Origin of the sequence: Clostridium sp. Cult2 (assembly GCF_021655075.1) — a bacterium.
Lineage (GTDB): Bacteria > Bacillota > Clostridia > Tissierellales > Tepidimicrobiaceae > Schnuerera.
Genome location: NZ_PPXX01000061.1, coordinates 1 through 57,671 on the forward strand (window position 1 = coordinate 1; position 57,671 = coordinate 57,671).

General features: G+C 29.3%; 70 protein-coding genes and 1 riboswitch (1 of these 71 running past the window's edge). Of the genes, 6 read left to right on the forward strand and 64 right to left on the reverse strand.

Going from position 1 to position 57,671, the window contains the following annotated elements; all coding sequences use genetic code 11:
• Positions 1-450: 450 nt before the first annotated feature.
• The 38 genes from C3E90_RS06885 to aroE form a co-directional block, all read right to left on the reverse strand.
• Positions 451-1,320 carry a polyprenyl synthetase family protein gene (locus C3E90_RS06885; RefSeq protein WP_236914927.1) on the reverse strand — a complete coding sequence of 290 codons (870 nt, stop codon included), beginning with the start codon at positions 1,318-1,320 and terminating at the stop codon, positions 451-453.
• 4 nt (positions 1,321-1,324) lie between these two features.
• Entirely contained in the window at positions 1,325-1,558 is a 234-nt protein-coding gene (gene xseB / locus C3E90_RS06890) for an exodeoxyribonuclease VII small subunit (protein WP_236914928.1), read from the reverse strand.
• Positions 1,548-2,771 (reverse strand): exodeoxyribonuclease VII large subunit, encoded by a 1,224-nt coding sequence (gene xseA / locus C3E90_RS06895; RefSeq protein ID WP_236914929.1) that lies wholly within the window; start codon positions 2,769-2,771, stop codon positions 1,548-1,550. The genes xseB and xseA overlap by 11 nt, the downstream gene beginning before the upstream one ends.
• 1 nt (position 2,772) lies before the next feature.
• Positions 2,773-3,738 (reverse strand): Kae1-like domain-containing protein, encoded by a 966-nt coding sequence (locus tag C3E90_RS06900; protein ID WP_236914930.1) that lies wholly within the window; start codon positions 3,736-3,738, stop codon positions 2,773-2,775.
• Positions 3,731-4,141, reverse strand: coding sequence for a transcription antitermination factor NusB (gene nusB, locus C3E90_RS06905; RefSeq protein ID WP_236914931.1), 411 nt, complete (start codon positions 4,139-4,141; stop codon positions 3,731-3,733). Before nusB ends, C3E90_RS06900 begins: the two co-directional genes overlap by 8 nt.
• 47 nt (positions 4,142-4,188) lie before the next feature.
• A complete protein-coding gene (locus C3E90_RS06910; protein WP_236914932.1) occupies positions 4,189-4,425 on the reverse strand; it encodes a DUF2273 domain-containing protein in 237 nt (78 codons plus the stop codon).
• Positions 4,426-4,444: 19 nt separating this feature from the next.
• Positions 4,445-4,993, reverse strand: coding sequence for an alkaline shock response membrane anchor protein AmaP (gene amaP / locus C3E90_RS06915; protein WP_236914933.1), 549 nt, complete (start codon positions 4,991-4,993; stop codon positions 4,445-4,447).
• A gap of 62 nt (positions 4,994-5,055) precedes the next feature.
• The gene (locus tag C3E90_RS06920; RefSeq protein WP_236914934.1) at positions 5,056-5,454 is read right to left on the reverse strand and encodes an Asp23/Gls24 family envelope stress response protein; all 399 of its coding nucleotides are present in this window, start codon (positions 5,452-5,454) and stop codon (positions 5,056-5,058) included.
• Positions 5,455-5,526: 72 nt separating this feature from the next.
• A complete protein-coding gene (locus C3E90_RS06925; protein ID WP_236914935.1) occupies positions 5,527-6,189 on the reverse strand; it encodes a SpoIIIAH-like family protein in 663 nt (220 codons plus the stop codon).
• A gap of 12 nt (positions 6,190-6,201) precedes the next feature.
• Positions 6,202-6,783 (reverse strand): hypothetical protein, encoded by a 582-nt coding sequence (locus C3E90_RS06930; RefSeq protein WP_236914936.1) that lies wholly within the window; start codon positions 6,781-6,783, stop codon positions 6,202-6,204.
• A gap of 1 nt (position 6,784) precedes the next feature.
• The gene (spoIIIAF, locus tag C3E90_RS06935; RefSeq protein WP_236914937.1) at positions 6,785-7,399 is read right to left on the reverse strand and encodes a stage III sporulation protein AF; all 615 of its coding nucleotides are present in this window, start codon (positions 7,397-7,399) and stop codon (positions 6,785-6,787) included.
• A gap of 25 nt (positions 7,400-7,424) precedes the next feature.
• Positions 7,425-8,618, reverse strand: a complete 1,194-nt coding sequence (spoIIIAE, locus tag C3E90_RS06940; protein ID WP_236914938.1) for a stage III sporulation protein AE — start codon at positions 8,616-8,618, stop codon at positions 7,425-7,427.
• An 11-nt stretch (positions 8,619-8,629) separates the two neighbouring features.
• A complete protein-coding gene (spoIIIAD, locus tag C3E90_RS06945) occupies positions 8,630-9,019 on the reverse strand; it encodes a stage III sporulation protein AD (protein WP_236914939.1) in 390 nt (129 codons plus the stop codon).
• 15 nt (positions 9,020-9,034) lie between these two features.
• Positions 9,035-9,232, reverse strand: coding sequence for a stage III sporulation protein AC (gene spoIIIAC / locus C3E90_RS06950; RefSeq protein WP_236914940.1), 198 nt, complete (start codon positions 9,230-9,232; stop codon positions 9,035-9,037).
• 14 nt (positions 9,233-9,246) lie between these two features.
• Positions 9,247-9,771: a stage III sporulation protein SpoIIIAB gene (gene spoIIIAB, locus C3E90_RS06955; protein WP_236914941.1), complete on the reverse strand. Its 525-nt coding sequence runs from the start codon at positions 9,769-9,771 to the stop codon at positions 9,247-9,249.
• Between the two features lie 18 nt (positions 9,772-9,789).
• A complete protein-coding gene (spoIIIAA, locus tag C3E90_RS06960; protein WP_236914942.1) occupies positions 9,790-10,764 on the reverse strand; it encodes a stage III sporulation protein AA in 975 nt (324 codons plus the stop codon).
• 99 nt (positions 10,765-10,863) lie between these two features.
• Positions 10,864-11,202 (reverse strand): CD1247 N-terminal domain-containing protein, encoded by a 339-nt coding sequence (locus tag C3E90_RS06965; protein ID WP_236914943.1) that lies wholly within the window; start codon positions 11,200-11,202, stop codon positions 10,864-10,866.
• 39 nt (positions 11,203-11,241) lie between these two features.
• Positions 11,242-11,799, reverse strand: coding sequence for an elongation factor P (gene efp / locus C3E90_RS06970; RefSeq protein ID WP_236914944.1), 558 nt, complete (start codon positions 11,797-11,799; stop codon positions 11,242-11,244).
• 12 nt (positions 11,800-11,811) lie between these two features.
• Entirely contained in the window at positions 11,812-12,252 is a 441-nt protein-coding gene (gene aroQ, locus C3E90_RS06975; protein WP_236914945.1) for a type II 3-dehydroquinate dehydratase, read from the reverse strand.
• 51 nt (positions 12,253-12,303) lie between these two features.
• Entirely contained in the window at positions 12,304-12,858 is a 555-nt protein-coding gene (locus C3E90_RS06980) for a shikimate kinase (protein ID WP_236914946.1), read from the reverse strand.
• Positions 12,848-13,117 carry a late competence development ComFB family protein gene (locus tag C3E90_RS06985; RefSeq protein WP_236914947.1) on the reverse strand — a complete coding sequence of 90 codons (270 nt, stop codon included), beginning with the start codon at positions 13,115-13,117 and terminating at the stop codon, positions 12,848-12,850. The genes C3E90_RS06980 and C3E90_RS06985 overlap by 11 nt, the downstream gene beginning before the upstream one ends.
• A 32-nt stretch (positions 13,118-13,149) precedes the next feature.
• On the reverse strand, positions 13,150-14,178 hold the full coding sequence (locus tag C3E90_RS06990; RefSeq protein ID WP_236914948.1) for a hypothetical protein: 1,029 nt from the start codon (positions 14,176-14,178) through the stop codon (positions 13,150-13,152).
• Positions 14,179-14,194: 16 nt separating this feature from the next.
• Positions 14,195-14,743, reverse strand: a complete 549-nt coding sequence (locus C3E90_RS06995) for a PilW family protein (protein ID WP_236914949.1) — start codon at positions 14,741-14,743, stop codon at positions 14,195-14,197.
• A gap of 2 nt (positions 14,744-14,745) precedes the next feature.
• A complete protein-coding gene (locus C3E90_RS07000; RefSeq protein ID WP_236914950.1) occupies positions 14,746-15,192 on the reverse strand; it encodes a hypothetical protein in 447 nt (148 codons plus the stop codon).
• Positions 15,185-15,652, reverse strand: coding sequence for a GspH/FimT family pseudopilin (locus C3E90_RS07005; protein ID WP_236914951.1), 468 nt, complete (start codon positions 15,650-15,652; stop codon positions 15,185-15,187). The genes C3E90_RS07000 and C3E90_RS07005 overlap by 8 nt, the downstream gene beginning before the upstream one ends.
• 6 nt (positions 15,653-15,658) lie before the next feature.
• Positions 15,659-17,653, reverse strand: a complete 1,995-nt coding sequence (locus tag C3E90_RS07010; protein WP_236914952.1) for an S-layer homology domain-containing protein — start codon at positions 17,651-17,653, stop codon at positions 15,659-15,661.
• A gap of 16 nt (positions 17,654-17,669) precedes the next feature.
• The gene (locus C3E90_RS07015) at positions 17,670-19,073 is read right to left on the reverse strand and encodes a LysM peptidoglycan-binding domain-containing protein (protein ID WP_236914953.1); all 1,404 of its coding nucleotides are present in this window, start codon (positions 19,071-19,073) and stop codon (positions 17,670-17,672) included.
• Positions 19,021-19,623, reverse strand: a complete 603-nt coding sequence (locus tag C3E90_RS07020) for a PilN domain-containing protein (RefSeq protein ID WP_236914954.1) — start codon at positions 19,621-19,623, stop codon at positions 19,021-19,023. The genes C3E90_RS07015 and C3E90_RS07020 overlap by 53 nt, the downstream gene beginning before the upstream one ends.
• A 3-nt stretch (positions 19,624-19,626) precedes the next feature.
• On the reverse strand, positions 19,627-20,697 hold the full coding sequence (pilM, locus tag C3E90_RS07025) for a pilus assembly protein PilM (RefSeq protein WP_236914955.1): 1,071 nt from the start codon (positions 20,695-20,697) through the stop codon (positions 19,627-19,629).
• Positions 20,694-21,218: a PilW family protein gene (locus tag C3E90_RS07030; protein ID WP_236914956.1), complete on the reverse strand. Its 525-nt coding sequence runs from the start codon at positions 21,216-21,218 to the stop codon at positions 20,694-20,696. The genes pilM and C3E90_RS07030 overlap by 4 nt, the downstream gene beginning before the upstream one ends.
• A gap of 342 nt (positions 21,219-21,560) precedes the next feature.
• Positions 21,561-21,698 carry a type IV pilus modification PilV family protein gene (locus C3E90_RS13600; protein WP_442870569.1) on the reverse strand — a complete coding sequence of 46 codons (138 nt, stop codon included), beginning with the start codon at positions 21,696-21,698 and terminating at the stop codon, positions 21,561-21,563.
• 8 nt (positions 21,699-21,706) lie between these two features.
• The gene (locus C3E90_RS07035) at positions 21,707-23,128 is read right to left on the reverse strand and encodes a hypothetical protein (RefSeq protein ID WP_236914957.1); all 1,422 of its coding nucleotides are present in this window, start codon (positions 23,126-23,128) and stop codon (positions 21,707-21,709) included.
• 4 nt (positions 23,129-23,132) lie between these two features.
• Positions 23,133-23,897 (reverse strand): prepilin peptidase, encoded by a 765-nt coding sequence (locus C3E90_RS07040; RefSeq protein WP_236914958.1) that lies wholly within the window; start codon positions 23,895-23,897, stop codon positions 23,133-23,135.
• 85 nt (positions 23,898-23,982) lie between these two features.
• Positions 23,983-24,420 carry a type II secretion system protein gene (locus C3E90_RS13270; RefSeq protein ID WP_272879085.1) on the reverse strand — a complete coding sequence of 146 codons (438 nt, stop codon included), beginning with the start codon at positions 24,418-24,420 and terminating at the stop codon, positions 23,983-23,985.
• Positions 24,421-24,486: 66 nt separating this feature from the next.
• A riboswitch (cyclic di-GMP riboswitch) is annotated at positions 24,487-24,576 on the reverse strand.
• A 105-nt stretch (positions 24,577-24,681) separates the two neighbouring features.
• A complete protein-coding gene (locus C3E90_RS07050) occupies positions 24,682-25,890 on the reverse strand; it encodes a type II secretion system F family protein (protein WP_236914959.1) in 1,209 nt (402 codons plus the stop codon).
• 12 nt (positions 25,891-25,902) lie between these two features.
• Positions 25,903-26,958, reverse strand: a complete 1,056-nt coding sequence (locus C3E90_RS07055; RefSeq protein WP_336513018.1) for a type IV pilus twitching motility protein PilT — start codon at positions 26,956-26,958, stop codon at positions 25,903-25,905.
• Positions 26,959-26,965: 7 nt separating this feature from the next.
• The gene (locus C3E90_RS07060) at positions 26,966-28,648 is read right to left on the reverse strand and encodes a GspE/PulE family protein (protein ID WP_236914961.1); all 1,683 of its coding nucleotides are present in this window, start codon (positions 28,646-28,648) and stop codon (positions 26,966-26,968) included.
• Between the two features lie 35 nt (positions 28,649-28,683).
• Positions 28,684-29,550, reverse strand: a complete 867-nt coding sequence (gene aroE / locus C3E90_RS07065; protein ID WP_236914962.1) for a shikimate dehydrogenase — start codon at positions 29,548-29,550, stop codon at positions 28,684-28,686.
• Between the two features lie 178 nt (positions 29,551-29,728).
• Here aroE and C3E90_RS07070 point away from each other — a divergent pair, with 178 nt between their 5' ends.
• Together C3E90_RS07070 and C3E90_RS07075 are read left to right on the forward strand one after the other, a co-directional pair.
• A complete protein-coding gene (locus C3E90_RS07070) occupies positions 29,729-30,316 on the forward strand; it encodes a YhcN/YlaJ family sporulation lipoprotein (RefSeq protein ID WP_236914963.1) in 588 nt (195 codons plus the stop codon).
• Between the two features lie 59 nt (positions 30,317-30,375).
• Entirely contained in the window at positions 30,376-31,113 is a 738-nt protein-coding gene (locus C3E90_RS07075) for a polysaccharide deacetylase family protein (protein WP_236914964.1), read from the forward strand.
• A 28-nt stretch (positions 31,114-31,141) separates the two neighbouring features.
• Here C3E90_RS07075 and sigK read toward each other — a convergent pair whose 3' ends face one another.
• From sigK to C3E90_RS07200, 25 genes are all read right to left on the reverse strand, one after another.
• Positions 31,142-31,840, reverse strand: coding sequence for an RNA polymerase sporulation sigma factor SigK (gene sigK, locus C3E90_RS07080; RefSeq protein ID WP_236914965.1), 699 nt, complete (start codon positions 31,838-31,840; stop codon positions 31,142-31,144).
• A gap of 63 nt (positions 31,841-31,903) precedes the next feature.
• Positions 31,904-33,562, reverse strand: a complete 1,659-nt coding sequence (locus tag C3E90_RS07085) for a peptidoglycan D,D-transpeptidase FtsI family protein (protein WP_236914966.1) — start codon at positions 33,560-33,562, stop codon at positions 31,904-31,906.
• Positions 33,563-33,622: 60 nt separating this feature from the next.
• Positions 33,623-34,243 (reverse strand): uridine kinase, encoded by a 621-nt coding sequence (gene udk, locus C3E90_RS07090; protein ID WP_236914967.1) that lies wholly within the window; start codon positions 34,241-34,243, stop codon positions 33,623-33,625.
• A gap of 4 nt (positions 34,244-34,247) precedes the next feature.
• The gene (locus tag C3E90_RS07095; protein ID WP_236914968.1) at positions 34,248-35,477 is read right to left on the reverse strand and encodes a peptidase U32 family protein; all 1,230 of its coding nucleotides are present in this window, start codon (positions 35,475-35,477) and stop codon (positions 34,248-34,250) included.
• A gap of 5 nt (positions 35,478-35,482) precedes the next feature.
• On the reverse strand, positions 35,483-36,130 hold the full coding sequence (locus tag C3E90_RS07100) for an O-methyltransferase (RefSeq protein ID WP_236914969.1): 648 nt from the start codon (positions 36,128-36,130) through the stop codon (positions 35,483-35,485).
• A gap of 68 nt (positions 36,131-36,198) precedes the next feature.
• Entirely contained in the window at positions 36,199-37,257 is a 1,059-nt protein-coding gene (mltG, locus tag C3E90_RS07105) for an endolytic transglycosylase MltG (protein ID WP_236914970.1), read from the reverse strand.
• Between the two features lie 91 nt (positions 37,258-37,348).
• Positions 37,349-37,834: a QueT transporter family protein gene (locus C3E90_RS07110; RefSeq protein WP_236914971.1), complete on the reverse strand. Its 486-nt coding sequence runs from the start codon at positions 37,832-37,834 to the stop codon at positions 37,349-37,351.
• 25 nt (positions 37,835-37,859) lie between these two features.
• Complete coding sequence (locus C3E90_RS07115; protein ID WP_236914972.1) at positions 37,860-38,192, reverse strand: YlbF family regulator; 333 nt, start codon at positions 38,190-38,192, stop codon at positions 37,860-37,862.
• 11 nt (positions 38,193-38,203) lie between these two features.
• Complete coding sequence (locus C3E90_RS07120; RefSeq protein ID WP_236914973.1) at positions 38,204-38,797, reverse strand: lysine exporter LysO family protein; 594 nt, start codon at positions 38,795-38,797, stop codon at positions 38,204-38,206.
• On the reverse strand, positions 38,787-39,092 hold the full coding sequence (locus tag C3E90_RS07125; protein WP_236914974.1) for a LysO family transporter: 306 nt from the start codon (positions 39,090-39,092) through the stop codon (positions 38,787-38,789). The genes C3E90_RS07120 and C3E90_RS07125 overlap by 11 nt, the downstream gene beginning before the upstream one ends.
• A 115-nt stretch (positions 39,093-39,207) precedes the next feature.
• On the reverse strand, positions 39,208-40,872 hold the full coding sequence (locus C3E90_RS07130; protein ID WP_236914975.1) for a ribonuclease J: 1,665 nt from the start codon (positions 40,870-40,872) through the stop codon (positions 39,208-39,210).
• Positions 40,873-40,974: 102 nt separating this feature from the next.
• A complete protein-coding gene (locus tag C3E90_RS07135; protein WP_236914976.1) occupies positions 40,975-41,409 on the reverse strand; it encodes a Fur family transcriptional regulator in 435 nt (144 codons plus the stop codon).
• Between the two features lie 67 nt (positions 41,410-41,476).
• A complete protein-coding gene (locus tag C3E90_RS07140; RefSeq protein ID WP_236914977.1) occupies positions 41,477-41,728 on the reverse strand; it encodes a DUF1292 domain-containing protein in 252 nt (83 codons plus the stop codon).
• A gap of 12 nt (positions 41,729-41,740) precedes the next feature.
• Positions 41,741-42,151, reverse strand: coding sequence for a Holliday junction resolvase RuvX (gene ruvX / locus C3E90_RS07145; RefSeq protein ID WP_236914978.1), 411 nt, complete (start codon positions 42,149-42,151; stop codon positions 41,741-41,743).
• Positions 42,152-42,162: 11 nt separating this feature from the next.
• A complete protein-coding gene (locus C3E90_RS07150; protein WP_236914979.1) occupies positions 42,163-43,110 on the reverse strand; it encodes an aldo/keto reductase in 948 nt (315 codons plus the stop codon).
• 14 nt (positions 43,111-43,124) lie between these two features.
• Positions 43,125-45,275: a hypothetical protein gene (locus C3E90_RS07155; protein WP_236914980.1), complete on the reverse strand. Its 2,151-nt coding sequence runs from the start codon at positions 45,273-45,275 to the stop codon at positions 43,125-43,127.
• Between the two features lie 13 nt (positions 45,276-45,288).
• Positions 45,289-45,555 (reverse strand): IreB family regulatory phosphoprotein, encoded by a 267-nt coding sequence (locus tag C3E90_RS07160; protein WP_236914981.1) that lies wholly within the window; start codon positions 45,553-45,555, stop codon positions 45,289-45,291.
• Positions 45,556-45,639: 84 nt separating this feature from the next.
• The gene (gene alaS, locus C3E90_RS07165; RefSeq protein WP_236914982.1) at positions 45,640-48,279 is read right to left on the reverse strand and encodes an alanine--tRNA ligase; all 2,640 of its coding nucleotides are present in this window, start codon (positions 48,277-48,279) and stop codon (positions 45,640-45,642) included.
• 137 nt (positions 48,280-48,416) lie between these two features.
• Entirely contained in the window at positions 48,417-49,601 is a 1,185-nt protein-coding gene (locus C3E90_RS07170; protein WP_236914983.1) for an AI-2E family transporter, read from the reverse strand.
• Between the two features lie 47 nt (positions 49,602-49,648).
• Positions 49,649-49,819, reverse strand: coding sequence for a hypothetical protein (locus C3E90_RS07175; RefSeq protein ID WP_236914984.1), 171 nt, complete (start codon positions 49,817-49,819; stop codon positions 49,649-49,651).
• Between the two features lie 96 nt (positions 49,820-49,915).
• Entirely contained in the window at positions 49,916-50,392 is a 477-nt protein-coding gene (locus C3E90_RS07180) for a PRC-barrel domain-containing protein (protein WP_236914985.1), read from the reverse strand.
• Positions 50,393-50,512: 120 nt separating this feature from the next.
• Complete coding sequence (gene nifU / locus C3E90_RS07185; protein ID WP_236914986.1) at positions 50,513-50,935, reverse strand: Fe-S cluster assembly scaffold protein NifU; 423 nt, start codon at positions 50,933-50,935, stop codon at positions 50,513-50,515.
• Positions 50,936-52,114: a cysteine desulfurase NifS gene (nifS, locus tag C3E90_RS07190; protein WP_236914987.1), complete on the reverse strand. Its 1,179-nt coding sequence runs from the start codon at positions 52,112-52,114 to the stop codon at positions 50,936-50,938. It abuts the gene before it with no gap.
• Positions 52,115-52,125: 11 nt separating this feature from the next.
• Entirely contained in the window at positions 52,126-52,563 is a 438-nt protein-coding gene (locus C3E90_RS07195; protein ID WP_236914988.1) for an RrF2 family transcriptional regulator, read from the reverse strand.
• 140 nt (positions 52,564-52,703) lie between these two features.
• Positions 52,704-53,318, reverse strand: coding sequence for a hypothetical protein (locus C3E90_RS07200; RefSeq protein ID WP_236914989.1), 615 nt, complete (start codon positions 53,316-53,318; stop codon positions 52,704-52,706).
• Between the two features lie 100 nt (positions 53,319-53,418).
• On the opposite strand from C3E90_RS07200, the gene C3E90_RS07205 reads away from it, so the two are divergent.
• Positions 53,419-54,702, forward strand: a complete 1,284-nt coding sequence (locus C3E90_RS07205) for a hypothetical protein (protein WP_236914990.1) — start codon at positions 53,419-53,421, stop codon at positions 54,700-54,702.
• On the opposite strand, the gene C3E90_RS07210 is transcribed toward C3E90_RS07205, so the two are convergent.
• On the reverse strand, positions 54,695-54,973 hold the full coding sequence (locus C3E90_RS07210; protein WP_236914991.1) for a DUF3343 domain-containing protein: 279 nt from the start codon (positions 54,971-54,973) through the stop codon (positions 54,695-54,697). The two genes, C3E90_RS07205 and C3E90_RS07210, sit on opposite strands and share 8 nt — an antisense overlap.
• A 336-nt stretch (positions 54,974-55,309) precedes the next feature.
• On the opposite strand from C3E90_RS07210, the gene C3E90_RS07215 reads away from it, so the two are divergent.
• From C3E90_RS07215 to C3E90_RS07225, 3 genes are all read left to right on the forward strand, one after another.
• A complete protein-coding gene (locus C3E90_RS07215; RefSeq protein ID WP_236914992.1) occupies positions 55,310-56,023 on the forward strand; it encodes a WbqC family protein in 714 nt (237 codons plus the stop codon).
• A gap of 62 nt (positions 56,024-56,085) precedes the next feature.
• Entirely contained in the window at positions 56,086-56,847 is a 762-nt protein-coding gene (locus C3E90_RS07220) for a glycosyltransferase (protein ID WP_236914993.1), read from the forward strand.
• Positions 56,848-56,936: 89 nt separating this feature from the next.
• Positions 56,937-57,671, forward strand: partial view of a glycosyltransferase gene (locus C3E90_RS07225; RefSeq protein ID WP_236914994.1) — the 5' portion only. It continues 429 nt past the right edge of the window; 735 of the gene's 1,164 nt are visible here — the first part of the coding sequence; it begins with the start codon at positions 56,937-56,939; its stop codon lies beyond the right edge, outside the window.

A 57,671-nucleotide genomic window follows, 5' to 3' on the forward strand; every position in this document is an offset into this window, starting at 1 on the left:
CCAATATACCTCTTCCATGAACAGTCTAGGAGTTTTCCTCTACAACCAGTCTAATCCTTAGCCTCTTTTGCAATATTGGTTTCGATAACAAAACCTTCCCCTCTTGGGCCCTAATCAAGAAAAGTTGAACTTATCATCCGCCAACATCACTCAAGGCAGGCTACTCTGTATGTTTAATCTCATATTTATACATACAGGTTTATCTTACCAAATGGTAAGTCTCCACGAAAGCAGGGTCAACGCCTGCATGCCATTGCAGATCGCCCCATCTTTCTTACTCCCAGCATCAACCCTCGACTGGGCGTCGCGAGCCGAAACAAGGAACTTCATCGATATGCCCTTCGACGGATTTTTAGCCCCGCCCTCGGGATTAGCTGTGTTGACTAGAATACTGTACCACTTCATTTAGTCTATTAATTATAGCATAATATCTATAATTATTCAATAGATTTAATAATCTCTACTCACTAAATCATTTGTTAATTTTTTGAAAAATTCAGCATCCTTATTTTTATAATTATCCAATACATGGATAGCTTTAGAGCTCAATTCTTCTACTATTCTCTTTGCTTCATCTATATTATGAAAAGTTAAATAAGTTACCTTGTTAATTAGCTTATCCTCTTTTTCATCTAATATATCATCTCTTATCTGATATGCTAGCCCAAGATATAATCCAAATCGCCTCATCTTCTCTATATCTTCCTCTTTTCCTCCTCCTAATATAGAACCAGCAACAACAGAAGCTTGAATAAGAGCTGCCGTTTTAGATTTATACATAAATAATAACTTATCCTCATCCATGACAATTTCGTTTGATAATAAGTCCACTACCTGTCCACCAACCATACCAAATATTCCAGAATATTTGCCTATTTCATTAATTGACCAAATATTTCTTTTGTAATCATCAATAGTTTTTGAATTCTTCAGGGTATATTCTGTCATGGTTTCAAAAGCTAGATTTAACAATCCATCTCCTGATAATATTGCAATTGCCTCCCCATAAACTTTATGGTTTGTTAATTTTCCTCTTCTAAAATCGTCATCATCCATTGAGGGTAAATCATCATGAATTAAAGAATAAGTATGTATCATTTCTATTGCCAATGCGAAAGGAATAGATTTTTCATAATCTCCACTAAACATTTGGCATGATTTTAATAATAGTATTGGCCTTAATCTTTTGCCTCCTGTAAACAAACTATAATTAATTGATTCAAATATTTTCTCCTGATAGCCTGTTTTACTATTCAATATATCAGATAAATGTCTATCAATTATTTCTCTAGCACTTTGAATTTCTTCATTTAGCTCCATTTTGTCATACCTCCATATAGAAATCTTCTTCTTCTAAATTATCATTTTCATCTTTTAATAGTATTTTGATCTCTCCCTCAATGTCTTTCAACATATCATTACAATAATTATACAAGGCTATTCCTCTTTTAAATTTTTCTAAAGAATCCTTTATAGATAAATTTTCTTCTTCCAACTCTTCAATTATTTCCTCTAATTCTTTAATAGCTTCTTCATAAGTCAATTTGCTATTTTTCATAATTGAACTCTCCTTTGCTAATTCTAACCACTTTTACCCTTATAATACCATCCTTGATTAAAAGTTTTAGCTCATCATCCATAGATATATTATCTACAGTGGTAATCATATTATTATTCTCATCCAATATTATGCCATATCCTCTATCTAAAGAAGAAATTGGGTTTAAATAATTAAGACTATTTAACATATTAGCCACTCTATTCCTATTACTTTCCAATGTGTTTTCCATAATAAAAACAAGTTTTTTAAATAAATTGTCTTGCTCTTGTACTTTCTCTTTTAACTGATAAATTGGATTATAAAAATCCAAACTCCGTTTTATATAATTTAATTTTACATCCCTATCATTTAAAATATAGTGAAAAGAATTCCGTAATCGACCTAAATTTTGGTCTAAATTCTCCTTTAATTTCTCTAGTTCTGGAGTAACTAATTCTGCAGCAGCAGATGGAGTTGCTGCTCTTAAATCCGAAACAAAATCAGCAATAGTAAAGTCAGTTTCATGTCCAACTGCTGAAACTATAGGGGTTTTCATGTTAAATATAGTCCTAGCCACTGATTCGTGATTAAAAGCAAAAAGTTCTTCTATGGAGCCACCCCCTCTACCAGTAATAATTACATCGATATCGTCTCTATTATCAAGATACTCTAAGCCTTCACATATTTCCTTTGGAGCTTGTACACCTTGTACTAATACTGGATAGATTAATATATCAGCAACAGGAAACCTTCTTTTAATTACAGTAATTATATCCTTTATTGCTGCCCCAGTAGAAGAGGTAACTACGCCAATTTTATTAGGTAAATATGGTAACTTCTTTTTATTTTCTGGATTAAACAATCCTTCTTTTTCTAATCGTTTTTTTAGTTCTTCAAAGGCTGCAAATAAATGCCCTATACCACTTTCTTCAATGCTCTTTACATAGAGCTGATAATCTCCTTCTTTTTCATACACAGAGATATACCCTGTAGCAATGACCTTAATCCCATCTTTTAAGTCAATATTCACTAGTCTATTATCATTTCTAAACATTACACATTTTAGTTTCCCTTTGTCATCTTTTAATGAAAAGTACATATGTCCGCTATAATGATGTTTGAAATTAGATATTTCTCCTTCAACTTTTATATTAGAGAGTATCCAGTCACCGGCAAATATCCTTTTTATATATTGATTTACTTCACTCACTTTTAAAGGTTTAGAGTCCATATTAATCACCTACTAAATATCCTTCTTTACCTATATATGCTATACCAACTCCATTATCTGTACATAGTTCAATTTTAGTAAAGAAAGGTTTTATTTTTTTATTATTCAACTCTTCAAATAAGAATCCTCTTAAAATTCTATTAGCTGAAACACCCCCTGTGATCAAAATATTATCTAAATTATATTTAATATGGCTATTGAATATTATTTTATAAATTATAGTTGATATAGTTTCGAATAATGTGGCTAATATATCTTCTTTACTATACGAATAGTTTTTAATTAAATTCTTAAAATAATTTTCCATACCCGATAAATTAAACCATGTATCATCCTTTAAACTCATGGGTACATTTAAATTTAGCACGCTACCTCTTTGAGATATTCTGTCCATTTCTACACCGCAGGGAAAAGCTAATCCTAATTCAACTCCAATTCTATCTATTAATTGTCCTATACTTAAATCCAATGTACCACCAATTATTTGGATAGACATTTTATTATCTTTATTGTTAACTAATAATAATTCCGTTGTCCCACCAGAAATATGAAAACTTAAAAATTTATCATAATGTCTAATCTGATTATCCATAATCCCAGCGCCAATATGCCCTTCCTGATGGCTATACTCTCTATATTTAGTGTTTAGTATTTTTGATAAAATAAAAGCCTGTCCTTTACCTACTATAAAAACAGGCATATATGATTCTTCTATGCTTCTAGGTTTATTACTACAAGAAATAGTATCTACATTATTAATATCGATTTCCATTGCCATTTCTTCAATCAATAAGGGTAAATTATTGATATGCTGAAAAACAGCCTCCTGTTGCCTCAAACCCTTTTTTCCTTCTTTAACCTCTAGTATTTTTCGCAAATCCAAAATAATATTATTACTATTATCTATTACTGCTAAAGAAGTAGTATATGCAGATGTATCTATTCCAATAAAGTATCTTTTACTCATTTTTATCCCTTCTTCTGACAAAACCTCCTAATACTCCATTTATAAATTTGGAAGATTCATCGGTGCTATATATTTTTGCAACCTCAATAGCTTCATTAATAGAAACTTCAACTGGTATATCTTCTCTATAGACTATTTCATATATAGCTATTCTCAAAATGCATAAATCTATTCTTGCCAATCTATGTAGTTCCCATCCTTCTATATTTTCTTTAATATGAAAATCTATTTCTTCCAAATTACTGATAATCGTTTTTACAGCGTCTTCGATATATTCTATCTCTCCTAGATTAAATTTATTATTTTCAATAAACATATTAATTATATTATTAGAAAAATCCGAATTTATTTCCATTTGATATAATAGTTTCATTGTAGATTCCCTTGCATATCTTCTACCCATTTCTAGCCTCCCTAATATATTTCAATCAATATAATTGACTTTTCATATTATATTCTCTTTGTTGGAGATAGTAATCTCTCTAATAATTTTTTTATATCTTCTATGCCATAGGCTTTACTACCAATTAATAACCCTAACCAAGTACATAGAATTATAAACATAGTTTTAAAAAAACCTATTACAAGTATCAGTATACCTATTAAGAAACCAAAAATACCCCCTAATACCTTGCCTTTATTGCCCTTTAAATATTCCGTTAGCTCACTGAATAATTCTTTTCTCAATTTGTAAACACCTCGTTTGCTATTTTACATTTCTAATAGGTGTAGTAACATTGCTTATAATTACTTTTATTTCGTTAACACTTACTCCTGTACAGTTTTCAACGTGTTCCTTTACTTTATTCTGAAGTTCTTTTGTAGTTTCTGGTATATTTATCTCAGGATAAACTTCTCCTTTTAAATTTATGAATATTTGTCCTTCCACAATATCAACTTTTGTTACAATGTTTCTTATACCGGTAAATTTGTTTGATACACTTTCTACTAGCCCTACTACTGTTTCTGATGAAATGTTTATTTCTCCATAATCTGTCCTCTGAACCAAATATGTTATCTTTGATTTTCTATCATTGGTCTTCAACCCCAAAATAAACATTCTAATACTTAATAATAACAAAGCAAGTCCTATCCCAGTATAAACATAGTTGCCTTTAATTCCTTCAAAAATATATTTAACATTATCTATAGATAAAAATTGAATTCGCTCAAAGGGAAAAAATATCATAATAATTGAAAAAACTATTAGACAAATAGATAATACAGTTAAGATAATCCTATCAATTACAATCATAATTGATTCATCCTCCTAAAATATATTTAAAATTACCCTCTGGTTTCCAGAGGGTAAATATACTATTTTACTCTTGGTTCATTCTCAACTTTGGGCTCTTCTTTAGGTATGTTAACACCCTGAACATTGACATTAACCTCTACTACATTAAGACCAGTCATTGTTTCAACTGTCTCCCTAACATTTTGTTGAACTTTTGATGCCACTTCTGATATTTTAGAACCATAATCAACGATTAGGAATATATCTATTGCCGCTTCTTTTTCACCAACCTCAACTTTCACACCTTTAGATAGGTTTTTCATGCCCAACATTTCAGTAATATCGCCAGTAATGCCTCCACTCATACCTGTTACGCCATCTACCTCTGTAGCAGCTAAGCCTGCTATTATGGCAACAACTTCATTAGCAATTTTCACTGTACCATATTTAATCTTTTCATCACTAGAATATTCAGTCACTATAGACACCTCCCATTATCTGAAAGTCCTTAGGGTTATTATATCAGAGGGTTAAGTTTTTTACAATCAATTCTAATTCTTTTTCATTATTTTTATATTAGACGCCTCTAAGTTAGTTTCAGTGATAACAACGTCTAGAATCTTTACCACATCCTGTTCAGATAGTTCATCTATAGATACAACAACTTTTGCACTTTCCTTCGTAAGAAAAATCAATACATCCTCAAATCCTTTTGCCTTTATTAATCCTTCAACAACCAATTCCTTTTCTGATATTTCACCTATTTCCATAATCTTTTTTTGAGCCTCAGTTCTCATTTCATCAATAGTATTGTCATTATTTACAATTTCATTCAATCTATCAATTAATCCTGCCCTAAGTTTGTCCCTAGATAATCTTTGCTCTATAAAATAATTCTTTGACCTTAGACTATCTTCTCTAACAATGGTTTCCTCAATAAATTCTTCAGCATTTTTAGAAATCTCATCAATATCTTTTAATTCTCTAGTATCTAATATTTCAATATCATCTTTATCATCTCCTTCAGATATTGTTGGAACCAAATTATTATCTTCTAAAAAAATCCCTTCAGCTAATTCCATTTCCTCATGTTTTTGATAATCATTTGAAACCTTCGATAAAGCTTGCTTAGTTAAATTATGATTTAGATAACCAGTAAATACTAATAGGACTATTAATACTAATATTATTGCTGGTTTTTTCATAGAAAACATCAATTATCCCCCCTATTTACTAGCATAAACTTCAACCTTATTGCCAGGTATCCCCAATACCGTTTTAACCGCCTCATAAAGTCTCTCTTTAACTTCTAAATCCTCAGCCCCTTCTGCTATTATTATTACTCCCTTAACTGTTGGTTTTATTTCTTTAAGAACAATTAATGAACCTTCACTACCTGTAACTACTTGAATGGTCATGTCCTCTCTAATAATTTCCCTAGTTCCTCCTTGTGAATCTAACTCATTAGTTGTTTCATTGTTTTTAGTAGTGTTAAATGCTGGAATTTTTTCAACAGTATCCTCTAAAGTTATCATTACCTTTACCTCACCTACCCCTTTTAGTTGGCTTAATGTATTTTCAAGCTTCTTCTCTAAAATAGTGCCATAATCCATCCCAACGCTAGAAGTATTATTTATTTCATTTTCTAGCATTATTCCGTCATCAGAACCTTTTCTATATTGGATAAAAATATCAGCTATTATAATAAGTATGATTCCAATAATAAGTATTATGAATAAATTCCTAATTAACTCCTTATTATTTATCTGATCTAAGTATTCTTTAATCCTATTGATTAATTTATCCAACCTATTCACCTTCCCTCGTAGTATTTATATATACTTTTATGTTTTCCTTAGAAATATTGTAATTTTTATTAATAATATTTACTATATCTTCACTGTTTTGAAGGACTTGCAAATTTTTTGTCCTTTCTTTGCTTTCTCCAATCTCAACATTTTCAATCTGAGCCACAGTTATTAAAGCCTCAGTTGATTCTTCTGCATCAATATATTCTTTCAAAATTATATCTATATCTTTAATTTCTCCATAATTTATTTCATCTTCATATATTGAAATTATTATTTCTTCAACTTGGTATTCGGTAGAACCTAGGATATGTCCTTGGATTTCATCTTTAATTTTATTAATATACATTTTTTTTATCTGTTCTTCTTGTAGTGATGATAATTCAATATTATCTCTATATTCAAATTTTATTTGATTTACAGTATTGCTAAATACCTCTCTATCCATATTAAAATCCTTATGGATTAACTTGATAAATGGTGTAATTATTACTATTATCACTAATAGTCCTATTACCATATCTATATACCTTTTCATATTACTATTTGGCAAAGCTATTTCTACTATAGAAATTAGGACAAATATTATAGCAATATCTTTTACCCAAACCTTCAAAAACTCCACTATCCCATGTAATCACCTACCTAAACATAATAGTCGTGTTCCCCGCCTCAACTATTACTGTAATGGTTATAAAGAACATAGTTGCAACAGAAAGTATTCCTACCAATAACAATAGTAATGACTTAGATACTTCGCTAAAGCTACTAGAAATATTAATAGATGCAATAGGCTCTATTAGTGCAGCAATTGCCTTATAAACAAATATTAAAACTATTATTTTAATAGCAGGAGCTATACATATAAAAAACAAAACCACAAGACCAATCATTCCTATACCATTTTTCAATATTGCTGAACAACCTACAACTGCTTCTACGGCATCAGATAAAAATTTTCCTATTATCGGTATAAAATTATCTACAGCAAACTTGGCGGTTCTAATAGTAACCCCATCGATATTAGAACCTATCCCATACATAGTAATTATGCCAATAAACACGGTGAAAGAAGCACTAATAATAACAATTATTATTTGTCGCATTAGTTCAGATAATTTAGAAAACTGAACTTTTTGTGAAATATTGCTTATTACACCAATAATAAAAGTAAAAAATATTAATGGAAACACCAAGTTTTTAATCAAGAATCCAATTATGTTGACTACTCCAATTACCAAAGGATGAAAAATAAGTCTAGTATTGGGTCCGCCTATTGCAGTTAGTAAAGTCAATAAGATAGGTAAAATGATTTGCATAAAATTAACCATTTGAACTACAGTTTTTTTACCTAAATCCAAAGCTAACATAAAGCTATTTATCATCAACATAGCCAAAATTATATAACAAGCGTAGTGAGCTAGTTGTGCCACTGTATCTTTTTCAAATGTACTTTGCAAATTTGTTAAAATTGAACAAGCTACAGTTATTATTAGTATTTGAAAAATCAGGTTAAAATTGTTCAGTATCTCTTTAAAAAAAATCTTCACTACTCCATCTTTTATTTGGGTAATATCTAATTTGTTTTCGCCTTTAACCATAGATATAATGTTTTCTTTTATATTTATTCTGGGATAAAAACCTTCGTTTCCTGCTAATATATCTTCTAATATAAGTTCTAGTTCATTTATTTTTAAACTATTTAATTGCTCCTCTAAAAATTTATCCGTAATACTAACATTATTTTCATCTAGATTTTCAGCATATGAGAAATGTGAAAACACTATTAATATTAATATAATTAGTTTAACTAAAACCCTTTTATTTTTATTCATCTTCTCCACCTTTAGGGAAGTATTTTTATAATCAATTCCATCAATGCTATTAAAATCGGAATAGCAAGTACCATCATTACTATCTTTCCACCTAATTCAATCTTTGATGCAATTGCTTCTTCGCCTGCGTCTCTAGATATCTGAGCACCAAATTCAACTATATATGCAATGCCTATAATTTTAAGTATAGTTGTAAAATATGTAAATTCGACACTGGTACTCTTAGCTAATTGACTTAATGTTTCAACTACATATACCAATTTATCAAGAATCATAAAAAATATTAGTATGCCTGTTACTAGGCTAATAAATATAGCAAATTCAGATCCAATTGTTCTCCGGACTAATACTGCCAGTACTGTAGATATAATTCCTATCCCAACAATTTGTATAATTTCCATAATATCACTTCCCGTTTAATATAGCTGAAATAAAGTCTTTATGCTATTAAATAATTTAGAAATTAAACCTATAACCATACTAAAAACAATTACAACTCCTAATAAAGTTGTAATATAGGCAAACTCCTCTTTACCTGCCTTATCTAAAACAGTATGAAGGATACCCAACAATATGCCTATACCTGCTATTTTGAATATCAAATCTATATCCATATCTTCTCTCTCCTCTACAACAGAATTATCACAATAGTAATCCCAGTAAGTATTCCTAGATTTTTATACATCTTTTCATTCTTATCTCTTTCTAGTTTTGCTTCCTTTTGAAGTATTTCCAACTGATTAAAAATAAATTTGAAATTTTTCTCTTGATCTTGTCTATCAGATGAACCTAAGACCCTTCCTAAGGATAAAAAAATTTCTATATCCTCTTTTTTAAAACTTAATCTATCTTTTAACAATACAATTACGCTATAAAAGCTATGATATATATCTCCAGTTTTGTTATGTAGTAAATGTAATTTTATTTCTTCAAATATATAAGATATTTTTTTATTCCCTTTGTTATAAACATTGGTTAAAGCTTCTGGTAATGGAATGGCACCATATACAATTTCTGTTTCCAAAATTTTAAAACATTGCTCTAGGTATAAAAGATTATTTAATCTATTAGAAAATCTACTTCCATAATGATAACCCATTAGAGTAGTAGAAAGGATAATTAATAATCCCCCTATGATTTTTATTAAAGCCATAAAACCCCTTCTTTCTTGTTAAATTATGGAGGTAAAAGTATCACCTTCTATAATATCCTTTATTGTACCTACTCCCTTTGAATTATCTAAAAATATATATCTTTTAAAAATTTTGTCTTCAATTAACATTCTTAGACTTCTCTTTGAAAGTAAATCCTCTAAATTACTTCCATGGATAGTTGCAATTATCTTTACTCCTGCTTTAAGAGCCTCATGAATAGCATCTACATCAGTAATACTACCAATCTCATCCATAGCTATTATTTCTGGTGACATTGCTCTTATTAGCATAATTGTACCATCCTTTTTATTGCAACCGTCTAAAACGTCTGTCCTTAACCCAATCTGGAATTGAGGCATTCCATTGTACATACCTGCTAACTCAGACCTTTCATCTATAACCCCTACCTTTAGCCCTTTTCCCCCCAATAATTTACTTCCATTGCTTAAATTCCTTATCAAATCCCTTAAAATAGTAGTTTTCCCGCATTGAGGTGGAGAAACAATTAATGTATTATGAATAGTTTGAGGAAAATCAATAATGTATTTTATTAGTTTTTCCGAAACTCCTATTTTTTCCCTTGCAATCCGAATATTCAATGAAGATATATTTCTAATAGTCTCAATTCCCTTTGTACCATATAATACCTTTCCTCCTATACCTACTCTATGACCTCCTCTTAATGTAATAAATCCATTTTTAATTTCTTCTTCAAAGGCATAAACTGAATAGTTACTAACAAGTTGGAAAGTCTCAATCAATTCTTGCTTGTTAACCAATCTACCTTCCTCTTTATTTTTAGTTAAGGAGCCCTTTGATGTAACGAAATAGTCAGAATTGTTTAAATATATATTGATAGGTACTCCATATCTAAGCCTTATTTCTTCTATAATCCCTTTATATTTATTTGGAATATTTTTAAGAATGTGGCTTAATTCTAAACTAATATATTCCAATACATTTTCATATATTACAATTTCCTTTTCATCCATGACATGTCCCTCCTTTATATATAAATATGAACAAGCTTAAAAAATATGCAAAAAAAAGAGACTTAAAACCATAATGGTTTTAAGTCTCTTTTTAATTTATTATTCGTCTAATTTTTCTTCTAAATCATCTTCATCAAATTCTTCATAATCAAAGTCATCGTCAAAATAATCATCATCAAATTCTTCATAAGGATAATAATCATCTTCATCATCAAATTCATATAGTTCTTCTTCAACATCCGTTAAATCCTCATCTATATATTCTACATATTGTTCTAAGTCGTTATAATCTTCGATTACCTCATCTATTACATCTGCAAAATCCTCTAAGGCATCTATTATATGTAATAATAGTTTGCCTTCTTTTGATTCTTTGTCAATTTCAAGACCTTCAGCCAATCCTTTTAAGTATGATACTTTCTGGTAAAGATATTCCATGTAAATCCCTCCTATAAATTTTTATATTTTTATTATTCCCTAGGCCCTTGATAAATACTCACCTGTTCTAGTGTCTATTTTGATTTTATCCCCTATATTGACAAATAAAGGCACATTTACAACAGCACCTGTTTCAAGGGTTGCAGGTTTTGTAGCTCCTGTTGCTGTATCCCCTTTGACTCCTGGCTCAGTATGAGATACAACTAATTCTACAAAGTTAGGTGCTACCACTTCAAAAGGCTTACCTTCATAGAATCTAATAATAGCATTATCATTTTCTTTAATATATACTATTGCTTCTTCTACCTGGCCCTTTTCCAATGGCAATTGTTCATAAGTTTCATTATCCATAAAATAATAAAGAGTTCCATCATTGTATAGATACTGCATTTCCTTTGTCTCAATTCTAGCTTTTGGGTATCTATCATTAGGATTAAAAGTTAAATCTTTTATTGTACCAGTCATTACGCTTTTTATTTTAGCTCGAACAAAAGCAGCGCCTTTTCCTGGCTTAACGTGTTGAAAATCCACAATTTGATATACATCTCCATCCATTTCAAAAGTAACTCCTTTTCTAAAATCTCCTGCTGAAATCATATTAAAACCTCCTTAAACATTTTCATTCATAATACTAAACGCTTCCAATGCCAATAAATAACTATTTACACCAAAACCAGATATTTGACCCTCGCATACGGGAGCAGTTACGGATTTCTTTCTGAAATCTTCTCTTTTAAAAATATTGGACAAATGAACCTCAATTACAGGTATATTCAATACCTCAATAGCATCTCTAATGGAGATACTATAATGGGTATAACCACCTGGATTGATTATGACCCCATTATAATAATCATCTAAGGTACTATGAAGCTTATCTATAATCTCTCCTTCACAATTAGATTGGAATACTTCAACTTCCATGTTAAGTTTCTCTGATTCTAATTGAATCATATTGTCTATCTCTTTTAATGTTAAATTCCCGTATATTGATTTATCCCTTCTGCCCAATAGATTCATATTAGGACCATGAATTACTAAAATTTTCATCAACATCTTCCTTCATTATATAATATTATTTTATTATATCAATCATTAAAATCAACTACAAGGGTTAAGCTGTTTAAAGATATAAATAATTTCATCACCAATTTTTTCAATAGTTTTGCCATCCACATTGATAATTTGGTTTGCACTTGCAAGATATATTTTTTCTCTTTCTTTATATATCTTTTTAATCCTCTGTCTAAGACATGAGCTATCTTTAAGGAGTGGCCTTCTTTCTTTAGAAGATGGAGTAGATTCTATATTTGAAACCATAGTATTTATACTAGCTTTTAACAGAAAAATTATTCCATTACTTTGCAATAATTGGATATTTTTATTATTTAATACTACTCCACCCCCTGTAGATATTACAGTTCTTTTTTCTGAAGCTACCCTTTTTATAGCTTTTTTTTCTAAAAACCTAAAGTACTCTTCTCCATACTTACTAAATATATCATCAATGGTTTCCCCAGTAAAAGATATTATCATATCATCAGTATCAATAAATTTCCTTTTCGTTTTATTAGCTATGTATTTCCCAACACCAGTTTTCCCAACTCCACTCATTCCAATTAAAACAATATTTTTAGAATTAATATTAATATTCATGCCTTGGCTCATTCCTTACTATTTCAATAGCTTTCACAATCTCTGTTATTAAATCTGCATCAAATTGATAATTTAATGTATTAACTTTCCCGTACAATTCTCCTTTTTCAGTTACAACATATTTAGGTTTTAAATTATTTAGGGTAAGGGCTGCAATATCTAATTTACATTTATTGCAGGTACATATGTCCTCTTTATCTTTCAATATTCTATTTATTGCATATAAAACTTCATCTTCCATTAAATTTCGCAACTCCACATTTATCCCTCCTTAAAAAATCAGTAATTTAATCAGTAATTTTTAATGTGTTGAATCTTAGGTTCTATAAATTTAGGTAAATAAATACCATATTCCTTAATAAAGTTATAGTTGTAATTTATTTGAACTTTTTCATAGTCTAATAGATTTTCATAACAATTATTCAACAGAATAATTCCATGGATTTTCACTTCCTTGGAAGGATTAATAATAATTTGGCCATTATGGAGAATTACAATACCATCTAATTCAAAATCGCTATTTATTATCAAATCCCCTTCTACATGAATAATCCCTTTTAATTTAACCTTCTCCCAATCCTTTTCTGAAGCAATAGATAAAATTGGAACAGTATGACTATTCCTTAGCAATAAAAATATCTCTTCATTTACTAAAATTTCTCTCTTTACTGGTTCATCAATATTATTTCTAAAAAATTCAATATTGATTCTATTATCTAACCCATTAATAATTTTTACCTCTTCATAGTCTATTGCATCTATAGCTTTTATTCCATTAGGTAGTTTTGGGATTTCAATTTTTTCTTGTAAATGCAGCATATAATTTGTAAATTCCTCCACCTTATCCTGTTGAATATGTTCTATGGATACTATTGGAATCCACATTTCAAATAAATCATTGATTATTGTCATCTTTGCTAAAATATTCTTAGAAATACCAAAATAGGTACTAGAGGTTTTAAATTCTAAAATTCTTCTTTTGTTCTCTTCAGCAAAACTCAAATTAACAATATTATTGTTATCATCTTCAAATAAATCTTTATTGTCTAAAGAAATTTTTCCATCATAAGTTGGACCTAGTCTTCCATACTTTAAATAGGTTTCTATTCTTGGTAACAACTGTCCATAATAGTATTCTTCCTTATTTAATACCATATGTATTTTGCTTTCTGCAAGATAGTAAGCTTGAATATTATTTTTACTAGAGTTTATAATTAAATATTCTTGGTTAGATGTATATATTAAAAACAAGGCAGAAATCAACGTTATAACCATAATAAATAAAGCGTTAATAGAAATAAATCCTTTATCCTTATTCACAATTCCACCTCATAATTTAATAAATAACTGGGCATCTAATATTGAGTTTTGACTGAAATCTTATTTCTTTATTGTTTTTTCCTTCTAATGTAATAGATAGATTAATTAATTTTGTGTTAAAATTTGCATTTGATCCATCTATAGATATTATATATTCAGCAATTTCATTATTCCCACTAAAAGCGCTCCCTTTTGGCAATTTGTCGATGTTAGTGTTAAAAGCATCTCTATATATCCTGTTATTTTTATAAAAATATGTAGAATAATTATATTTATAAGTGCCCCCTGAATCATATTTCATAATTACAAAACCAAGATTATTTTCATATCTTTCTTCTAAACCATCAAATTTATTGAGTGCTATTACCTTATCTGCTCCTTTTATCTCTCTTTTTATATACTCTATCACATATCTACCGTTTAATAACACTTCGTCTTCAAATTCCCCTAGTTTACAACTTTTAATGGTAAAATTAAGGATAGAAAATAGAGTTAAAACAATTATGGAACTAATGGCAAAAGATAATATAAGCTCTACCAATGTAAACCCTTTATTTTTATTCATAATTATTCTCCATCCACTATTGGTACAGGAATAAATGTCAATATCTCAATGCTTTTTATTTTCTTATTATCCTTATACGGAGCAACTTCTATCTCTAATTCCCACAGACTTATACTATTATTCTTCTTATATATAGTACAAAAATATTTATATTCTTCACTTTTATTATCTAATGGCAATCTAACAGCTATTGCATCTGAATCATGCAAAGTATCAATTAACACTTTTAAACTCATATCAAATATATGTTCTTCATCTGTCCAACTATAATCAAAAGCTTTGATTTGTTCTATAGTAGATTCTGCAATGAATAGCATTTCCATTTTATGTTTGGCAATCCTCATATTGTCTATAGCAGTGTTTAAAATTGGCAAGCAGCTCACTGCTATAACCCCTAGTAGAAATAATCCCATTATTGTTTCTGCAAGAAGGAAACCTTTTTTATTCATTCTTTTTTCCCTTTCGATTGTAATATATATTTACTTTACCTGTTGCAGGGGTAATAGTAATTTCTATTGTTTCTCCCTTACTATTCTCTAAATATATAGTTCCTGCATTTTTAGGGGCTCCTGAATAGTTGAATACCAATTCATCATTTTCTATATTAGTACTTTTTACTTTAATGCCATTGGTAAATTCCTTTTTCTTAATGGTTTCAGGAAATTTACTATATTTAATTATTAAATAAGAATTATTATTGGTCCTTATATCAATTCTATATAATCTAGATTCTACTACTGCTCTATTCCTAGCATAGTTTATATCATTCTTAAATTCCCTTAGTTCTTTTCTTTCCTTATAATTTTGAATATTATTGCCCTTGTAAGCAGGTATAATTAGCAATATGGATAATATACTTATTATCACAAGAAGCTCAATTAAGGTAATCCCCCTAGTATCCCTTAACATTTTATTCTAATACCTCCATTCATTAAGAACATATAGCATATAAACAGCTTCTGCTCTCGAGAGGTAATTATTCATACTATTATAAGATTTGCTTTTATAAAGCTTTTCATATAATATCTTAGATGAAAAATTATACCAATGGTAATTCTCCGAACCTGTAACTTTTCTCATAATAGCTTCTGCTTCCTTATACGTAATCCCTTCCTTAAATCTAAAAGGATTGTCCAAAGCATTATTTATATATCCTTTGTTAGCTGCATAATTAATAATTTTTTCATAATTTACATTCCCTTTATCATAAGATAATTCCCAATTATATACTTTACTTAATATAGATAAAAATTCACCCTTTAATATCTTATTATCAGGCATAAATTTATTATTAGAATAACCTGAAATTATTTCCCTTCGTTGATAAGCAGTTATTTCATCTCTTGCCCAATGATTTCTTATATCTAATAATACTTTTGTATTCTTATCTACTAACACACAATAGACATTATCTTGTTCTTTAAAAGAATTAGGTTTGATTAATGCTTTTATATATCCATCTTCTATATAAGAAGAAATATATAGCCATTTATCATTCACTAGTTTATAAATGCCACCATTGTCTTTTCCATAGTATTCAAACTTTAGTTCAATATCCTTTTTATTGTCGGTTTCATTGGATTTGTTTAATATATTGATGCTATAATTACCTGAAGCCTTGATAAATCCTTCATCAATAGAATAGTAATTATCTGGCAACATATCTATGGTAACAATAACAGGATTGTAATAGGTTCCTTTATCTATATTTAAAGTAGAAATATTATCCAAACTATTAACTTCTCCACCAGAAATAGGTACCTCTTTAACTATGGATTTTTTCACAATAATATCTTCACTTAATTGTTGAATTGTTAATCCATATCCTTGTGCAAATCCTTCTATATATCCACTAAAAAACCCATCTCTATACCTTTCAGATTCTGTAGTAAGACTATATTCTCTAATCAATCCACTTTGTGTTGGATAATATCTCTTCCAGTTATTATCTAGTTTTAAGTAGAAATCACCCTTAGCCTTTATTTCACCTTTAATTTTTCCTGCAACTTTTCCTTTTTCATATCCTTTTTCATAAGACCTTCTATGCTCGTCTACATTCATTGTTCTAAAATTTTCATTATAACTTTCTTCATAAGCTCTCCTAAAACCTATTAAAAACCCTTCTCTATATTCGTCCCCATCTTTATTTAATGAATATTCCCTTATAATATTAGTATTTGATGGTATATGTCTTTTATAATCCCTTGTCTTATTATCAAAATAATCCTTAGAACCACTTGTCCTTCCTAATATATTGCCAAAATACTCTCCATGGGTTATTCCTTCTTCATAGGAAATCTTCATTGGCTCAAAATTAGCTATTCCATAACCTTCCTGGTATCCCTCTTTAAATTTACCTTTAAAAATATTTAAAAAAGAATATCTATCCTGATAGTTTAATCTATCTAAATTGAACATTTTAGTCAATACTTTGTCAGAAGGTAAAGCTTTGCTTATATTTGCATTTTTATTGGCATAAAAATCTCTATATCCATATATTTCCCCTGTTAATAACCCTAATATTATTGCATAGTCCGTATATTTAGTCCTTGCATCAGTTTTTACAATGAAACCATCACCAATAGATGTTTCATTATATCCTTTCTCAAATCCAGTATAATAACCAGATAAAAAATAGTTATCAAATATATTGTTTTGTTCTTTTAAATAATCCTTATATTTTATTGTAATTTCTTCTATTGATGGCTTAGCTTCATAATAAGTAATTTTTGAGGATTTAGAAGAATTTTCAAAACCTTTAATTAGTCCATCATAATATCCCAATTTTTCTCCTAATTCCTCTGCTTCCTTATATTCTTCTTCACCTATATAGGCAGAGACTTTAGAATTAATGTTAAATATAAGTATTAATACGATAACAAATGATAATAGCTTCCCTGTTTTATTCATACTTAGCCACCTTTCTTTATCTAGGAATTACTAAAACTTTACCTTCTCTAATATCTTTATCGGAATTAATTTCGTTATACTTCAGAATAATATTTTTCTTTTTTATTGTTCCATAGAATTTCAAGCTTATTTCATCTAAAGTATCACCTTTTTCAACCACATAGAAGGTGAAAGAATTATTTGTATTATTGCTCTCTTTAGGATAATTAGCTTCAATTTTATCAAATATTAGAACCCCATAATCATCCCTGTTATATGCTAAATCTATATATATTTTATCCAACTGTAAAGGGTATAAGGATAAATCTGACGGTAGAGAAACTTGAACATATTTCCATCCTATCCATGATATACCCTTAGATAATTCAACCTCTACCTTTTCATCAGCTTGTCCTTTAAACCTTATACCTAAAGTAACTGGAGAATATCCGTAGGAATAAATCCATAACCCTATAGAAGAAGGTGGATATTTAATAACAATATCTTTACTAAATAAATCCAAATAAGCTCTGTTTTCATCTCCAAAAGCAAAGATATTATACTCAAACCTAATAGAATATTTATCAGAGATTGAATTAACTGATCTATATACATTACCCTTTACATACTGGTTAGAAGGTATAAAATTAAAGCTTCCACTTTCAAAATCTTCTAATAGTTCCTTGTTATAATTTTCTTCAATATTAATATTCTCTTCCAAATTTATTAAATTGTTTTCATCTTCTAGAAGTAAACCTTCTTCTGTTGATTTATCAAAATAATCAAAAGGAATAAAAGGATTATCTTTTTCACTATTTGATATAATAGTGATATATGCCATATTGTTATCCAATTCTTCTATTCCATCTAATCCATATATTTTAACAGATATATTACCTGCTAAAACCTCTCCTTCATCTTTATCCATAGTTAAATTGGTTATCAACATCTTTTTGGGACTAAAGGTTATTCCTTTTATTGTTTCAAGTAACCCTTCATATTTAGCTTTATAAGGTATATATATATCCATAGTATTAACAGCCAAATCTCCAATATACTCTTCCTTTGGCCTACTAAAGTTAATATCTAATACATTCATATCTTCATTATTTAGAATTTCATTTAATAGATAAATTATCTGTGGTTGATCAATAATGGGAAAGTATTTATTAGATAAGGCAATTTTTTCTGTATGTAAATCCTCCCATTGTTTTTGAATTTTGCCTTCCTTTTTTAATATCAGATTGACTCTAGAAATTTTTTCTTCATATTCATTCTTTTCATCAGTCAAAGCCTGCAATTTCGTATGTTGAGGTAGGATTACAAACCTAAAAGTAGCCCACAAAACAATAACTATCCCTAAAAGGATTAAAAGCTTTTTTTCATTATTAGTCATTGTTCTCTGGAGCTTCATCTTCTTCAATAGATTCATCTTCTCCATCTAAGTTCACATCCTTTAGGTTAATGTTTAAAATAAAATTATAATATTTATCTTCTTTAGAAATAGATGATATAAATATTTCTTTGAATTCTTCAACTGATTCTAAACTTTTCCCCAGATTTGCTACAGACCATTTATCCCCTGATATTCCGACTAATTCCATATGGTCTGTATATATGCTAATGGATGTAAAAAATACATCCTCTGGCATTCTTGAAGTAATAGTATCCAATAAATAATCATCTATTATACTATTATCTTCAACGCTTTCATCTACCAATTTTATTCTATCTAATGATTCTTTATATTGGTTTAATTCTTTTTCTTTCAATTCAATTTCTTCTACTCTTTTATTTATTCTACTATCTTCAAGAATGGATTTTAGTTTAGAAATATCTTTGGACATTTTTCTTATTTTTATCTGATTAAAAAGGGAGTAAAATATAATGAAAAAGATTAACAATATAGCAACAGAATAATAAATCCATTGTTTATCTATTCTAAATTCGCTTTTTTCTATGTAGGATTCAAAAAAATTTAAGTCTTTCATAATCTATACTCCCACCCTTCTTATTAGTGCTCCAATAGAATTCATGTACTCACAAACTTTTCCATCGAAAACAAGATTATTAATAGCTCTGAGCGTAATAGAAGGGATGTTAAAATAATTGGAATAATAATTATCTAATCCATTAAAATTTCCATTTCCTCCAAGCAAAAGTATCATATTTATTTGGTTACCCGATTCTCTGGTTAAGTAGTATCTAAATACAATTTCAATCCTCTCATTTAGTGTATTTAGGACGTTTTTTATAATATTAATAATAGAATTACTATCTAGATTCCCTTCATCAACTTCATTTATATCATTAATTTTTTCTTTTATTTCTTTCAAATCATTTTCACTATATTCATAAAAGTTTAAAATACTTTGATCTATGTACTTACCACCTATTTCAATTACTCTGCTAACATGAATTGTACCATTTTTTATAATAGAAACCTCAGTATTATCATATCCAATATCGATAGTAGCAAAAGTTACATTCTCAGTTGGATAATCATCATTAATTAATTCGGCATATTGGATTAATTTTCCTATAGAATTAGGCTGATAATCTAAAACCAAAGGGTTTAAATCTAAATCCTTTATCAATTGAAAATGGTTTTCTACTATTTCCTTAGGAATTCCAATTAATAATATTCTAAATTTCTCTATTTCATCTTCATAAACAGAACCTATAAGCTTAAACTGAACAATATAATTCTCTGAATTCATAGGAATGTAATCTGTTATCTGGAATCTTAATATGTTTTCGATTTCTTGTAGTTCTACTTTTGGGATTATTACCTCTCTAGTTATTATAGTTGAACTATTAATAGTTAAATAAACATCCTTGGTTTTGATTTTTTGTTTCTTTAATGCTTCATCTACTACATAATTTATTAAATCCTTGTCCACTATTTGCCCATCATGATAAGCACCATTAGGTGTTGGAATGGAAAAATAATTTTCAATAATTATTCCTTTTTTGGTTTCTTTGCCTATAACTCCTTTTATTTCATAGGAGCCTATATCTAAAGATAAGACCTTTTTTCGAGGGAGAAATTCTTTTAAATTCAATAAGTATCATCTCCTTTTATTTCACTATATTCGATTATAGAACCTTGTAAATCATTATCACTATTAAAATTTAATAATTCCATTGTATATTTAATCCTAAATTCTTCGTCATGGGATTTGTATTCTACTTTAATATCCATGGTAATTAGATTTTTATTTAATTTAAAACATGATTCTTCAACGTTGATTACTATATCATCTATATTTAAATTTATCCTTTCATTATTTGCTTTTTTTATCTTTATTCCACTATCCTTAATATAAATATAATTTTTATTATTCTCAAACTCTTTTTCGTCGTATATGGAAATTCTATCTGCAAACCTTAATTCTTCTTCAACTATTCTTATAGCTTCATTTAAATTAGTTTGTGTAGTATATTTAGTAGCACTTCTAAAAAAAGTATCATAGTTAAAATGAAAAAAGGTAAACATAAAGGAAATCATGATTCCTAAAATAGCCACTGTTATTAATAATTCTACTAAAGTCAATCCTCTATTTTCAAGTAGTTTATTTTTCATTTTCATCTTCCTCAATAGGTGTATAGGTTGAAAGTTCAACCTTTCCCTTTCCATTATCATAGAAAAGAATAACTTTTATTTTTTGCATTTTTAAATCTGTATTATTAGAATTTTCAGTTGGCTTTATATCAATATCTTGTTCTTCAATAAGACAATGGATTATTTTGTTGTTATATTTGTGGAAATTATTATCATTGGTAAATATTTCATAATTATCTTTGTAATCTTTGCTATTTAAAACCTGCTGAACAATAGTATCATAATCTTGATCATTTTCCTTTTGAGTATTTACAACTTCTGAGTGTATTTCATCTAAAATACTTTTTGCTTCTATTACAGCTTTTATCTTTTTCCAGAATAATTGATATTTAAATTAGTCCGTGTAAAAAGAGAAAAAAAAGAAACTACTATAATCCCCAATATTGCTAAGGTTATTAATACTTCTAATAAAGTTAATCCTTTACTATTAATAGTGACCACCTTCTTGATTATTTTGACCAATGGATGATAGGATTACTGAAATCAGGTTTATTATTGTTTTTATTTATTACTATGATATCTCTTAGTTCAGGAAAGTTATCATTAACTTCCTTTGGAATCCAACTACTTCCACCATCTTTTGAAAATAATACTCCTTCATCACTATAAGCAATAATATAGTTTTTATAAGAGGAGACCATGTTGAAGCTATTACCCTCTATATTATAATTAATTTTATTCCACTTAATGCCATTATCTGCATCGTCTTCTGAAACATATATTATATTCTCTCCAACAGCAACAAACTTGTCTCCTGTCCATATTATATCCTTTAATTTTCCATTGATAGACTCGTCAATAAAGATTTTCCAATTTATGCTGTCCTTTGAAGATAATATTAATGGATTGTTTCTATTTTCTCCTACAATAATGAAGTGTCCTTTATCTTGTTTGTTTTTTCTACCAAAAATTATTCCATTAAATTCATAGTTTTCATCTATTGTTTTCTCTTCCCAATGATTATTATTGTGTTCAGCATCTTTTATAAAATATGTTATTTGTCCTTGCTTTTTATTGGATATGCCAACTAAGATACTATTGCCTTGAGCTAATTTTGCTATATCGAAGGAATTATTTGATGGTTCAAAATCATTCCAATTATTATCCCACTCATAACCATTTTTACTTAAATAAAATAAATGACCACTTCCGCTGCCATTTCCTTCTTTTATGTTAGTTGCATAAAACCTATTTTCTTCTTCAGACCAAACAACATAACTTAATCCCTTCCCTTTAGTATCAGAAATACCACTAAGGATTTCCCAATTTATGCCATCGCTGGATATTAAAGATTGAACATGTTCATTCTTATCTATAGATCCTACCAATAATAACTTATCTGTACCGTTCCAAGCAAATGCATTAGGTATAGGGATTTTTTCTTCATTATTTCTATCCCCATAAATAGGATTAAAATTTTCAAAATTTTTATCAATATTATAAATAACTCCGCCATTATCAACTCCTAGTATCACTGTACCTACAGAACTAAAGTCAAAATTTAACCTTGCTTGAATACTACTCCTACTTTCAAAACCTTTGCCTTCATTAACCACTCCCGTGGAGTTTATTATAATCATCCTATTATTATTCTCCCATTCTAAGGTTATTACCGCTTTTCCCTCATTTGGAAACTCTATTTCAAAATTCTTATCACTGTTATCTTCCATATCCTTTATTATCTGTTCAATATTACTTATAGTTAAATCAGCTCCTGCTTTAGCTAAATAATAGGCTTGGCTATTATCTCTTAAAAATCGGGCTTGTCTGCCAGCAGAATAGCTTAATCTATAAATGCCAACAGATAGTATGGATAGTACAACAATAAAAAGCAATAAGGATATTAATATACTCCCCTTTTGATTATTCATAAACTCACCTCAGTAAGAAACTAGCTATATACCAATCTATAATTCTATTTCCCCAAAACAAAGTAATTGTAAAGGCTAATGTAATAAAGGGTCCAAAGGGAATAGGGTCCTTTCTTCCCTTAATTTTAAATCCCAATAAAAATATGGATATTATTCCTCCAATTAAAAAAGATAAAAAGATATTTAGAAAAATTTTAGGAACTCCTAATATAAAACCTAAAACCCCTATAAGTTTAACATCTCCTCCACCCATACCACCTTTGGATACAATAAGTATAATTAAAAATATTAGTCCACTTATAGTTAAACCCATTAGGCCATTGAAAAGGTTAAGAGGAATACCATAAAGTAAAAGATTTAATAATTTATAAATAATACTACCTAACAAAATTAATATAACTAATATATTGGGTATTATTTGATAGTCTAAATCAATAAAGGTAATTATTATTAATAGGCTAAATAAAAAAGCATAGAATATGAAATCTAAATTAAATCCAAGTATAAAATAAAGTGTAATAAAAATAATTCCATCTAGTAATTCAACAATAGGATACCTAGGGGAGATATTCTCCCCACAGTATCTGCATTTTCCACCTTGGAATAAAAAACTAAGTACTGGTACTAAATCATACCATTTTAATGGAGTGCTACAACCTGGACAATGGGAACTAGGAAAAACTATGCTTTCTCCCTTTGGTATTCTATATATGCATACGTTTAGAAAAGAACCTATGATTATGCCTAGTAAGAATATTAGTATTACCATTGGTAGCCTCCTTTAGTTGCTAGTATTGGTTTAATGTTTTGGGACAGTGAGAACCGTCCCTGGTGTCCCATCCCTGGTGTCCCAGTTAGCTTGGGTCTTGTTCTGAATTATCGCTTGTTGGTATCGTAACAGGTTCTACCGTAATATCACCATTTGTATAAATAGTTACTTGATATGGTCCTGTTATGGCTGTTCCATCGTTGTCTTCTAATCCTTTTGGTACCTCAGGCCAGTCTTGAAGATAACCTTTCCAAGTTTCATCTTTTCCTTCACCTTCTTCTCCAGTCCATACTACATTATTATCACTAGGCACATCGTTATCAGCTATGTACATATTTGCTGCACTTATTAAAGTTCTCACATTAGCATTATGGGCTGTTATTGCTGCTCTTTTTCTGGAAGCTCCTAGTCTTGGCACGGCTATTCCAGCTAGTATTCCTAGTATAGCTATTACTACTACTAACTCTACCAGTGTAAATCCTTTGTTGTTCTTTTTAATCCTTTTTAAAATCCATTGAAACATCTTATCTCCCCCTTATATAAAAGTTAAATATTAAAAAAGGCTGCATAAAGGTAAAGTTGAAATAATTTATGCAGCTGAACTGTCATGATTACTAAATAGTGATTTTAGACTCTGGCTTTGCGTCGCCATCTTTCGATGGGTTTGCTTTGGATATTTTATTGTATATATTATATCAGTTTTATTAGATATTTGTTGTATTTTAAGATATTTTAGTTAAGATTTACTAAGAATATTATATATATAAATTTGACTTAATTAACACTATATTTCTATGGTATTTACCATATCAAACATAGGCATTGCCATAGCTATTACGATAAAACCTATGATTATAGCCATAAATACTATTAAAATAGGTTCTAATAATGTGGTCATCTTCTGTAAAGAAGCTTCGACTTCTTCATCATAGAAGTCGGCAGTTTTATATAATATTTCATCTAAGGCTCCCGATTCTTCTCCTATTTTTATCATAGAATCTACCATGGGCGGAAATAGATTTATATCTTTTATGGTAATGGACATAGTGATACCTTTTCTAATTTCTTCCTTAGTCTTGTCCAATTTATTAGCAACTACTTTATTCCCCACTACTTTGCTAACTACATTTAAGGCTTGCAAAAGAGGTATACCGCTGGAAAGTAAAGTGGACAAGGTTCTTGTAAACCTTGAAGTGATAATTTTTATATTCATCTTCTTTATCCCAGGAATTTTAATCTTCAAATTATCATAAAATATTCTTCCCCCATCTGTTTTACCAAAAGAAATAATTCCTATTATTAGTATAGAAACTATTCCAATAAACAAATACCAATATTGCGTTAACCAATTACTTATAGCTAAAAGAGCCCTTGTAGGTGCAGGAAGTATAGAACCACTGGATTCAAACATTCCTATAAAAGTTGGCATAACTACCGTTAACAAAAATACAACAACTGCTATAGCCAATATACTCAGTACTATAGGATACACCAAGGCATTTTTTACTTTGTTTTCAATATTATTTTCCTTCTCAAAGTGGATAGCCATTCTCTCCATGAGTACATCTAAATTGCCACTAACTTCACCTGCTTCTACCATATTTATCAGTAAATCTGGGAATACCTTTTTATGCTTAGCCATCCCTTCAGAGAGGGTCATACCTTTTTGCACATCTTGGGAAACTACGTAAATGGCTTTTTTCAAGGTTTTATTTTCTGTTTGTTTTTCCAAAATATCTAAGCAGTTAATAATGCTTATACCAGCATTTATCATAGTATAGAATTGTCTGCAAAATACAGCTATATCCTTTTTTGTAACCTTTTTTGAAAATAAATCTTTTTTAATATCTGTTCCTTTATCTTCTTCAATAGACATAGGATAGTAATTATTGTTCTTTAACATTACCAGCACGTCTGATTCTGATGGAGCTTCATGGTATCCTTCTTGTATTTGTCCAGATTCAGAAACCGCTTTATATTTATATAACGCCATTAAATCACCACCTTATAGGACGTACCTTCGTATAATATGCAAGTTTATAGCTTGATTTAATATAGTATCTTTAGATATTATTCCATTATTATATAGTTCAAGTAAAGAGCTATCCATAGTTTGCATACCTTGTTTGCCTCCTGTTTGTATAGAGGTATCTATTTGATGTATCTTTTCTTCCCTTATTAAATTCCTTATTGCTGGTGTGGCAACCATTATTTCAAAGGCTGCTACCCTTCCATTACCATTGGATTTTGGTAATAGTTGTTGTGAAATAATAGCTTGAATTACTGAAGAAAACTGAACTCTAACTTGCTGTTGTTGATGAGGTGGGAAAACATCTATTATTCTATCTATGGTCTTTGCAGCTCCTACAGTATGTAATGTAGATAGTACTAAATGTCCAGTTTCAGCAGCTGTAAGAGCTATACTCATAGTATCTAAATCTCTCATCTCTCCAACTAATATTACATCTGGATCTTGTCGTAATGCTGCTCTAAGGGCATTAGAAAAGCTATTGGTATCAGAGCCAATTTCTCTTTGGTTTACTATGCTCTTATTGTGCTTGTGTAAATATTCTATAGGGTCTTCTAAGGTAAGTATATGACAGTTCTTCTCTTCATTTATTAAATTAACCATTGACGCTAAAGTAGTAGATTTACCACTACCAGTTGGACCAGTTACTAAAATTAGTCCTCTTGGAAGCATAGCTAACTCCTTAACTATATTAGGCAATCCTAATTTATCCATAGTTGGAATTCTTAAAGGTATTATTCTTATAGCCATCCCATAGCTGCCTCTTTGTTTGTATGCATTTATACGAAATCGGCCAATACCAGAACTTGAATAGGATGTATCTAGTTCTCCATTTTGTTCTAACTCTTCTAATTCTCTCATATCTAATACTTGTTGAACTAATGCTTTTGTATTTTCAGGATATAAAATATTCTCTCCAAAATAGACTAAAGATCCATCTATTCTAAAAACTGGTGGTATTCCTACAGTAATATGGATATCAGAAGCTTTATAATCTACCCCATGTTTAACTAAATCGATTAAATCCATTATACTCCTCCTAACCTAAAGTATAACCAGCTTTCAAACTCTCTTCCAATGTAGTTATTCCTTGTAAAGCTAATTCAATAGAATTGTTTAACAAAGTTGTCATCCCCGAATTTATTGCACTAGCCCGTAACTTATCAATGCTGGCTTCCTCATTGACAAGTTTTCTCATTTCCTCATCTACAACCATAACTTCATGGACTGCTCTTCTTCCAATGTAGCCATTATTACACCTGTTACATCCTTTTGATTTATAAAGGATTATAGAGTCTTCACCATCTACTCCCAATAATGATTTTTCAGAATAATTGGCTTCATAAGGAGTTTTACAATTAGGACATAATTCTTTAATTAGTCTCTGTGAAACAACACCTATTATAGCTGATGAAACCAAATAAGGTTCTATACCCATATCTATTAACCTTACAATAGAAGAAGGACTATCATTGGTATGGAGGGTAGACAAGACTAAATGTCCAGTTATAGCTGCTCGTATGGCTATTTTTGCAGTTTCAGAATCCCGAATCTCCCCTACCATTATTACATCTGGATCCTGCCTTAATATAGACCTTAATCCATTAGCAAAAGTTAATCCAGCCTTTGGGTTAATTTGAACTTGGTTAATTCCTTCTAGTTTATATTCTACTGGATCTTCTATAGTAATAATATTTTTTTCAACTCTATTTAACTCTTTAAGAACCGCATATAAGGTTGTAGTTTTTCCACTACCCGTTGGTCCTGTAACTAATATCATTCCATAAGGTTGTCTTAATATTTTATCAAATAATATTAAATTTTCCTCTTTGAATCCTAGTTGAGATTTTGTAAACATAAAATTACTTCTGTCTAATAATCTTAATACCATCTTTTCTCCATATACAGTTGGAATTGATGATATACGCATATCTATTTCTTTGCCATTAATCTTTGTTTCAACTCTACCATCTTGTGGAATTCTCTTTTCTGCAATATCCATTTTGCCAATTATCTTAATCCTTGTAATTAATGCAGAAAGGCTATTCTTTGATAATTTCATTATTTCATGTAAATCTCCATCTATTCTAAATCTGATTCTAATATCTTCATCCCAGGGTTCAATATGTATATCGCTAGCTCTCATTTCTACAGCTTGTTCCACAATAGAATTTATTAATTTAACTACTGGTGCTGTACTTACATCTAATAATTCTTCATCATCTAAATCTCCTACATCTCTGTATTCATAAGATTTGATGAATTCTTCTAAAACCTTTTCTGCAGTTTCTTTCCTATAAAACCTATCTATATTATTTCTAACACTTTCTATATCAGAAATAACCGGTTGTATCTCATAGCTGGTATAGAGCTTCATATCATCTATGGCAAAAATATTTAATGGATCTGCCATAGCTACTATAAGTAAATTTCCTTTTACATCTATTGCTATTAAATCATATCTTCTTGCAATATTTTCCGGAATTTGAAGTACCACTTCAGGGTTTATAATAAATTTTTCTAAATTCACATGAGGAATTCCCAGTTGAAATTCTAAAACCTCAATAATATCATTATTGGAAACATATCCATCTTCAACAAGAATCTCACCAATTTTTTTATCAGTGGATTTTTGTTTTATCAATGCTTTTTCTAATTGCTCTTTAGTTATTTTGCCAGAATAAAGTAAAAGCTCACCTAATTTCAAATTTGAAGTTTTCATTTTTTCACCTATTCATTTTAATATTATTCAGTATATTATTCAACATAAGATTGCAAAATCCTTTTTATTTCTCTATAATTGTTTAAAAAGTTATGGTCTTTCCTTTCTAGCCAAATCTCTTGACTACATAAAGCTTGATTTATGAGCATAGAAATACCATTTATAGTATAATATCCTTTCTTTTCAGCTAGTTCCATTAACTTTGTTTTCGTAGGTTTATAAATAATATCATAAACAATTAAATCATTAGAAAATCCATCCATATCAATGGGACTTTCATCTGCATTTGGATACATACCTACTGAAGTACAGTTAATAACCATATTAATTTTTTCTTTTGATATGTGTTCCAACTCTAAACTATCTAATTCAACTATTACATTCGGAAATTGGTTACTAATTCTTGCTGCTAATTTTTCAGCTTTAGATAAGGTTCTGTTACCAATAATAATATGTTTTGCACTGTTCATAGATAAAGAAGTAGAAATGGCATTTGCTGCACCGCCTGCACCTAAAATCAGTATGATTTTATCTTTTACATCTATTCTTTCTAATTCTAAAGATTTTATAAATCCTATGCCATCTGTATTATATCCTATCAATTTACCATTTTTATTTTTTACAGTATTTACAGCACCTAAAATTTTTGCCTCTCTGGAAATAGCGTCTAAATGTTTCATAATATTAATTTTGTGTGGTAAAGTCACATTAAAACCTTTTATATTTAAAATTTTAAATGAATCGACAATATTTGCCAAATCCTTTTCTTTTATGTCAAATATTAAATAAATATTATCTTCTCCAATAATTCTATAATAATTATTGTTAATTATTGGAGATAAAGATTTTGAAACTGGACTTCCAATTAAGCAGTAAAGATCTTTATTCCATGTTGTATCCATTGTTTTTCCTCCTTATTATTACTCTATATATTATAACAGATATAAATTTTATTAATATAATATCAATTATGATAACATCTGTTATGATATTTTTGTTCCTTCTTTATACATATAATTTAAAAATTAGCCTAAATAAAAAAACTTAAAAAAGCAAAAATAGATGTAGGAGGTGAAAATTTTGAAAAAAAATAAAATTTTATTTTTAGCTTTAGTTCTTGCTTTAGTCATGACTACCATTGGTTGTACAGTAAATCGACCTGGAACTCAGACTAGAATTGGTCAAAGAACTCCTAACAATAATTTAGGCTTAAGAAGAAACAATAATTTGGTAGGCATTGACAGGAGAAACAACAATTTAGTAGGAATCGATAGAAGAAATATGGATAATATAACCGATATGAACAGAACCACTCCTAATAATCTAGGAATGAATAACCTATCAACTAGAGCAAATGCAATCGCACGAAGGGTTGCGAATTTGAATGAAGTAAATAGGTGTTCAGTATTGCTAAGTGGCAACACTGCAATAGTAGGAATTGACATGAAAAATAATTTACAAGGAAAAATGACAACAGCTTTAAAACAAAAAATTGAAACTACTGTTAAAAATGTAGATAACAATATTACAAATGTAAGCATAACTGCTAATCCTGACCTATTCACAAGAATTTCTAATATGGCAAGGGATATTAGGGATGGAAGACCAATATCTGGATTTGCAAGAGAGTTTCAAGAAATATTAAGAAGGATTACTCCAGTAAGATAAATCCGGAATCTCCGGATTTATCTTACATATTTTAATAAAATAATACAAGGGTGAATAAAATGAAAAAGAAAAAAATCTTTTTATCAATTTTATTTTTTTATATTTTAATAATCATTTTAGTTGAATATACTTTTAACCCTCTAATTAGCACCTTAAGTAATAATTATGGGAAGATAGTTAATCATGGTCCTAAAGAAGAAAAAGTAATAGCATTAACATTTGATGATGGTCCACATCCTATATATACTGATGAAATTTTAGATGTACTAAAAGAATATGATGTAAAAGCAACTTTTTTCGTTTTGGGAAAATTTGCTGAATTGTATCCAGATATTATCAAAAGGCAGTCTAGAGAAGGACACGAAATAGGGAACCATACTTACTCTCATGTAGACCCTAAAAAAGTTAGTAAAGAAAAACTATTAGATGAATATGAGAGGACCCAGAATATAGTTACTAATTTGACTAATAAAGAACCAAAATTGTTTAGACCACCCTATGGCTCTTTTAACAGTAATACCTTAGATGTTATGGAAATGAATGATACTATTATAGTATTGTGGTCAGCCTATCAGGACTCCAAGGATTGGAGCAATCCAAAAGTAGAAAAAATCATCAATACTACTCTCTCAAATGTAAAAAATGGAGATATAATATTATTTCATGATTATGTCTATTATGACAAAAGTAACACAATAGAAGCATTAAAAAAGATTTTGCCAGAATTAAAAAATAGAGGTTATAATTTTTTAACAATATCAGAATTGATAGATTTAGAAACAAAATCTAATGAATAAAATATTAAATCCAGTGGATTACTGGATTTTAACCATTTAGGGCTTTATTTAACTTCTCTATAGCACGTTTTTCAATTCTAGACACATAAGATCTGGAAATCCCCATCATAGCTGCAATTTCTCTTTGGGTCTTACAACCTCCATCGATTAAACCATATCTTAGTTCCACAATTTGCTTTTCTCTATCTTTTAATACTCTATTTATAGCTTGATACAATTTTTTAGTTTGGAGTTTTAGATGTACTTCATCTAATATATCATCTGTATCAGTTCCTAATATATCTAGCAAGGATATTTCATTGCCTTCTTTATCTATTCCTATAGGCTCTTGTAATGATATTTCTCCTTTTGATTTCCTATTAGCTCTTATTGTCATTAATATTTCATTTTCTATACATCTTGCTGCATAAGTGGCTAATCTGGTGCCTTTGTTTTTATCAAATGTAGATATTGCTTTAATTAAACCAATTGTACCTATAGAAATTAAATCATCGATATCCTTTCCTGTATTATTATATTTTTTTACTATATGGGCCACCAATCTTAGATTTCTTTCTACAAGAATATTTCGTGCTTTTTCATCTCCTTGTGCATATTGTTTTAAATAAATGGCTTCTTCCTCTATACTAAGAGGTCTTGGAAATGAATTAGTACTTGATACATATCCAGATAATATTAAAAAGGGTCTTATAACCCCTCCAAAAGAAAAAATTGATTGAAAAATCATAAAAGCACCTCCACTCTCCCCATACTAAAGTATATGTATGAAGGATTGTACTGGTGCTAGTCCCTATCTATTTATCTTGCAAATTTCTTTTATGATGTTTTCAAAAATAGGCGCTGCTGTTCTGGATCCAGAGACACCTTCCTCCACCAAAACGGTTATTACGTATTTTGGCTCTTCTTTAGGATAAAATCCTGAAAACCATCCATGTATAGTTTCCTTCCTATTTAATATTGCCTGGGCTGATCCTGTTTTCCCACCTGCACCTCCAACACTTTCTAATTCAATATTTTTTGCAGTTCCACCTTCTATAACTTCTATTAAATATTCTTTTAATATTTCACAACTCCTTTCTGAAATTACCCTTTCGGGAATTTCTCTATTATATTTCTTAATCATATAACCATCTCCATTAGTTATTCCATCCACAATAGTCATTCCTTTTCTAATACCTTTATTTGATACTATCATCATCATGTTGGTTATTTGAAGAGGTGTAGTCTCAATACTTCCCTGACCTATAGATATATTCCCTATGGCTGGACCTTGCAAATAATCACCCTTTGGAAGATTACCTTCTATTTCTTCTAACAGCCCAATATTTACTCTACTCCCTAAGCCTAGTTTCTTTGCCATTTCAATGATTCTCACACTTCCTAATTGTTGTCCTAGTTGAATAAAAGAGGAATTACATGATTTTGAAAAGGCATTCTTTAAATTAATAAGTCCATGTCCTTCTTCATTATTACATTTCATCATTACATTGCCTATTTCCTCATAGCCTTTACAATAAAATGTTTGATTTAAATAATCTATATTTTCTTCTAAAGCAGCTAAAAGTACCACTATTTTAAATAAAGAGCCTGGAGGATAAGCAACTTGTACTGCCTTATTATATAATGCCATGTCATCTCTATTTAAATATTCATCTATATCCTCTTGTTCAAAATTTGGTCTACTGGCCAAAGCTCTAATTTCACCAGTTTCAGTATCTGCTACTATTATAGCTCCATTTACTTTATTCTTGTCTAATATTTCTTCAACAATTTTTTGAATATGATAATCTATTGTGAGTTTAACTCCCCTGGGTTCTGAAGAAGTATTTTTTTTGCTTATTGTATAACTACTTCCAAGAAAAACGTTCTTCTTCCCATCTAATTCAATGAATAATGAGTTTTCTTTATCGCTTTCCTTTAGAATTTCATCATATACTTTTTCGATACCTGATTCTCCTTTATTTTCAGATTTGTTAATATATCCGATTACATGAGAAAGGATTTTTTTACTACTATATCTTGTTGTCTTTTCTTCTACTAACATATTTTTATTGTAATTAGAATTTTTAATTGAACCAATTAAAGGTATTTCAATAATCTTATCATTTTTCATTAAATTTTCTCTCAATTCCTCTTCCTTTAGATTACTGTTTTTCAATATAAAGTCCTTAATACTTTCATTGCTTTTAATACTATCTTTTAGAACAAATAATGTAATAGTTCTTTCATTATTAGTCAGTGGAATCAAGTTTATATCGTAAATAATTCCCCTATTTGGATACAGTTCTATCTCTTTCCCTCTCTGTTTTAAAGCCTGAATTTTTAGTAAATCATGATTTTTTATTTGAAGCCAATATAATCTCCCAATTAGTAAAAGAAAAACAAAAGTACATATTAAAATATATTTAATTATCCTATTATGTATAAGATTCTTCTGAAGTCTTCTCATAAAAATCCCCCAATTAAATGATAATAATAGTATTGCCATTTCATTGGGGTAATATAATTATTATTTATTTAGTATAGAATTAATCTTTGTTACAATGATATCTATTGCGACCTTATTATATCCTCCTTCAGGAATTATTATGTCTGCATACTTTTTAGTTGGTTCAACAAATTGAAGATGAGCTGGTCTAACGGTATTCATATATTGATGTATAATCGAATCTAAGGTCCTCCCTCTTTCCTTTATATCTCTCAATATCCTCCTGATAACCCTAACATCTGAGTCTGTATCAACAAATATTTTTATATCGCATAGATTTCTGATATCATCATCATTTAATATCAATATCCCTTCTAATATTATTATTTCTTTAGGATATACGGTTATTGTTTCTTTCTTTCTTGTATGTTGCTCAAAATCATATATGGGTTTTTCAATGGATTTATTGTTCATTAAATCCTTTAAATGTTTTAGTAAAAGCTGGTTATCAAACGCAAAGGGATGATCATAATTGGTTTTAATCCTTTCATTAAAAGATAAATGGCTTTGATCTTTATAGTATGAATCCTGTTCTATTATTACTACATTCTTCCTATGGATAGATTTTAATATCTCCTTAGAAACCGTACTTTTGCCAGAACCAGTACCACCTGTAATTCCAATAAGTAACTGTTTATTCATCAGATTAATCCTCCCTATGCTTTCTAATTATATACCAAGATCCCACTGGTTCTTTAATCTTCATCTTGATTATCTGCTGGGGATGGGGAGCAACATCAATTTCCTCTCCTTCTTCATCCCACATCTTTTCTACAGTCTGGATAAAATGTTTTTTTCCTGGTCCAAAAATTTCAACTTCATCTCCAACAAATATCCTATTTCTTTGCTCAATAGTTGCCAATCCACTGTCTGAATCGTAGTCTAATATAAGACCTACATAGTCATATCCTCTAATATAGGAACTAGATGTATAGACTTGATCTTCTTCAGTAGGCTTTCCAAAATAGAACCCAGTAGTAAAATCCCTATGACTGGCCTTCTTAATTTCGTCAATCCAATCCTTATTGAAAATATAATTTTCTGGGCCCTTAAAATATTCATCTATAGCCATCCTATATGAACGTATAACCGTTGCAACATAATAGGAGCTTTTTACTCTTCCTTCTATTTTAAAACTTCTTATACCAGCTCTTACCAAACTAGGTATATGCTCAATCATGCATAAATCCTTAGAATTAAAAATAAAAGTACCCTTTTCATCTTCAAATACTGGGAAAAATTCTCCTGGTCTTTTTTCTTCTACTAAATTATATTTCCATCTACATGGATGGGCACAATCTCCCCTATTTGCATCCCTACCTGCCATATAGTTACTCAATAAACATCTTCCAGAATAGGAAATGCACATAGCACCATGGACAAAAGTTTCTATTTCTAAATCATCAGGTATTTTATTTATTATTTCTTCAATTTCTTTGAGAGATAATTCCCTTGCCAGTACAATCCTTCTGATACCTAAATCATACCAAAACATTATGGTTTCATAGTTAGTAACACTAGCTTGAGTGCTTAAATGTATGGGCAAATCTGGAACAGTCCTTTTGATTATTGAAAATATGCCAGGGTCAGATACAATTACTCCATCAATTTTTGATTGATATAATTCTACTACATAATCTTCCAATCCAACTAAATCCTCATTATGTGGTACTATATTCATTGTCACATATACTTTTCTTCCTCTATTATGGGCAAACTCCACTCCTTCTTTTATTTCATCTATACTAAAGTTTTTTGAAGCTTTTCTTAATCCAAACTGCTCTCCACCCAAATATACAGCGTCAGCACCATAGACTATAGCCATCTTTAATTTTTCTAAATCTCCTGCTGGCGCTAATAATTCTGGTTTTTTCAAATGTTTCACTCCTCTCTATATGTTAAGGCTACCCCATCCCCAATGGGTATTATACATGATTCATAACCTTCAAGATGGTTAATAAAATTTAGATACTCCCTCAATCTTTTAACAATAGTTTTTTTCCGTCTAATAACTAACTTATCGGAAGCAACCATACCTTTAAACAAAACATTATCAGACACTATTATTCCTCTATTTTCAAGTAAATTTACGCATTTGTTGAAAAAATCTAAGTACTGTCCCTTTGCAGCATCTAAAAAAATAAAATCGTACTTTTCCTCTAAAGTTGGAAGTATTGTTTCTGCTTCGCCATTTACTATTTTTATTCTTTCCTTAAATATTGTATTATTTATATTTTTTTCTGCTATTTCTACCATGTCTTCTCTTCTTTCGATAGTTGTTATGCAACAATTATCCTCTGTTGAATTAGCCATAATAAGGGCTGAATACCCAATGGCAGTTCCTATCTCCAATATATTTTTAGGCTTATATATCTTTAATATTACCTTTAATAACTGAGCCACTTCCCTTTCTATAATTGGAATATGGTTGTCCTCAGCATATTCTTCCATTTCTTTTAAATATCCCTTATGTTCTGGTATTAGACTTCTAATATATTCTTCAATATATTCTTCATTAATGTGATTCAATATAAATTTACCTCCTTGGCATAAATTAATACGTGGTTACAGCCACGTATTAATTTAAAAATCAAATCTCATTTATTTGGATTTGCATTTAAATGTTCTTCATAGGTTCTAGAAAATGTATGGGCTCCTGTCCCATCTTCTTTAGTTCTAAAATATAAATAATCTACTTCAGCAGGATTTATTGCTGCAATTAAAGATTTCTTACCTGGTGATGCTATTGGCGCTGGAGGCAAACCTAGATGGATATAGGTATTGAAATCGGACTCTATCTGAGTATCTTTTTCTGACAATACTTCCTTTCTCTCACCTAATACATATTGGACGGTAGCACAGGATTGCAACGCCATATTTTGATTTAGCCTATTATGAAATACAGCAGATATTAGTTCCATTTCTTCGTCAAGTTTTCCTTCCCTTTCTATAATTGATGCTAAGGTAACAATTTCATTAAATGATAAATCCATATCTCCTATATTCGGTTTTATTTCTTCCTCATAAACCTTAATAAATTGAGAAAGCATTTTGCTAATAATATCCTCTTCTGAAGAATCAATATATATTTCATAAGTAGATGGATATAAAAAACCTTCTAAACTTTGACCATCTTTCAATTCTTCTAATATAGGAAATTTGTCTTGAAAATATTTTTTATCAGAAGTCAATTCTAAAAACTTTTCTTTATCAACAAACCCTTCTTCACTTAATTTATCAGCCATTTGCCGTATTTCATAACCTTCTGGTATAGTGAATTTAACAACATTTTCATTTTTTCCGCCTTTTGATAATTCATGGATTATATCATCAACATTCATTCCAGTACTTAATGTATAAGTTCCTGCCTTTAGATTTCCATCAGCTTTAAATTTTTTAACTGCTATTTTAAATATTAGTTCATTTTTAATTAAACCCTCTTCTTTCAATATACTAGCTATTTTACTAGAACTGCTACCGGAGGGTATTTGGATATTTACATCTGCAGGCCATTCAGCTGAAACCGCCATTAACACATTTTTATAATATATTAATATTAGGAGTATAGAAAATATTATTAATATTATAAACAATATTCCTTTGCTATTATTCTTCTTTTTCTTATTATTCCTCTTACTCCTAGCTGTTTCTAACACAAAATCTCCACCTTTAATAGATATTTATCTATTTTATTATACAATTTTTTCGATTTAATTACAACAATTAGCATATGATGATAATGAGAATTTACTGCTTTTCAATATGGGATGTCGCCTTTTTATATACAGATAATATTAATGTACCGAATATAACTACAGAAGCAGCTTCACCAGAAGTAATACCTAAGACAGTATACCAATAAGGTATATTTGTAAAATAAGATACCCATGTGGATACAATAAATCCATTTAATAATATAGGTGGCAAAGCACCTAAAATCCTATTTGACATCTTACTGGTTAGATAAGCTGCTATTAATGTTACCAGACTACCACCTAGTATATCAATTAAACCAAATGCTGAGTAAGGTGTAAGTAAAAAGTTTGCCACCAAACAACCAACAAATAATCCTGGTATTGCCGCTGTCTCCACTAGTGGTAATAATGTCAATCCTTCAGCTATTCTAAGTTGTATAGGGCCAAAAGCTAGATTTCCCATTGGAATCTGTATCAATATTAAAACTAAGTATATTCCTGCTATTAAGCTAGCTTTTGTCAAGTATTTCGTATCCATATATATATGCCTCCCAGCTTATTATTTATTCAATATCTATAGCATCTCCAATAATTTTGCTTATATCTTGGACTAATTGAGAAAATCTTAATTCAGCATTGAAAAATTCATTAATAGTTGGATTCAACATTAAAACTTCTTCCAGTTTGCTTATCTTATCCATTTCCTCTTGTTTTACTTCCTTACCAGACATTTGCTCTACTTGTATTTGAAGAGCTTTCTTCTTAAAATCTTCTACCATCCTTTTATTTTTATCATCAGCATAAACAATATTTTTCTTTTCTACATAATTTTTATATTCTTCTGATGACCTTATTGCCCTAGCTAATTTATGGGCTAGATCATATACATTGTTCATTTTATTCCCTCCTATAATTTTAATATTATTGGCAACAACACAGGAACTGATATAGTCGATATTATTCCAGATATAAATGCAATAATAGTAGTTTGAGAATCGGTAGCCTTAGAAATAACAGGTAAAGCTGTATCCATAGCCGTTGCACCACATATTGATACACTTTCTAAATATCCTATGTATTTAGCTACAAAGGGTACTAAAATCAATGCAATTACTTCCCTAATTACATTTGATAAAAAAGCTAATGTACTTAATTCTGTAGAATAATTAGTAAGCATCATAGAAGATAATGTATACCATCCTAATCCAGACCCAACTGCTGCTGCTTCTTTTAAAGGCATATTAAGTATAATGCCACTCAAAGCTCCTCCTAGTATACCACCTAATATTATACCAAAAGGAACTAATAATATTTTGAACCCCATAGTTTTAATATTGGAAAATACATCTTTTTGCTTTCCAATATCAATTCCAACAAAAAATAATAGTATACATAAACCAATATCTATAATAATATCTGTATACTGTAAAAAATTTGATGGCAAAAGATAATATCCTGTGCCCATTCCCATTAAAACGGATAATAATATTTTAAGGCTCAAATCTATTTTCTCCTTCCTTTTTAATAATAAACCTACTGAGAATTCTAATCACCACAACAGTAAGAACTATTGTAATAATTGCAATTATTCCAGCTTTAAATCCTATGGTAAAGAAAGAACTTATCACTTTTTCATCTAAACCTATTCTAATTCCCATTATGAACAGAAGGAAAAATAGACTTATATTTTGTATTAGATTAAGCTTATTACTTAAACCTACCACTATTTTATCCTTATAGCCTAAGACAGCTCCTGCTAGTAATATGATTAAATATATTAATAGACGAATTCCCATTTCCCACCTCCACTATTTAATTCAATATTATACCATCTTTTCTCAACAATAAACAAGTAGATTCCCCTAAAAAATCCTAGTATATTCATGAAGAACATACTAGGATTAAATTTAATTATACTTCCATAATAATAGGTAATATCATTGGGTTTCTCTTTATCTTTTCGTATAAGAATCCTCTTAAAGCATCTCTAATACTAGACTTTAAAGTTGCCCAATCGGTTATATTTCTTTTTTCACATTCAGATAATACATCTCTAACTACTTCTCTTGCTTCTTCCATTAAATCTTCTGATTCCCTTACATAAACAAATCCTCTAGATATTATATCTGGACCAACAATTACTTTTCCTTCCTGTTTACTCATAGTCACTACCACAACAATTAATCCATCCTCAGATAGATGTTTTCTATCTCTTAATACGATATTTCCTACATCTCCTATACCTAAACCATCTACTAGAATATTACCAGATTGGACGTATTGATTTATAGCACCTGAATTTTTAGTAAACTCAATAACTGAACCGTTACTAGCAACAAAAATATTTTCTTTTGGCATTCCCAATTCCATAGCTAGTTCTGCATGTCTTTTTAAATGTCTATACTCACCGTGAACTGGTATAAAAAATTTTGGTTTTAGTAGAGTATGAATTAATTTCAACTCTTCTTGACAAGCATGACCTGATACGTGAACATCAGCTAAAGTTTCATAAATAACCTTTGCACCAATCTCCATCAATTTATTGATTACTCTAAAAACAGTTTTCTCATTTCCTGGAATAGGGGAAGCAGAAATAACTACTAAATCTTCTGGCACCAATTCAATCTTTCTATGTTCAGAAAAAGCCATTCTAGATAGGGCTGACATTGGTTCTCCTTGACTTCCAGTAGTTAGGATTACAATTTCATTACTTGGATATTTATGCATATCATTGATATCGATCAAAGTTCCTTCTTTTACCCTTAAATAACCTAGATCATAAGCTACATTTATTGTATTTATCATACTTCTACCTGAAACTATTACTTTTCTATTGTACAGTTCTGCTGCATCAATCACTTGCTGTACCCTATGAACATTTGAAGCAAAAGTTGCAACTATAATTCTTTCAGGCGCCTTTAGAAAAATATCATTGAAAGTGTCTCCAACAGTTTTTTCAGACATGGTATAACCAGGCCTTTCAACATTAGTGCTATCAGCTAACAGAGCTAATACTCCCTTACTCCCTATTTCTGCAAATTTGTGTAAATCAATTAAATTATCATTTATTGGTGTAAAATCAATTTTAAAATCACCTGTATGAACCACAGTACCTATAGGAGTATTTATAGCTAAAGCTATACTATCAGGTATACTATGACTAGTTTTAATAAATTCAATTGTAAAACAACCTAGTTTAATCTTATCATTTGCTTTTATTTCAATTAAATTAACATCATCTAACCTATGCTCCTTTAATTTGTTTTCAACTAATCCTAAAGTTAATTTAGTTCCATAAACAGGTAAGTTTATTTTTGCAAGGGCGTAAGGTAGTCCTCCAATATGGTCTTCATGGCCATGGGTTAGAATAATCCCTCTTATTTTGTCCTTATTCTTTAAAAGGTAACTTATATCTGGAATCACCACATCAATTCCTAGCATTTCATCCTCTGGAAAGGTTAAACCACAATCTATGACAACAATATCATCTTTATATTCAAAAACGGTAATATTTTTACCGACTTCTCCCAATCCACCTAGTGGTATTATTTTTAATTTATTTGTTTTTTTCGCCACTTTATCATCTCCTTTATATTAATTTCTCCAATTCTTGTAGCATATAAACAATAGGATTACTGTAAAATCTTCCTAAAAAAATGAATCCCAAAATGGGATTCATTATTGGCAGTCTGCACAGTACCCAAAAAACTTTACATTATGGTCTACAATTTTAAAACCGTTTTCCATTTCAATTTCATTTTCTAAGTTTTCCAATAAATCTAGTTTAACTTCCATTACCTTTCCGCATTTTAGACATATTAAGTGGTGATGGTGATGGCTACCCGAATCATAGTTTAACTCATATCTATTGTATCCATCATCAAAATTCACCCTGTAAATAATATTTAATTTTTCTAACAATTGCAAAGTTCTATATACTGTAGCAATTCCAATCTCCGGATAATTAACCTTTACAATGTCATAAACCTCTTCTGGATTTAAATGCTTTTCATGATTCTCAATTATAGCACCTAAAATAGCTCGTCTCTGAGTAGTTAGCTTATAACCTTCTTCTTTAAATCTTTCTTTCATTTCTTCCATATTGATATCCATTTTTTCACCCGCTTATAATCCTATATTATAGAATACTAGTATAGGTTCTACTTGTCAAGTATAGAATTTATTGTAATTTTTCTTTCTTTATCTCTTCATAAGCTTCAACAACGTCATTCAATTCCTCATCATCGTCTATACCTACTAAAACAAGCTCTCCTTCATCATCATATTCAATTCTCAATAAATAGGTTAGAGACTCCATATCATCTACCGGTAACAAAGCAGCATATTCAAAATCATCTAATCCAAATGTAGCTAATACTTGAAATTCTACTTTATTCCCCATTTCATCTAATAAAACTATTTTTTCATTCATTTCTTCACCCTCTTATTTTCTATCTAAATAATTTTGCAAAATATAAGTAGCTGCAACTTTATCAATTACCTTTTTACGATTTTTTCTACTTACATCTCCCTCTATTAATATCCTCTCAGCAGAAACAGTAGTTAGTCGTTCATCCTGTAAAATAATTTCTATTGATATTTTTCTCTTTAGTTTATCAACAAAATCCAATACCTTTTTACCTTGGGGCCCTATAGTATTATTCATGTTCTTTGGAAGGCCTACAACTATTTTAGTAATATTAAATTCTTCTATTATATCTTCTATTCCTTTAATATCTTTTTTATTACTTTCTCTCTCTATGGTTTTAAGTCCTTGGGCAGTAAACAATAAGGGATCGCTTATTGCCACACCAATAGTCTTATCTCCTACATCTAATCCCATTATCCTTTCCATATTATCCACCTTTAAATTATCTTTATACAAAATTCAGGACAGCTTCTTGCACAATAACTACAAAGTATACAATTGTCATTAGGTACTGCCCTGCCATCAATGATTTCTATTCCATGATGTTTACATATATTAACACAGTTTCCACAACCTTGACAATAATCTGCTACTATTAATCTCCTCTTTTTGTCTATTAATTTATCTCTTAAATTGTTAGGTACCAGTCCTGTTTCCATTAAACTGATATTACAATCTATTTCTTCTTTTGATTGCATACCGATTGCAATAGAGTGAATATAAGGTATGTTTTTAACAAAGTTAAAAGCTTCTTGAGTTTGGGGAATTAAATGACCACCACCTAAAGGCTTCATACCGTATATACCTTTACCCTTATTATATGCTTTTTCTATAATTAATAGCATATCTTCTATATTGCCATCCTGTATTCCTATTCCTGCTATATTAACAATAGGATGAATTATATCAATTTCATCAAACATTGTTGCCCCTAAAACTCCTTCCACCCTATGAGTGGAAATGCCTATTGCCCTTATTTTACCCATTTTCTTTGCTTCTAAAAAATATTCTATAGCCTCTTGATGACCTCTCAAAGTATGGATACTCTCTTGTTCATGGAGCATAAAAATATCTATATAATCAGTCTCTAATTCCTTTAAGGCTAATTCAATACTCTGCTTTGCCATCTCTTTTGTATATGCATAACATTTAGTTGCAATTACGTAATCATGTCTGTTGATATTTTTAAGTGCCTCTTTTATATATTTATAATTTTGATAAATCTCAGCAGTATCGATAAAATTTATACCATTATAATAAGCATATTGAATGAGATTAGCTCCTTCCTCAATAGTTAAGTTTGCCTGAAAAGGGGTCATAGTCAATGATCCGAAACATAGTCTAGACACTTCTATATCAGTATTACCTAATTTTAGTCTATTCAATTTAAATCCACTTCCTATTCCATTATCTCTTCTTCATCATTTATTATAATGAAGAGTATAAATATTGTAATCAAATTAATTGATATAGCTGATAGTATTAATCCAGAATCATTTACTAGAAAACCTACTATACTCCCTACTATACATGATAGATAACCCTTACCTAATCCACTATTCATAAGCCTATTAACCCTATTTTCATATAAATATGAAACTATTACTTGTATAAATACATTTGTAATAATTACTTTTGTCCAAACTGATATACCGACTAATCTAATATTCATCAATAATTTTCTATCTATTATGTTTTTTACTATCCCTAACCCCTTTTCATTAATGGATAATAATGTTCTTCCTAGATGAGTTGGGGTTGGGTTTAAATTAATATCTATATATCCCAAAATGGTAATTGTTAGACTAGCCACAACTATAATCAACAATATATTTTTTAAATTTAACTGTTTATTAAATAATTCCAGAATGAAATATACACTAGCAGATATTAAAGCAATTGTACCACCTACATTAGCCCCTAATCTAGGATGACCAACTAGAACTATAGATATAAATAAAATTAGGATGGATACAATCTTTTTGTTATATCTCTCATATAATAATCCTGCAGTTAATGATGCTATAGCTAAAAACAATCCAACCATTTCATTTCCTATCCCAAAATATCTAGCCCCAATAATAGGATCGTGACTAAAAACAGAATATTTGGTAAAGAGACCATTCAATAATATATCTAAAATAATAATAACAAAATAAGTATAGGTAATTATATATATTGATCTGCCACTGCTAGATTTTTTAAAAGCATAAGCAAATAAACTTAATAAAAGCATTAAACCAATAACATATTTTACCAGATTATCTATTTTAAATAAGGAACTTATCATAAATATTATAGGTACTCCATATAGTAACAATAAAATTACCTTAAGCCATTCGCCAAGTGGATTGTTCAGTTTAATTTTAAATAAAAATAAAGCCAATATTATTAACATTATTAAAATAGAAATAGTTCCATAGATTAACATAGTTTTTGATCTTACTTTCGACATAAGATTAATACGTCCGTTAATTGATTCTATATAATTAAACGTATTATCCTTTTCTATATAGTTAACAATATTCCCTGACATGTTTTTTATTTTTAGATTCAAAAAATTAACAATCGTAGGTGATATATCCAAGTTAGAAATTATCCCTGGTCTATTAGTAGTTGAAGAAATAGTTATACCCCTATTTATATCTTTCCCCCACAATAATATAGGTGACAATCTACTATCATCAATTCTTTCCTCTCCACTATTAGGACTTAATACTATAAGTAAAGATTTCTCTTTTTCTATAATATCTAGTAATTTACCAATAAAAATATCTGTACCTTCTAAAATCATATCTCTCTTTTTATAGAATTCATCATCTGACATAAAAGAGCTATAGCTATTAAGCCTATTCAAATCTCCTGTATCTACAACTATTAGAGAAGCCCTAGATTTAATGGTAATTATTTTATCTAATATTTTGTCATAATCTGTTCTAAAGCCATAAGGATAATATTCATCCTCTATAAGAACATCATCTAAATTACCAAAATCAATTAATCCCTTTGAGTCCATAGGTATTAAAGCAGAAGTCCTTATCAATTCTTCATCTGTATCACTATTGCCAAAGATTGCTGTTTTAAGGCCATTATTATGCAATCTATCCCCTAATGCTCCTAGAAATGGTGAATACTTATTGTTTTTATTTTGATTATATAATCTGCCTATATGAATATTAGCTACTTGGTACTCGTTATTTATATGACCTACTCTATTTTCATAAATTTTTTTATATTCCTGATTTAAATTATGGAATAGGCTACTTTCATTATTTGCAAAAGCCTTATTAGAGGCATTTATAGTGATAAAACTTTCTGCACTCCTATAACTGCTAATACCACGAACATTCATCAATCCAAAACTGCCATCTTCTATTAAATTCTTGAAATTTGGCATTTTTTCAATATCTGAAAGTGTTAGTTTGTTCACAACAATTATAAATACATTGTTTTCTATATTAAAATTGTTATCACCATAACTAAATTCTGTAATAGAAAATAGTAATATAAAAATTATTAATATTGTAGTAAATCTCCTAGTTCTACACACTTAAGATTCTCTCCTAAACCTCTTTTTCCTTTTCTAAATAACTATCCAGTATTTCTTCTAATATTTCATCTCTTTCTATTTTTCGTACTAGACTTCTTGCATTCTTGTGACTTGTTATATAAGTCGGGTCTCCTGATAGGATGTAACCAATAATTTGATTTATAGGGTCATAACCTTTCTCTTTTAAAGCATTATAGACGGTTAAAATGATTTTTCTTGCTTCATTCACATTTTCCTTAGGTGCTTCAAATTTCATAGTCTCGTTTAAGTTATTATTCATTATAACACCCCCTATAATATTTATATCACATCATTTGTAGAATATACAGTAGGAAAATAAATATTAGCCATTTATGGCTAATATTTATTTTATTTGCTTTTCAACAATAGTGGAAACCATGCTCAAAGCTTCTTCAATTTTTGTTATATCTTTACCTCCTGCTTGAGCCATGTCTGGGCGACCGCCACCACCGCCTCCTGTAATTTTAGCTACTTCTTTAATTAGATTTCCTGCATGAATACCCCTTTCAACTAAATCCTTTGTAACCATTGAAACAAAAGAAAGTTTACCTTTATCTACACTGGCTAAAACAATTACACAAGTATCTAAAGCATTTCTTATTTCATCTCCAAGATTTCTTAGGCTATTCATATCCATATTATCTACTTTATAAGTTATTATATTAATACCATTAATCTCTACTTTAGTATTTATTATTTCATCAGCTATAGATGTAGCCATTTTGGATTTTAGAGAGTCTATTTCTCTATCTCTTTCCTTTAGTTCTTCAGTAATATTTTTTATCCTGTCAATCATGTCCTTCCTATTAGTTCTAATAATATGAGTAATTTGATTGATATCTTCTTCTAATTCTTCCATATACTCATAAACAGCCCTGCCGGTTATAGCTTCAATCCTTCTAATTCCAGAAGCAATACTTGATTCACTAATTATTTTGAAAAGACCAATATTACTTGTATTATTTACATGGGTACCACCACAAAGTTCTTTTGAATAATCTCCCATTTGAATAACTCTAACAAAATCCTTATATTTGTCCTCAAATAGCCCAACTATACCCAATTCTTCTGATTCTTTCAATGTCATTTCATTTGTTTTTACCTCTAAAGAATCAAGTATTCTTTCATTTACTATATTTTCTATCTGTTTTAGATCCTCATCTTTTACCCCTTCATAGTGAGTAAAGTCAAATCTTAACCTATTTGGTAATACTATTGAACCTGCTTGATTTACATGTTCACCTAGTACTTCCTTCAATGCTTTATGGAGTAAATGTGTAGCTGAGTGATTTCTCATAATATCCTTTCTGTTTTTTTCATCAACCATGGCTAATACTAAATCTTCTGTATTAATCTTCCCTTTTTCAACTCTAACTAAATGAATTATGGTCTCATCTTTAGTATACTTTGTATCCATTACCTTGCCATAAAACCCTTCATTTTTTAAATATCCTATATCCCCTACCTGTCCTCCACTTTCAGCATAGAAAGGAGTCTCCTTTAAAATTACAATACCTTCTTCATTTTCTCCAATACTATCAACCATATTACCATCCCTAGAGATACCAATTACTTCTGTTTCCAAAGATGTATTATCATATCCTTTAAACAAGGTATTGTAACCTTCTATCAATTCTAAAGGACTTCCATTTTTCCAACCTGAATCAGAAAATTCTTCTCTAGCTTTTCTTGCTCTATCCCTTTGTTCTTCCATATGTTTATTGAATTCATCTTCATCTACAGATAATCCTTTCTCTTCTAGAATTTCCTTAGTTAAGTCTAAGGGGAAACCATAAGTATCATAGAGTTTAAAAGCTTTTTCTCCATTTAGATATCTTTCACCATCTTCTAGTATTCCTTCTATATAGCCTTCTAATATATGGATGCCCTGATGAATAGTTTCCTGGAATTTTTCTTCTTCTGCTTCTATTACTTTCTTAATTTGTTCTTCTCTCTCTCTTATCTCAACATATTCTATCTTCCAAGATTCTATCACTTTTTCTACAATACTGTTCAAAAATGCTTCCTCAATTCCTAACAATTTACCGTGTCTTGCTGCCCTCCTTATTAACCTTCTTAATACATAACCTCTACCTTCATTACTTGGAAGGACTCCATCGGATACGAGGAAAGTAACTGCCCTAGCATGATCTGTAATAACCCTTATAGAGACATCAATTTTAGAATCCACTCCATATTTCTTTCCAGAAACAATCTCAACTTGGTTAAGTATCTTTTTTATTTCTTCTACTTCAAAAATATTATCTGCATTTTCCATTACTGCAGCAATCCTCTCAAGACCCATACCCGTATCAATATTTGGATGCTCTAATGGATGGTATACACCAAATTCATCTTTATCAAATTGAGTAAATACTAAATTCCATACCTCAATAAATCTATCACATTCACAACCTGGTTGGCAAGTTGCTTCACCACAACCATATTCTTCTCCTCTGTCCACATATATTTCGGAACAAGGCCCACAAGGTCCTACCTCCAATTCCCAAAAGTTGTCCTCTTTTCCCAAACGTACAATTTTTTGCTCATCTAATCCTATATCCTTATTCCATATTTCATAGGCTTCTTCATCATCTAAGTATATTGATGCCCAAAGATTTTCTTCTGGTATCTCCATCCTTTCAGTTAAAAACTCCCAAGCCCATTCTATAGCTTCTTTTTTAAAATAATCACCAAAAGAAAAATTACCTAACATCTCAAAAAATGTAGCATGCCTATCCGTTTTCCCCACATTTTCTATGTCTCCAGTTCTTATACATTTTTGACAAGTTACAACTCTCTTATTAGGAGGAATTTTTTCTCCTGTAAAATATGGTTTCAAAGGAGCCATCCCTGCGTTTATCAATAGCAAACTCTTATCGCTTTTAGGCACTAAAGAAAAACTTGGTAATATTAAGTGGCCTTTTTCTTCAAAAAATTTTAAAAACTCTTCTCTTATTTCATGTAAACCTATATTTTTCATCAGTTGTACACCTCACTCGAATATTTTAAAAAAATTCGTCCCTCATCAAAGGGACGAGAATTCACGTTCATACTTATATTTGGATTATAATTTAAACTTAAATTTTTGTCAAACTAAAAGGTAACAGTCAAATTGTTCTATACATTTCTATTTCTTACTTTTTCCATAAAAAATCCATAGAGAATTTTAAATACTGCTACTGCAGGAATTGAAAATATCATACCCATAACTCCAAACATTCCGCCACCTATTACTAATGCTAACAATATGGTAATAGGATGTATACCAGTGGTCTCTCCTATAATTTTAGGTGCTAAGACATTGTTCTCTACCCATTGAATACCAATAAATAAAATAGCTACCCATAAAGATTTAATAGGACTACTTAATAAAGCAAAGAATACAGCAGGCAAAAATCCAATGAAGGGTCCAAAATAAGGTATAATATCAGCTATTCCAGTTATTATTCCAATAACTATAGCAAAATCAATCTTCAATATCAATAATAAAATTGTTGTTGCAACACCTACATAGATGGCTAATATTAATCTACCTCTAATAAATTGACTTAAGGCCCTATCAATTTCCAAAGACAATTCTTTAACTTCTTTCCTCATTTTTTTAGGTATTGTCAAATAAATTTTAGTTTTAAAATAATCCTTGTCTTTTAAAAAATAAAAAGTTAATATTGGGATTAATATAAGACTAACCACCTTTGAGAAAGTAGCTATAACACCTTCAAAAAACCTGCTAATACCATTAATTATTACATTTTCAATACTTTGAAAACTGTTTAATATTACACCTTCAATACTCTGTAAAATAGGTGGCATATTGTCAATATTTGTATAATATTTGTAATATAAATTATCAACGAATTTAGAAAATTTCTCAAAATATATAGGAATAACAGCTAAAAATCTTTTTAGTTCTTTCCCAGTTTTAGGAAATACTAAAAATGATAATATAATTATAATCCCAATAATCACCATATATACTATTAAAACTCCCAAACCCCTTGATATATTGTGTTTTTCAAAAAAATTGATTATTGGGTTAAATAGATAAGCTAAAATTGCTGAAATAATTATGGTTTTAAGAGTATCGGATAAAATACCATATTCTTTAGATAGTAAATAAAAGAAATAAATAAAGATCAAAATAAATAGAATAGGTAATATCTTTTTTTTGTTAATTTTTATCTGTTTATTGATTTCCACATACTTATTCCCAATATGTATTAAATAGTAAATAGCTAAAATTAAAAGGGTAGAAATTATTAATATTAAATTTCTAATTAAAACTGATGAATGTACATTCATAATACTTGTCTCCATATCTATTAATCTAATAGGCAGCAACTAGCTGCCTATCCCCATAGTGAATTCATACCATTAAATAAGGTTGATTTTGCTCTTCTAGCAGTTCTCATAATCCTTCTTCTTTGCATAGGCCCCATTCTAGTTCCAAAAATCATACCTATAGAGGCTCCTAATATGCTACCTAATAAAGCTCCATTCCTAAAGCCATTATTATCCATATATATCCTCTCCTTTATCCTTTATATCTATTATTCTCTCATCTAAAACATATTTAATTCTATATATTTTTTCTAAATGTTGATAATTTTGCTAATTTATATAAGATATTTATAAGGCATATGGATATAGTCCTTGTTAATATGAACATTTCTTAGGAGAGGTATATAATTCCTACCTTTAATTAAATCTTCGAATAATCCCTCAGTAATTATGAAACCATGTATAGATCCATCTTCTTTATTTATAACAATATCCTTTACATAACCAACACATTCTCCATCTTCCAGTCTAATCTCTTTGTTAATAAATTTGTATTTACTTTTTGAATCTTCATCTATTTTATATTGAAATACATCAATATCTTCAACATAAATAACCTCATTATTTTTTGGTAAGTTAATACCTCTATATGGAATTGAAAGCTTGTTTTTGATAATTTTATCATTCTTAACGATTAAAAAATTAATTTTTTTAAAATTATCAGAATAACTTACGTCCAAAATCCTACCAATAAGCTTCTTGGTTTTTTTGTCTAACACTTCTAATGTTATCAACTGTTTATATCTTATCATAAATATACCCCTCTTCTATTTTGATTCATTATATATTGTTCCTTGGACAATATATAATTATTTTGCAAAATTTACCCAGTCTCTTATTTGAGATTTAAGGCAATAGAGGGGATAATCATATTAATGATGGTGAGCATCATCATCTGGATTGAAATCATCTAATCCATCTATGTGTATGTTATTCTTTTTTGAATAATCTAGTAAAGCTGATTTAATAGCTTGTTCAGCTAAAACAGAACAATGCATCTTTATAGGTGGTAGTCCATCTAAAGCCTCTGCAACTTTTTTATTGGTTATTTCCATTGCTTCTTCTATAGTTTTTCCCTTAATCAATTCCGTTGCCATACTAGATGATGCTATTGCTGAACCACAACCAAAGGTTTTAAACTTTACATCTATGATAATTCCATCTTCTATTTTCAAATACATCTTCATTATATCCCCACATCGTGGATTACCTACTTCTCCAACCCCATCAGCATTTTCTATTTCTCCAACATTTCTTGGATTTTGAAAATGCTCCATTACTTTTTCTGAATACATTTATTTGACCTCCTTAACATTCTCATATAAAGGTGACATTGACCTTAATCTAGACACAATTTCTACTAGTTTCTCTACAACAAAGTCAACTTCTTCCTCTGTATTATAATCTCCCAAAGATAATCTTAAAGATCCATGAGCTATTTCGTGAGGCAAACCTATAGCTAATAACACATGGGATGGTTCTAATGTTCCCGAAGTACATGCAGAACCACTGGAACCAGCAATACCTACCATGTCCAAACTAAGTAACAAAGATTCTCCTTCTATAAATTCAAAACATATATTAACATTACCAGGTAATCTATTTGTTGGATGACCATTAAGTCTAACATAATCAATTTTTTCAAAAATTTTATTAATCAATCTTTCTCTCAGATTAATTAATTTTGCATTGTTTTCATCTAAGCTTTCATAAGCTAATTCAATGGCTTTACCCATTCCAACAATTCCTGGCACGTTTTCTGTCCCTGCTCTACGGTTTCTTTCCTGACCTCCACCTGCAATAAGAGAATCTATCTTTACGCCCTGTCTTATATATAAGGCCCCCACGCCTTTTGGTCCATAAAACTTATGTGCTGCTAAAGATAATAAGTCTATATTAAATTCATCTACATCTATATTAATATGACCTACAGCTTGAACTGCATCAGTGTGAAAATAAATATCTTTCTCTTTAGCTATTCTTCCAATTTCTTTGATAGGCTGAATAGTACCTATTTCGTTATTTGCAAACATAATAGAGATTAATATGGTGTTGTCAGTAATAGATTCCTCCAATTGTTTTAAATCTACAATCCCATATTCATCTACATCTAAATAGGTTACTCTAAATCCTTGTTTCTCTAAATATTCACATGTATGAAGAATGCCATGATGCTCTATTTTTGAAGTAATAATATGATTTCCTTTTTTTCTATTGGCAAATGCAATCCCCTTAAGGGCCCAATTATCAGCCTCAGAACCACCTGCAGTAAAAAAAATTTCATTGTTTTTAGCATTTAGTGCTTTGGCTATTTTTTCCCTTGAAATCTCTATGGCATTTTTGGATTGACTCCCCAAAGAATATATACTTGATGGATTTCCATATTTAGTGGTAAAATACGGTAACATCTCATGGAGAACTTCTTCTTTTACTGGTGTTGTAGCTGAGTTGTCCATATAAATAATTTTTTCCATAACGATTCCTCCTAAGCTTTTGTTTGTTTTAATTCAAATCGCGCTTGTTCATCAAGCATATCCTGCAATGATATGGAATCAATAACTTGATTAATGCTATCTCTCATTTGCATCCAAACCAACTTGGTTACACAGTATTCTTCCTTTTCACAACCGTAATTATTATCAATTACACAATCAGCTGGAGCCATATCACCTTCAAGTACTCTAAGTATATTCCCTACAGTAATATTATTAGGAGGTTTGGCTAACATATACCCACCTTGAGCACCTCTAACACTATTTAATAATCCTGCTTTTCTTAAGGAAGAAACTAGTTGTTCTAAATAGTTTTCCGAAAGTTCTTGTGCACTAGCAATACTATTCAAGGGTATGGGTCCTTCTCCATAATGACGTGCTAATTGAAACATAGCTTTTAATCCATATCTTCCCCTAGTAGATAGTCTCATTTAACCACCTCTTTTAATTCCAACCAAAGTACTTGGTATTCTGTAATAAGTATATTATACCCTAGTATCTTTGTCAACATTCAAATTAAATATATTTTACACAATAAAAAAAGAAGAGCTTTCGCTCCCCTCTTTAACAACTAATCCCATATAATATCATCAAATTGTGGTGGGAAAAATTCTGGAAATGGACTATAATCAAAGTCGTCACAAATGTCTTCAGGACTGAATTCTTCACAAGGATCTGGCTCAGGGCAATATCCAAAAGTAGGAATTAACAATTGTACTGTTCCAACAACTTTAACTACTATAAATACTCCTACTGCAAAGGTTAATATCTTTCCAGTTTGAATAGGTTGACCTAATACTAATGAACTAGTTTCTACTACTATTCTAAATTCAAATTCATCTCTTGCATCTGGTATGAATAGGATAATATCTTTTAAAATATCTGGTAAAAATCCTGGAATTATTTTTCCATCTTTAGTTTTTATTTCAAAAGGTATTCTCAATGTAAATCTTACCCTTCTAAAATTAGGTCTATTTTCAATATCTGTCACTACAAGAGTTCCAGGTACAATAAATCCTGGTTTAAATCTTATGCTCTCAAAAGTTTTACCATCTAAATCTACTTCTATTTTTGGGAAACATTCTCTTTGCTGACAACTAGCAAAAACTTTATCTACAATAATACAGTCATTCTCAAAACATCCAAGCATTTCTCGAACTGCGTTATCAAGATTTAAATCTTTCATCCCTATTTCACTCCTTTATTTTTAATAAAACCACTTTTACTTTCATATTATGAAATAAGGATACTTTTGTGCTATTTATATAGCAATAGGAGGTAATAAAATGAAAAATTTTTTAATCAATGACAATTTAATTATAAACTCCGAAGGAGAGTTCATATTATTTTGCTTAGATAATCAAGGTGAAGTAAAATATACTAAATATGCCTTTCCAAATAAGACAATGGAAACTTCAATTTTACATAAGAATAATATATTGAAATATTCAGTAACAATTGACGAAAATGATAGTATACATTTAATAGCACTAACTAAACTAGGAGAACTAAACTATTCTATTTACAAGGATAATAGATGGTCTAACGCAATAATTGCAAAGTTTGATTTTAAATCTAATATTTATAATGATATAAATATATTATTGGAAGGTAATAATGTAAATATCATATATAACCATGCCAACTTAATAAACTCTAAACTTTGGACTATACAACATGTAATAGGAGATAGACAAAGTTGGGATAAACATAAAATTGTAAGTCTAATGGTTGATAAAACATTTGCCTATTTCCAGTTAGATATTGACTCTTTTGGTTCCATACATCTATTGTATAGTTCATTTGAAGGTAATGGACATCAGGTTTATCATACCTTTTACAATTCTTATGCAAAAAAATGGAATCCTATCCCTAAAAAATTATCTTCACCAAATACAAATACATTATTTCCATATTTATTTGTTGATACTAAAGACAATCTTCATGCAATATGGTTAGAGAAATTAAATATGAATAATACATTAAAATATTGTAGATTGACCTCAAAAGGAAATGAAAAATATATATGGAAGCAAATAAAGATTCCATATATATCAGATTGCAATAATATGCCAATAATTATTGAGGAAAAGGGAGTATTAAAAATAGTTTATTTAACAAATAAAGTTATTGGATTCCTATATTCATCAGATAGCGGCACCACTTGGTATAAAGGTGATGAAATAGAAATTAATCCTTCTAAAATTAGCTTAGTTAGAGTTTCAGAAAATTCAATGAAATTGAAACATATAAAAATTAATCATGCTTATTGTACTATTGAACAATCCATATATTTCTATTTTTTAAGCTCCATCAATTCAATAGATGTTATGGAAATAGATAATCCTCCAGAAGATCATACAATTTCCCAAGTAGATATAATAGGCTCTGATGAAGAAATAATTTCAAAAGTTAATAAACTATTAGAAACTCAAGAAGAAATAAGAAACATTTTATATAAAGCCATAGATTCTCAAAATAGAATAGAAGAAAATATAGAAAGTATATTTAAAATACTAGATGTTGATAAAAGCTCAATTTTCGATAAATTATTTCGTTCATCTAAATAGTTAATTTTTTAATAGACCTTTTGCCATTCTTCCTTTCAAAAAAGTAAATATTACTTACTTCAATACCTAACTTTTTTGCCTCTCTTTTTAATATATCTAAATACTTTATATTACCAAATTTAATAGAGTAACTACATCCAGCTTTTATCTCACAGGGAGTAGATATAAGCTGGAATTCTTTATATCCTAGTCCATCTAAAGATGAAAATAAATACATTGCCATATTTTTGCTTGTAAATGCACATATATAATATCTATTGTTATATCCCATAATTCTTCCCCCTTTTATAGATTGTTCTTTTTATATTATAAAATTTTATTTCATTTTCTTATCATTTTACATTACCTTTTATCCACTATTCTATACATTATATTCAAAAGAAATTTTATTGATAATTTTAGTATAGAATCTTACCTAGGCTAAAAGCTATAAACTCTATGTGGATAACAGTGTCAATATCGGTAGAAAAACATATCTATATATTGAATAAATACATTCCTATTTTATGGCTGTTTGTTGTCCTTTACAGGAATAGATGATAATAGTGGTAGGGTTAAAGCTTGCATTAAATTTAATTACTGTATTAAAAATAGATAGGAGGGATTTATGTTGATAATTACTGCTCATCAACCTAACTATATTCCCTGGCTTGGTTTTTTTCACAGGATGAATTATGTTGATAAATTCGTAATACTAGATAATGTACAATTTACAAAAGATGCATTTATTCAAAGAAACAAAATAAAAACTTCAAATGGAGAGTTGATGCTAACAGTACCTGTTAAAGTAAAAACGGATACATTAATAAAGGATGTTTTAATAGATAATTCCCAAAGTTGGCAAAAAAGGCACTGGTTATCTATTAAATACAACTATAACAAATCACCCTATTGGGATTATTTGTCAAATGAGCTAGAAGATATATATAATAAAAATTGGATTAAACTATTTGACTTAAATATGAAAATAATTGAACTTATTCGAAATAAACTCAATATTAATACAGAAATAATTATCGCATCAGAGTTAAAACAAGACTTTGGAAAAAAAACAAACTTGCTTATAGCTTTATGCAAACACCTAGAGGCAGACACCTTTTTCTCAGGAGCTGGTAGCAAAACATATATTGAACAAGAAAAATTTAATCAAAATAATATAAATCTATTTTTTCAAAATTATAATCATCCTATTTATAAACAAAGAATGGGTAATTTTATCTCACACTTGTCCATATTGGATTTATTATTTAATTGCGGTCCTAAGTCTTTAGAAATCCTTATACAAGGAAATCTTCATAATAACAATCACTCCCCCTTTTAGGGTTACATTTTTTTATACAACCATACAATAAAATAAGGATAATTAAGAGAAAGGAAAGTATTATGAAAAAATCAATATATTACCCTGTTAATAAAAATATAAAACTTCATATTCCACCACATATATATGATAGCATTCATGGAAAAGATGGAGTGAGTGTTGTTTGCTGTACTAATAAAAAAAATAATTTAAATAATATTTTAGATAATTTTATATCTCAAACCTATGACAAAAAGGAACTAATCGTTATTCTTAATTATGATAACCCTGATATAGACAATTGGGAAAAATATATTTCTTCATATGAAAACATACAAGTCCATGCTTTAGATAGTAAGTATTCCTTGGGTAATTGCCTAAACTATGGGGTGTCCAAATCCATCTACCCTATTATTGCAAAATTTGATGATGATGATTTTTATGGCCCTAATTATTTAAAGGATATGGTAAAGCCTTTTTATTTTACTAATGCAGATGTGATAGGAAAAGCAACCACTTATGTCTATTTTCTTAAGAAAAAAATATTAGCTATAAGAAATATTAATAAAGATAACAGATATACCTCTAGGGTTGAAGGTCCTACCTTAGTATTTAAAAAGGAAGTATTTCAAAAAGTGAACTTTCAAAATAAAACATTAGGCGAAGATATAGCCTTCTGTAATGACTGTATTAGAAATGGTTTTACAATATTTTCAACCAACAAAGATAACTTTGTGTATATTAGAAATGACGAAAATACACATACTTGGAAAATTAATAATAATTATTTCTTGAAAGGATGTATAAAAGTTTGTGAAACCCATGATTTTAGAAATCATATATAGGGCCAATATTGTTTAAAATTCATATATTATACTAGATAAATATATCAATGTTGTAATTTTGGAAAGATATATTAATGGAGGAGAGTTTTATGAATCAAAATAACGAAAAAAGAATAAATTCTTACAATGCAATTGCTGAAAAAAGAGTCATAGAAAAAATATTACAAAACAAAAATAGACCTGTTAACAAAATTCTATTCATGCCAACAAATGGATGTGGTTTAGGTCATGTAACCCGTACCTTAGCAGTAGCAAGAAGATTAAAAGAAATGTACCCTAAGGTAGAAATAGTTTTTTTTACTACTAGTTTCGCCTTAAATATAATTCAAAAAGAAGGGTTTTTATCATATTATTTCCCGTCTATGAACTTTTTTTCTAAACATATCTCTCAAAAAGATATAGATAATAATCTTGAAGAGGAGTTAATCAGAATAATCAATAGACATGAAATTGATACCTTAGTATTCGATGGCGTATATCCATATGTTTTCCTAATTAATGCAATAGAGAAATCAAGAGTATCAAATGCTATATGGATTCAAAGAGGAATGCATAAATCAGGTAAATCAAAAGTGGTTATTGAACGAGAACGCTACTTCAATTTAATCATAGTACCTGGGGAAGCCAACAGAAATACTAATGTTTTACAAAGAAATAGCAAGTTTCGCTATTGTCCTCCTATAATCTACTCCTATAAAGAAGAATTACTACCTAAAGAAGTTGTATTAAAAATGTGGAACCTAGATTCTAATAAGAAAACAGTATATATCCAATTAGGGGAAGGATTATATGAAGATATAAATAGCTTAATTTATAAAATCATA

Bases quoted from the DNA above. Each gene is read 5' to 3' on its own strand.
- C3E90_RS06885 (WP_236914927.1), bottom strand. From the start codon at position 1,320: ATGGAGCTAAATGAAGAAATTCAAAGTGCTAGAGAAATAATTGATAGA.
- xseB (WP_236914928.1), bottom strand. From the start codon at position 1,558: ATGAAAAATAGCAAATTGACTTATGAAGAAGCTATTAAAGAATTAGAG.
- xseA (WP_236914929.1), bottom strand. From the start codon at position 2,771: ATGGACTCTAAACCTTTAAAAGTGAGTGAAGTAAATCAATATATAAAA.
- C3E90_RS06900 (WP_236914930.1), bottom strand. From the start codon at position 3,738: ATGAGTAAAAGATACTTTATTGGAATAGATACATCTGCATATACTACT.
- nusB (WP_236914931.1), bottom strand. From the start codon at position 4,141: ATGGGTAGAAGATATGCAAGGGAATCTACAATGAAACTATTATATCAA.
- amaP (WP_236914933.1), bottom strand. From the start codon at position 4,993: ATGATTGTAATTGATAGGATTATCTTAACTGTATTATCTATTTGTCTA.
- C3E90_RS06925 (WP_236914935.1), bottom strand. From the start codon at position 6,189: ATGTTTTCTATGAAAAAACCAGCAATAATATTAGTATTAATAGTCCTA.
- spoIIIAE (WP_236914938.1), bottom strand. From the start codon at position 8,618: ATGAATAAAAATAAAAGGGTTTTAGTTAAACTAATTATATTAATATTA.
- spoIIIAD (WP_236914939.1), bottom strand. From the start codon at position 9,019: ATGGAAATTATACAAATTGTTGGGATAGGAATTATATCTACAGTACTG.
- spoIIIAC (WP_236914940.1), bottom strand. From the start codon at position 9,232: ATGGATATAGATTTGATATTCAAAATAGCAGGTATAGGCATATTGTTG.
- spoIIIAB (WP_236914941.1), bottom strand. From the start codon at position 9,771: ATGGCTTTAATAAAAATCATAGGGGGATTATTAATTATCCTTTCTACT.
- spoIIIAA (WP_236914942.1), bottom strand. From the start codon at position 10,764: ATGGATGAAAAGGAAATTGTAATATATGAAAATGTATTGGAATATATT.
- C3E90_RS06965 (WP_236914943.1), bottom strand. From the start codon at position 11,202: ATGGAATATCTTTACCAGAAAGTATCATACTTAAAAGGATTGGCTGAA.
- efp (WP_236914944.1), bottom strand. From the start codon at position 11,799: ATGATTTCAGCAGGAGATTTTAGAAAAGGAGTTACTTTTGAAATGGAT.
- aroQ (WP_236914945.1), bottom strand. From the start codon at position 12,252: ATGAAAATTTTAGTAATTCATGGTCCTAATATGAATCTATTGGGCAGA.
- C3E90_RS06980 (WP_236914946.1), bottom strand. From the start codon at position 12,858: ATGAATATTAATATTAATTCTAAAAATATTGTTTTAATTGGAATGAGT.
- C3E90_RS06995 (WP_236914949.1), bottom strand. From the start codon at position 14,743: ATGAATAAAAATAAAGGGTTTACATTGGTAGAGCTTATATTATCTTTT.
- C3E90_RS07000 (WP_236914950.1), bottom strand. From the start codon at position 15,192: ATGAATAAAAAAGGTTTCCTTCTTGCAGAAACAATAATGGGATTATTT.
- C3E90_RS07005 (WP_236914951.1), bottom strand. From the start codon at position 15,652: ATGTTAAGGGATACTAGGGGGATTACCTTAATTGAGCTTCTTGTGATA.
- C3E90_RS07010 (WP_236914952.1), bottom strand. From the start codon at position 17,653: ATGAATAAAACAGGGAAGCTATTATCATTTGTTATCGTATTAATACTT.
- C3E90_RS07015 (WP_236914953.1), bottom strand. From the start codon at position 19,073: ATGGAGAAGATGAATCTATTGAAGAAGATGAAGCTCCAGAGAACAATG.
- C3E90_RS07020 (WP_236914954.1), bottom strand. From the start codon at position 19,623: ATGAAAGACTTAAATTTTTTTGAATCCTACATAGAAAAAAGCGAATTT.
- C3E90_RS07030 (WP_236914956.1), bottom strand. From the start codon at position 21,218: ATGAAAAATAAACTACTTGAAAATAGAGGATTGACTTTAGTAGAATTA.
- C3E90_RS07035 (WP_236914957.1), bottom strand. From the start codon at position 23,128: ATGAATAATCAAAAGGGGAGTATATTAATATCCTTATTGCTTTTTATT.
- C3E90_RS07040 (WP_236914958.1), bottom strand. From the start codon at position 23,897: ATGGTAATACTAATATTCTTACTAGGCATAATCATAGGTTCTTTTCTA.
- C3E90_RS13270 (WP_272879085.1), bottom strand. From the start codon at position 24,420: ATGTTTCAATGGATTTTAAAAAGGATTAAAAAGAACAACAAAGGATTT.
- C3E90_RS07050 (WP_236914959.1), bottom strand. From the start codon at position 25,890: ATGGCGTTATATAAATATAAAGCGGTTTCTGAATCTGGACAAATACAA.
- C3E90_RS07060 (WP_236914961.1), bottom strand. From the start codon at position 28,648: ATGAAAACTTCAAATTTGAAATTAGGTGAGCTTTTACTTTATTCTGGC.
- aroE (WP_236914962.1), bottom strand. From the start codon at position 29,550: ATGGATACAACATGGAATAAAGATCTTTACTGCTTAATTGGAAGTCCA.
- C3E90_RS07075 (WP_236914964.1), top strand. From the start codon at position 30,376: ATGAAAAAGAAAAAAATCTTTTTATCAATTTTATTTTTTTATATTTTA.
- sigK (WP_236914965.1), bottom strand. From the start codon at position 31,840: ATGATTTTTCAATCAATTTTTTCTTTTGGAGGGGTTATAAGACCCTTT.
- C3E90_RS07085 (WP_236914966.1), bottom strand. From the start codon at position 33,562: ATGAGAAGACTTCAGAAGAATCTTATACATAATAGGATAATTAAATAT.
- udk (WP_236914967.1), bottom strand. From the start codon at position 34,243: ATGAATAAACAGTTACTTATTGGAATTACAGGTGGTACTGGTTCTGGC.
- C3E90_RS07110 (WP_236914971.1), bottom strand. From the start codon at position 37,834: ATGGATACGAAATACTTGACAAAAGCTAGCTTAATAGCAGGAATATAC.
- C3E90_RS07115 (WP_236914972.1), bottom strand. From the start codon at position 38,192: ATGAACAATGTATATGATCTAGCCCATAAATTAGCTAGGGCAATAAGG.
- C3E90_RS07125 (WP_236914974.1), bottom strand. From the start codon at position 39,092: ATGGGAATTCGTCTATTAATATATTTAATCATATTACTAGCAGGAGCT.
- C3E90_RS07135 (WP_236914976.1), bottom strand. From the start codon at position 41,409: ATGGATATCAATATGGAAGAAATGAAAGAAAGATTTAAAGAAGAAGGT.
- C3E90_RS07140 (WP_236914977.1), bottom strand. From the start codon at position 41,728: ATGAATGAAAAAATAGTTTTATTAGATGAAATGGGGAATAAAGTAGAA.
- ruvX (WP_236914978.1), bottom strand. From the start codon at position 42,151: ATGGAAAGGATAATGGGATTAGATGTAGGAGATAAGACTATTGGTGTG.
- C3E90_RS07160 (WP_236914981.1), bottom strand. From the start codon at position 45,555: ATGAATAATAACTTAAACGAGACTATGAAATTTGAAGCACCTAAGGAA.
- alaS (WP_236914982.1), bottom strand. From the start codon at position 48,279: ATGAAAAATATAGGTTTACATGAAATAAGAGAAGAGTTTTTAAAATTT.
- C3E90_RS07170 (WP_236914983.1), bottom strand. From the start codon at position 49,601: ATGAATGTACATTCATCAGTTTTAATTAGAAATTTAATATTAATAATT.
- C3E90_RS07175 (WP_236914984.1), bottom strand. From the start codon at position 49,819: ATGGATAATAATGGCTTTAGGAATGGAGCTTTATTAGGTAGCATATTA.
- C3E90_RS07180 (WP_236914985.1), bottom strand. From the start codon at position 50,392: ATGATAAGATATAAACAGTTGATAACATTAGAAGTGTTAGACAAAAAA.
- nifU (WP_236914986.1), bottom strand. From the start codon at position 50,935: ATGTATTCAGAAAAAGTAATGGAGCATTTTCAAAATCCAAGAAATGTT.
- nifS (WP_236914987.1), bottom strand. From the start codon at position 52,114: ATGGAAAAAATTATTTATATGGACAACTCAGCTACAACACCAGTAAAA.
- C3E90_RS07195 (WP_236914988.1), bottom strand. From the start codon at position 52,563: ATGAGACTATCTACTAGGGGAAGATATGGATTAAAAGCTATGTTTCAA.
- C3E90_RS07200 (WP_236914989.1), bottom strand. From the start codon at position 53,318: ATGAAAGATTTAAATCTTGATAACGCAGTTCGAGAAATGCTTGGATGT.
- C3E90_RS07205 (WP_236914990.1), top strand. From the start codon at position 53,419: ATGAAAAATTTTTTAATCAATGACAATTTAATTATAAACTCCGAAGGA.
- C3E90_RS07210 (WP_236914991.1), bottom strand. From the start codon at position 54,973: ATGGGATATAACAATAGATATTATATATGTGCATTTACAAGCAAAAAT.
- C3E90_RS07215 (WP_236914992.1), top strand. From the start codon at position 55,310: ATGTTGATAATTACTGCTCATCAACCTAACTATATTCCCTGGCTTGGT.
- C3E90_RS07220 (WP_236914993.1), top strand. From the start codon at position 56,086: ATGAAAAAATCAATATATTACCCTGTTAATAAAAATATAAAACTTCAT.